Below are 57,671 nucleotides of genomic sequence, written 5' to 3' on the forward strand. Positions count from 1 at the left end.
GGGGCCGCGCCGAGTCGTCGGGGATTCCGAAGGGGCCGAGGGCGGTCGGGTCGGGAGGCCGGGTCATGCCCGGCGCGTCTCGTCGATCGCGACGCGCAAGCAGCCGATTAAAACCGATCGGGCCGGAAACTCCAAGCGGAACGTCTGTCCAGAAGCGTGGTGGATGTCAGAACGGGATGTCGTCGTCCGGATCGGGGGCGACGGCGGCCCGGCCGCCGGGGTTCGCGGGGGTGTAGCCGCGGGGGGGGCCGTCGTCGTATCCGCCGCGGTCGCGGGCCGGTTCCGGGCGGGCCCGGCGGGGCGGGGCGGACTCGCGGGGAGGGGCGCCGCCGAATTCGTCCTCGGCGCCGCCGCCGTACCCGCCGCCGCCGGCGTCGCGCCGGGGGTCGAGGAACTGGACGCGGTCGGCCTGGACGCGGACCTTCGAGCGCTTCTCGCCGGTCGTCTTGTCGTCCCACTGGTCCATCTTGAGGGAGCCCTCGACGAAGATGAGGCTCCCCCGGCGGAGGGACTGGCAGCAGGTCTCCGCCTGGCGGTCCCAGACGGTGACGTCGATGTACAGCACTTCCTCGCGGCGTTCGCCGTCGCGGCCCTGCCAGGAACGGTTGACGGCCATGCGCAGCTCGCTGACGGCGGTGCCGCTGGGGGTGCGGCGCAACTCGGGGTCGAACGTGAGACGACCCATCAACTGCACGCGGTTCAAGTCCGGCATGGCCCCGCTCCTTTCCGATCCGACCCAGAACTCCGAAGCGCGAAACGCCCCTGAAAGCAGGGTAAACGGTTGTCCCCTAATTTGCAAGTCGTTCCGCGCCGCGATGGATGGGGTCGCGCCGGTCGTCCCGAAGGGGCCGACGGCGCGGGGGGTCAGTCGTCGCGGCGGCGGCGGCGCGGGCGATCGTCGAGGTCGTCGTCGCGGGCGTTCTCGGCGTCGACGTTCGGGTTGGAGGCCATCGCCTGGTTGACGAGCTGCTCCTCCAGCTTCGGGTGGACCTTGAGGATCAGCTCGCGGAGGATGACGTCGGACAGGTGGCAGTCCGAGACGATCTCCTTGAGCTTCGAGCCGTCGGCCCGGAAGTAGGTCAGGAGGTACGTCCCCTTCTTGTGGCCGTTGACCGGGTAGGCGAGCCGGCGCTCGTCCCACTGGCGGCTGGCGACGATCTCGGAGTCGTACTTGGTGAGGATGTCGTGGACCTGCTTCACGGTGTCGTCCCAGGCCGCGGCGGCCTTGGTGCTGTCGAGCAGGAACATCCCTTCGTAGGTGTGCACGGGCAAGGGTCGGGTCCTCCGTCGGGCCCACCGGGGCCGCGACCGTTTCGTGTTCGCGTTACTGGGAAGGTCCGTTGAATCGGTTCATGGCGGCCTGGATCCCCTGGGAGGCCCAGACGGCCACGGCTTGCGAGGCGAGGATGAGCGCGTCGTCGACCTTGGCCCGCTCGGCGCCCTTGAAGCGGCCCAGGACGTAATCGACGGCCTGGCCTTCGCCGGCCTCGCCGATGCCGATCCGGAGCCGGGGGAATTCGTGCGTGCCGAGGTGGTGGGCGATGTCGCGGAGGCCCTTCTGGCCGCCGTCGGAGCCCCCCTTGCGGAGCCGGAGCCTCCCCAGGGGGAGGTTCAGGTCGTCGCAGACGACCAGGACGTCGGTCAGCTCGATCTTGTGGAACCGGACCGCCTGGCCCACCGATCGGCCGCTGAGGTTCATGAACGTGTCGGGCTTCAGGAGCAGGACGCGGCGGAAGTCGAGCTCCGCCTCGGCGACGAGCCCCTCGAACTTGCGCGAGAAGCCGTCGATCCGGGCCCCCTCGGCGAGGCGGTCGACCAGGTCGAATCCGACGTTGTGCCGCGTGCCGTGGTACTTCGGGCCGGGGTTCCCCAGTCCGACGACGAGCTTCAGGGCTGCCAAGGCGAGGGCTCCCGGCGTCGCCGCGGGGGGAGGGCCGGGGCCCGACCCCCTCGCGCCGAGGTCATTCGGCGTCCTTGTCCTTACGCTCGGGCTTGATCACCTGGGGCTGGACCTCCCCGGCGACCTCGTTCGAGGTCTCGACCTCCTGGGTCGGCGAGACGACGTGGACGACCAGCAGCTCGGGGTCGGCCTCGAGGACGATGCCCTCGGGCAGCGTCAGCTCCTTGACGTGGAGCGCCTGGTTCAGCCCCAGGCCGGAGACGTCGACGCGGATGGCGTCGGGGATGGATCCGGCGGGGCACTTGACGGTGAGGTGCCGGATGACGGCCTCGAGCACGCCCCCCTCGGCGACGCCGGCGGCGTCCCCGCGGAATTCCAGCGCCACTTCCGTCTCGACCAGCTCGGTCCGGTCGACCCGGGCGAAGTCGACGTGGAGGATCTCGCGGCCCAGGTGGTCCCACTGGACGTCGCGGATCAGGACCGTCTCGGTCTGCGTGCCCAGGTCGAGCTCCGCCAGGTGGGAGCCGGACTCGATCATGTTCCGGGCGGCGACCGCGTCCAGGCTGATCGGCACGACGGGCTGCTTGTGGCCGTAGATGACGGCCGGGGTCCGCCCGGTCTTCCGCAGCTTGCGGGAGGCCCGGCTGCCCGTCCCCTTGTTCTTGGCGGGGTCCCGGGCCTCGACCTTCAACTTGATTGCTTCGGACATCGGCGCTCGCCTTGGCCGGGGCCGCCCCTGGCGGATCCCGGCGCGATCCTGGAGTTTCATGGGCTGTCCGCGACGCATTGCATGCGCCGACGACCCTCCCTCGGGAACGGTCGTCGCGAGCCCCATAGGGGGGCGGGGCCCGCCGCGCTTCGCCCATCGAAAAAGCGGCCGTGGGGCCGCGCATCCGATCATTATGCTGATACGGCCCCGCGCATTCAAGACGAGAGGTGGGAGACGGGGGCGGAATCCCCCGCGTCGGCCCTCCGGACGGCCTCGTAGAGGCCGACGGCCGTGGCGTTGGCGAGGTTCAGGCTGCGCGCCTCGGGCCGCATGGGGATGCGGACGGCGCGGTCGCCGGCCGCCTCGATCCGCCGCCTCGGCAGGCCGCGGCTCTCGGGGCCGAACACCAGGGCGTCGCCGTGGCGGAACGGGGCGTCCGTGTACGGGCGGTCGGCCCTGGTGGAGAACCACCAGAGGCGGTCGACCCCCAGCGCGGCGACGACCTCGTCAATCGAATCGACGACGCGGAGGTCCAGGTGCTCCCAGTAGTCGAGCCCGGCGCGGCGGACCATGCGGTCGTCCAGCAGGAACCCCAGGGGACGGACCAGCCAGAGCGCCGCGCCGACGGCCACGCACGTCCGGCCGATCGCGCCGGCGTTGGCGGCGATCTCGGGCTCGACCAGCACGACGTGGAACGCGGGCGTGGCGGCGGGGGTCGCGCTCACTTTGTCGGCCCGCCACCGGCCGGCTCGGCGTCGGAGTCGCCCGTCAAGGGCTCGCGGCGGGCGAGTCGGCGGTCGGAGATTCGCTGGATGACGTAGTAGAAGACCGGGGTCAGGAAGATGCCGAAGAGGGTGACGCCCAGCATGCCGCTGAAGACGGCCACGCCGAGGGTTTGACGCATCTCGGCGCCGGCGCCGGAGGCGAGGACCAGCGGGACGACTCCCAGGATGAACGCCAGCGAGGTCATGATGATCGGCCGCAGCCGCAGCTCGCACGCCTCGAGGGTGGCGTCGAACGCCGACGCCCCGTCCTCGCGTCGCATCTTGGCGAACTCGACGATGAGGATGGCGTTCTTGCACGCCAGGCCCACCAGCACGATGAAGCCGACCTGCGTGAAGATGTTGACGTCCATGCTCGCCATGTTGACGCCGACGGTCGAGCAGAGCAGGCACATCGGCACGACGAGGATCACCGCCAGGGGGAGCGACCAGCTCTCGTACTGGGCGGCGAGGACCAGGAAGACCAGCACCACCGCCAGCGCGAAGGCGAACATGGCCGTGTTCCCCGTCTGCCGCTGGAGCAGGGCCAGCTCGGTCCACTCCGCGCGCATGGCCCGGGGCAACTCGTCGGCGGCGATGCGCTGCATCTCGTCGAGCGCCTGCCCCGAGGAGACGCCCGGGGCGGGGCGGAGGTTGACGGCCGCGGAGGGGTACATGTTGTAGCGGAGGATGAGGACCGGCCCGCTGGCGTCGCGCATCGTCGCCAGCGACCCTAGCGGGACCATGCCGCCGTCCTCGTTGCGCACCTGGAGCCCGGAGAGGTCGTCGCGCTCGCGTCGGAAATCGGCCAGGCCCTGGACGTTGACCTGCCAGGTGCGGCCGAATCGGTTGAAGTCGTTGACGTAGAGCGAGCCCAGGTAGACCTGGAGGGTGTTGAACAGGTCGCCCAGCGAGACGCCCAGGAGCTTGGCCTTCTCGCGGTCGACGTCCAGGAACAGCCAGGGCGTGTCGGCCCGGAAGCTGGTGAACAGCCCCTCCAGGAGCGGCGAGGCCGCCCCGGCGGCGACGACCCGGCGGGCGATGGCCTCCAGTTCGCTATCGCCGAGGTCGCCGCGATCTTCCAGGACGATCTTGAAGCCGCCGGCGGTCCCCAGGCCGTCGACCGGCGGGGCGTCGAAGACGTCGACCTCGCCGTCGTGGATCCGCTCCCGGAGCGCCTCCTGGAGCCGGGCGGCGATGACCGGGCCGGAGAGGTTCTCGGCGGCGCGGTGGTGGAAGTCGTCCAGCATGACGTACATCGCGCCGAAGTTGGGCGCGTTGGCGTTCATCAGGATCGACTGGCCGGCGATCGCCAGGCTGTGCGTCACCCCGGGGATCTGGCGCGCCAGCGACTCCGCCTGTCTCATCACGTCGCCTGTCCGCTCCAGCGAGGAGGAGTCCGGGAGCTGGACGTTCACCAGGAGGTAGCCCTTGTCCTGCGACGGGATGAACCCGGACGGGGTGCGGGTGAAGCCCCAGTAGGTCGCCCCCAGGAGGGCCCCGTACAGCAGGAGCACCACGAAGCTGACGCGAAGCAGCCCGGCGACGGCCCGCGTGTAGCCCGCCGCGGCGGCGTCGAAGCCACGGTTGAACAGCGCGAACGCGCCTCCCAGCAGCTGGTTGAGCGGGGGGCCGAGCAGCCAGCCGACGAGCGCGCCGGCCCCGCCCCCCAGCAGCATCCCCACGCGATCGGGCGTCAGGAACCCCGACAGGCCGGCCGACGTGGCGGCCGGGACGCCGGCCGCGGCGAACGGCCCCAGCCAGGTGACGCCCGCCCAGGCGCCGAGCAGGGCGTAGGCCCACGGCGGCAGCGCCTCGAACGCCCCCTTGGCGCGGGGCTTCAGCAGCATCGCGGAGAGGGCGGGGCTGAGGGTCAGCGAGTTGAACGCCGAGATCAAGGTCGACGTGGCGATCGTGAGGGCGAACTGGCGGAAGAACTGCCCGGTGATCCCGGTGATGAACGCGGCCGGGACGAACACCGCCGTCAGCACCAGCCCCACCGCGATCACCGGCGAGGAGACCTGCTCCATCGCCTTGATCGTCGCGTCGCGCGGGGAGAGCCCGCGCTCGATGTGGTGCTCCACCGCCTCCACCACGACGATGGCGTCGTCCACCACGATGCCGATCGCCAGCACCAGCCCGAACAGCGTCAGGTTGTTCAGGCTGAACCCCAGGGCCGACATCACCGCGAACGTGCCCACGACCGCCACCGGCACGGCGATCAGCGGGATGACCGCCGACCGCCAGTTCTGGAGGAACAGCAGGACCACGATGGCCACGAGGATCACCGCGTCTCGGAGGGTCTTGAAGACCTCGTCCACCGACTCGGTGATGAACGGGGTGGTGTCGTAGGCGATGGCGTAGTCGATGCCGTCGGGGAAGCGCTCCTTCAGCTCCTCCATCTTCTCGCGCACCGAGCGGGCGACGTCGAGCGCGTTGGAGCCGGGGCGCTGGTAGACCGAGAGGGCGACGGTCGGGCGGCCGTCCAGGGTGCAGATCTGGTCGTACCCCTGGGCGCCCAGCTCGATCTCGGCGACGTCGCTCAGGCGGACGACGCCGCCGCTGGGGTCGGCCTTGAGGATCATGTCGGAGAACTGGTCGACGTCGGAGAGGCGGCCGAGGGTGGTGATGGTGTACTGGAACGCCTGGCCGGTGTCGACCGGCGGCTGTCCGAGCTGGCCGGCGGCGACCTGGATGTTCTGCTGCTCGATCGCCCGGACCACGTCCGGGGCGCTCAGGCCGCGGAACGACATCTTCTGGGGGTCCAGCCAGATCCGCATGCTGTAGTTGCGCTGGCCGAGGTAGGTGATGTCGCCGATGCCGTCGAGCCGGGCCAGCTCGTCGCGGAGCTGGATGGTGGCGTAGTTGCTCAGGTAGAGGTTGTCCCGCGAGCCGTCGGGGGAGTAGACGTTGATGATCATCAGGATGCTCGGCGACTTCTTCGTCACCGAGACGCCGCGACGCTTCACCAGCTCCGGGAGGATGGGCTCGGCGAGCGCCTCGCGGTTCTGCACGAGAACCTGGGCCATGTTCAGGTCGACGCCCGGCTTGAACGTGACGGTGAGCGTGTAGTTGCCGTCGTTGGTGCATTGCGACGACATGTACAGCATGTTCTCGACGCCGTTGACCTGCTGCTCGATCGGCGCGGCGACGGTGTCGGCGACGACCTGCGCGTTGGCGCCGGGGTAGTACGCCGAGACCTCGACGGTCGGCGGCGTGATGTCCGGGTATTGCGCCACCGGGAGCGTCCAGAGCGTGACGGCGCCGGCGAGCGTCACGACGATCGAGAGCACCGAGGCGAAGATCGGTCGGTCGATGAAGAATCGGGAGAACACGTCGGCCTCACGTCTCGTCGGGGTCGTCGGGCTTCGGCTTGACACGGCCGGCGCGGGTCGCGGCGCGCGCCGCCAGCTTCCAGGCGGGGCGCCAGAGGAAGCGGAGAGTCAGGAGGTCCAGCGTCGCGGAGCCGACGGCTCGGATCCGCGGCGAGGAGAACGGGCGGGACTCGCTGACGGAGTCGATCACGTAGAAGAACACGGGGGTCAGGACGATGCCGAAGAGCGTGACGCCCAGCATGCCGCTGAAGACGGCCACGCCGAGCGACTTCCGCATCTCCGCGCCCGCCCCGTGGGAGTACAGCAGGGGGACGACGCCGAGGATGAACGCCAGCGAGGTCATGATGATCGGCCGCAGCCGCAGCCGGCACGCTTCCAGCGTGGCCTCGCGGATCGGCCGCCCTCGTTGCGCGCGGATCAGCTTGGCGAACTGCACGATCAGGATCGCGTTCTTGCTCGCCAGGCCGACGAGGACCACCAGGCCCACCTGCGTGAAGATGTTGACGTCCTTCCCCGCGTTGTGGACGCCCAGCCATTCGCTGTTGCGGACCCCCGTCAGGGCGCTGAGCACGCAGAGCGGCACGGCCAGGATCACGGCCAGGGGCATCGACCAGCTCTCGAACTGGGCGGCGAGGACGAGGAAGACCATCACGATCGAGAAGGCGAAGACGTACAGGGCCGTCGCGCCGGCCTGCCGCTCCAGGAAGGCCAGCTCGGTCCACTCGAAGCTCATGGCCGGCGGCAGCTCGCGGGCGGCGAACTGCTCCATGGCGGCGATGGCCGTCCCGGAGCTGATCCCGGGCGCGGCGGCGCCGTTGATGGAGGCGGCCGGGTACATGTTGTAGCGGGTGAGGATCAGCGGCCCGTTGACCTCCTCCACGCGGGCCACGGCCCCCAGGGGGACCATGTCGCCGCGGTCGTTGCGGACGTGGAGGCGGGAGACGTCGTCCACCTGGTCGCGGTGGCTGGGCATGGCCTGGACGACGACCTGCCAGGTCCGCCCGAACAGGTTGAAGTCGTTGACGTACAGCGACCCGAGATACGCCTGCAACGACTGGAAGACGTCGCGCAGGGCCAGCCCCTTGGTGAGGACGGCGTCGCGGTCGACGTCGAGGAAGATCTGCGGCACGTTGGCGCGGAAGACCGAGGTCAGCCCCTCCACGGCGGGTCGCCCCGCGTCCTGGCCCGAGGGGAGCAGGGCCTCCAGCCACGCCGCCGGCCCCGACGCCCCGGGCGTGGTCTCGGGGGAGTCCGCCGCCTCCGCCGGGATGCTCGCGCCGTTCACGTCGATGCCGCCGCCGGTCGGGCCGGGATTGGCCGCGGCCACCAGGCGCTCGACCTCGCGCTGCAGCGCCTCGGGGCCCATGTCGCCGCGGTCCTCAACCATCATCATCCAGCCGCCGGCGCGGCCGGCGCCGCGGATCGGCGGGGGCCCCAGGATCGCGATGTTGGCCTCCGGGACCGCCGCCGCGAGCTTCCCGCGGAGCCGGTCGATGATCGCCTGGTAGTACAGGTCGTCGGTTCGGCGCTCGGAGAACGGGTGCAGGTTGATGAACATCGTCCCGAAGTTCGAGCCGAACGCGCTGAGCAGGAGCGACTGGCCCGAGACCGCGACGGTCGTCGACACGCCGTCCTCGGCCTTCGCCGTCGCCGCGATCTTCCGCATCGCGTCGCGGGTCCGCTCCAGCGACGCCGAGTCCGGCAACTGGACGTTCACCATCATGTAGCCGAGATCCTGCGACGGGACGAATCCCCGCGGGGTCTTGGTGAACATGTCGTAGGTCAGCAGCAGCAGACCGGCGTAGACCAGGAAGACCAGGAGGGAGACCCGCAGCAGCCCCCCCACCAGCCGCGAGTACGCGCCGGCCGTCGCCAGGAAGCCCCGGTTGAACCGCTCGAAGAACCCGCCGACGCGGCGGTTGATCGGCCCGGCGAACGTCCACATCAGGATGGCCAGCGGGATGGCCGTGAGCGCGTCGGCCACCTCGTCGGGCCCCGCGCCGAGGCGCTGGAGGGCGTCGATCGCCGCGTCGTGCAGCGCCGCCCGTTGGACGCCGTCGGGCCCGGCCCCGGAGACGTGAGGGACGACCCACGGGGCGACCAGGGCGTGGCCGATCCAGGCGCCGATCCCCGCCAGGACGATCCGCGGCAAGGCCTGGTGCTTACCCTTCTCTCGGGGCTTCAGCAGCATCGCCGCCAGGGCCGGGCTGAGGGTGAGCGAGTTGATCGTGGATAGGACCGTGGCCGAGGCGATGGTCAGGGCGAACTGGCGGAAGAACTGGCCGGTGATCCCCGAGATGAACGCGGCCGGGACGAAGACCGCCGTCAGCACCAGCCCCACCGCCAGGATCGGCGACGAGACCTCGGACATCGCCTGGATGGTGGCCGCCCGCGGCGCCAGCCCGCTCTCGATGTGGTGCTCGACCGACTCCACCACGACGATCGCGTCGTCCACCACGATGCCGATCGCCAGCACCAGCCCGAACAGCGTCAGGTTGTTCAGGCTGAAGCCCATCGCCAGCATGACCGCGAACGTGCCGACGATCCCCACCGGCACGGCCACGAGGGGGATGAGCGCCGACCGCCAGTTCTGGAGGAACAGCAGCACCACCAGGGCCACCAGCACGACGGAGTCCAGCAGCGTCTTGAAGACCTCCTGGATCGACTCGCGGATGATCGGGGTCGTGTCGTACCGGATCATGTAGTCGAGGCCGTCGGGGAAGTCCTCGCTCAGCTCGGCGATCTTGGCGTGGACGAGGTCGGCGGTCTCCAGGGCGTTGGCGTCGGGGAGCATGAAGACGGCGATGTTGGCGATGGGCATGCCGTCGATCTCGCTGTCGATGTCGAGGTTGCGGGCCCCCAGCTCGACCTCGGCGACGTCGCGGATCCGGACTATCCGGCCGTCGTCGGTCGTCCTGATTATGATGTCGCGGAACTGCTCGACGTCATCCAGGCGGCCCAGGGCGTCGATCGTGACCTGGGTCCGCTGGCCGCCGCCGGTCGGCGGCTGGCCCAGCGAGCCGGCCGCCACCTGCATGTTCTGCTCGCGCAGGGCCGCGGCCACGTCGCCGGCGTTCAGGCCGCGGACGGCCATCTTGTCCGGGTCCAGCCAGACCCGCATGCTGTAGTGCCGAGTCCCCAGCGCGCCGACGTCGCTGACGCCGGGGAGCCGCGCCAGCTCCTCGCGCACCTGCATCAGCGCGTAGTTGCTGATGTAGAGCTGGTCGTAGCGGCCGTCCGGGGAGTAGAGGGCGATCGACAGCAGGATGTCCGGCGAGCGCTTGCGGGTGGTGACCCCGGTCGCCTTGATGACGTCCGGCAGCATGGGCTCGGCGAGCGCCACCCGGTTCTGCACCAGCACCTGCGCCAGGTTCAGGTCGACGCCCGGCTTGAACGTGACGGTGAGGGTGTAGTTGCCGGAGTTGGTCGACTGCGACGACATGTACATCATGCCGTCGACGCCGTTGACCTTCTCCTCGATGGGCGCGGCGACGGTGTCGGCGACCACCTGGGCGTCGGCCCCGGGGTACTGGCAGATGACCATGACCGTCGGCGGGGCGATCTGCGGGAACATCGCCACCGGCAGGCTGTACAGCGACAGCGCCCCGGCCAGCGTGATCACGATGGAGATCACCGACGCGAAGACCGGCCGGTCGATGAAGAAGCGCGTGAACAAGGGAAGCTCTCGCCGGGGGCGCGGGGGCTTGGAGGGGGACGCGGGGCCCCCCGGTCAACGCTCGGGGGCGGGGGCGGGGGAGGCCTTGGGGGCCGCCGGCTTGGCCGGTTCGCCGGCCGCGGCCCCTTCGGTCGGGATGGCCGGCGGGGGGGCGGCGTCGGCCTCGGGGTCGAAGGGCCGCGCCGTCACCGGCGAGTCCTTGCGCAGCTTCTGGAGCCCGCGGACGACGACCAGGTCGTCGGGGCCCACCCCGCGCTCGACCTCGCGCCAGCCGTCGACCAGCACGCCGATCCGCCCCAGGTCGACCAGCTCGTGCGTGTACCTGGGGATCGGCTCCCCCTTGCGGTCGAGCAGGGGCTTGCCCTGCTTGTCCTCGAAGAACGCCGGGGCGCCGTCCTTCGTTGCACGCCTCAGGACGTACGCCTTCTTCTGCCCCTGGTCGGAGGTCAGCGCCTCCTCCGGGATCATCGTCGCCGGGTGGGGGTCGCCGATCGGGAGCTTCACGCGGACGAACAGGCCGGGCTGGAACAGGCCGGAGGGGTTGTCCAGCCGGGCGCGGAAGCGCAGGGTGCCTGTGCTCAGGTCGACGCGGTTATCGGTGAAGTCGACCTCCCCCTTGTGCTGGAAGTCGGCCTCGTCGGACAGGGCGATCTCGACCGGCACGCGCCGCTCGTCGGCCGCGTCGACGGCACCCTCGCGGATCAGCCTGCGGATCCGCAGCATGGCAGCCTCGTGGACGTCGAAGTAGACATACATCGGGTCCTGGCTGACGGCCGTGGTGAGCGCGGTGATGTCGGCCTGCACCAGGTTGCCCGGGTCGACCAGCCGGCGGCCCAGCCGCCCGGATATGGGGGAGGAGACGCGGGTGAACTGGAGGTTCAGCATCGCCAGGTCGTGCTCGGCCTTGGCCGTGCCGATGGCCGCGACCGCCTCGGCGTGGTCGTAGACGTGGCGGTCCAGCTCCTCGCGGCTGATGGAGATGCCGCGATCGTACAGCGCCTTGCCGCGCTGCAACTCGCTCTCCAGCCGCTTGGCGCGGGCCTCGGCCTGCTCCACGGCCGCCCGGGTCTGGTCGACCTTCGCCTGGAACTCCCGGGCGTCGATCTGGAAGAGCACCTCCCCCTTCTCCACCTTCTGGCCGTCCTGGAAGTAGACGTGGTCGAGGTACCCCGAGACCCGCGAGCGGATCTCGACCGACATGACCGCCTCGGTCCGGCCGGGGAACGTCTCGAAGTCGAGCACCTCGCGCGAGACCGGCCGGTCGTAGAGCACGAGATCCGGCGGCCTGGCCGCCGGCGAGGTCGACGACGCCGCGCTGCCGCAGCCCGAAAGGGCGCCGCACGCCAGCATCGCCAGGCCGAACAAGGCGTGACGGTCCATAAGCCCTCGTCCCCTTCCTGCCATCAGGTATCCGCCCGCGATCGCGACGCGGGGTCTTCCCCCGCGAGCCGGGCCCGCTCGGGATCCGAGAGGATGCCCCGGAAGACCACGTCCAGGATGTCCCGCGCCTGCTCGGCGACGGGCTTCCCCGGCCCCGCGAAATAGTTGGTGAACATCGTGCCGTAGATCAGGTTCCCGACCACGTCGCTGATCCGCTCAGGGTCCATGTCGCGGATCCGCCCGGCCTCCCTCATCTCCCCGTAGAGCCGGCTCCATTTCCGGCCCCGGACCTCGCGATGCTCGATGTACGTCGGCCGGGTCCGGTCGCGGAAGTGGGCCCGCTCCTGGATCAGCAGCTCGACGTATTCCGGCCGCTCGGCGAAGAACGTCAGGAACGCCGTCACCCCCCGCTCGATCCGCTCGATCCCGTCCTCGATATCGGCGATACTCGCGTCGACCTCGGCCGTCAAAGTCCGCATGACCCGATCGGCCGCGGCCAGGAACAGCTCGCGCTTGCTCGGGAAATAGCGGTAGATCGTCCCCTTGCCGACGCCCAGGCGGTCGGCCAGATCTTGCGTCATGGCGTCCGAAAACCCATGCTCCGCGAAGAGTTGCGTCGCCATCGCGAGGATCTCCTCGCGGCGGGCGTCGCAGTCGCGACTCCGCGTTCTGGGGGGCGGCGGGGTGTTCATGATGAAGGAATGCTAGGGGGGACTGACCGGTCAGTCCACAGTCTAGGGGGGGCCGAGTTGTAAAATCAAGCTCCAACATCCGGGGTTGATTTCCCCCCCCGGCGCGTCCATGATGAACCTCGTTAGGGCCGCGAAGGCTTAACGCCGCGCGGTCCGCCACGCCCAACGCGCCGCGCCACGCGGCCCCGCCTCGCGCCGTCGACGCCCGGTCGACCGAGCCCCCCCCGACCCCCAGCGGAGGAGTGGAATCGACCCATGACGAGATTCAACGCCCATGGTGGGGCCCCTCCAGCCCGCTTGCTCCTCGGCCTGGTCGTCTGCTCCCTCGCGACGGCCGGCGCGGCCGAGCCCGGCGGCGACGCCAGGCCGAGCCCGGAGGCCGTGGCCTTCTTCGAGACCTCGGTGCGGCCGGTGCTGGTGGAGTCTTGCCAGCAGTGCCACGGCCCGGAGAAGCAGCGGGCCGACCTCCGCGTCGACAGCCGCGAGGCGCTCCTGAAGGGGGGATCGCTCGGTCCGGCCGTGGTCCCCGGCGATCCGTCGGAATCGCTCCTGGTCCTCGCGCTCTCGCACGCCGAGGACGAAGACCTCAAGATGCCGCCGACGGAGCGTCTGCCGGACGCCCAGGTGGAGGCGCTGACCCGCTGGGTGGAGATGGGCGCCCCGTGGGGCGAGGCCCCCTCCGCCTCCGACGCGGACGCCGTCGAAAACCACTGGGCGTTCCAGCCCCTCGCCGATGCCCCGGTCCCCGAAGTGCGCGACCGCGAGTGGGCGAAGACCTCGATCGACGCCCGGATCCTGGCGAAGTTGGAGGCCGAGGGGCTGACCCCGTCCCCGCCGGTCGACCGCCGCTCGCTGCTCCGTCGCGCGTCGATCGACCTGATCGGCGTCCCCCCGACGGCCGCGGAGATCGAGGCGTTCGAGCGCGACGAATCCCCGGACGCCTTCGCGAAGGTCGTCGACCGGCTGCTCGCCTCGCCCATGTACGGCGAGCGCTGGGGGCGACACTGGCTGGACGTCGCCCGCTACGCGGACACCAAGGGGTACGTCTTCCAGGAGGAACGCAAGTACCCCTACGCGTTCACCTACCGCGACTACGTGGTCGACGCCTTCAATAATGACAAGCCGTTCGACCGCTTCGTCGTCGAGCAGATCGCGGCCGATCACCTGCCGGACGACGGCGACCCGAGCAAGCTGGCGGCGATGGGCTTCCTGACCGTCGGCCGGCGGTTCCTCCAGGACCGGAACGAGATCATCGACGACCGGATCGACCTGGTGACCCGGGGGCTGATGGGCATGACCGTCGCCTGCGCCCGCTGCCACGACCACAAGTTCGACCCGATCCCGACCGACGACTACTACTCGCTTTATGGCGTCTTCGCCAGCTCGATCGAGCCCGCCGAACTCCCCCGGCTCGACAACGGCGGGGAGGAATCGGCCGAGATCCGGGAAATCGAGGCCCAGCTCGCCGAGGCCCGCAAGAACCGGGACGACTACAAGGCCGCACGTCGGGCCGAGGTCGTCGCCGACCTCCAGGCGCGGGGCTCGCTCTACCTCCGCGCGGCGCACGACGTGAACTTCGATCTCCGCGCCCAGAACGTCGATGAGCGGGCGAAGCGCGACGACCTGAATCCCCAGCGGGTCCGGATCGCCGGCCGGCTCTGGAAAACCCGCCTCGACGCGGCCGCCGCCGAGAACGACCCGGTGCTGGCCCCCTGGCGACTCTTCCGCGACTTGCCCAAGGACGAGTTCTCAGGCAAGGCCGGCGAGGTCCTCGCGAAGCTCGACGAGCGCGAGAAGGCCGCCGCCGGCTCGGTCCACCCGCTGCTCCTCACCACCCTCCGGGACGCGAGCCTGTCCGGGATGGACGACGTCGCCGCCTGCTACGCGACCCTCCTCGCGGGCGTCGAGGAGCGGCTGGACTCCGCCGGCGACAGGCGGGGCGAGCCCCTGGCCGACGCCGCGTGGGAATCGCTCCGCGTGGCGATCCACGGCCCCGAGGGCCTCCTGACCCCGAAGGAAGCCGACGACAGGTTCCTGATCGACCGGGCCCAGCGCGAGGAGCTTCGGAAGCTGGAGCAGGCGGTCGCGGACGTCGACAAGAAGGCCGCCGGGAAGATCCGCCGGGCGATGGTCATGAACGACGCCCCGGAGCCGACCGAACCCCGCGTCTTCATCCGTGGGAACGCCGGCCGCCCCGGCAAGGTCGTCCCACGCCAGTTCCTCCAGATCCTGAGCGGGCCCGACCGCAAGCCGTTCGAGAAGGGGAGCGGCCGGCTGGAGCTGGCCGAGGCGATCGTCGGCCAGGCCGCGCCGCTGACGGCCCGGGTGATCGTCAATCGGGTCTGGCGCTGGCACTTCGGCGAGGGGCTGGTCGACAGCCCCAGCGACTTCGGGGTGAAGTCCGACCCGCCGTCGCACCCCGACCTGCTGGACGACCTGGCCGCCGGGTTCATCGCCGACGGCTGGTCGATCAAGGGACTGCACCGCCGGATCATGCTGTCGAACGTCTACCAGCAGGCGAGCGAGCTGCGCGAGGACTGCCTGGAGAAGGACGCCCGCAACCGCTGGCTCTGGCGGTTCAACCGCCAGCGGCTCGACTTCGAGGCCCTGCGCGACTCCATCCTCGCCGTAGCCGGCTCGCTCGACCTGGCGAAGGGGGGGCCCTCGGTGGCGTTCGACGGATCGTCCAACCCGCCGCGGCGGACGATCTACGGCTTCATCGACCGCCAGAACATGGACGGCGTCTACCGATCGTTCGACTTCGCCGTCCCCGACTCCACCAACCCCAAGCGGTTCGTCACCACCGTCCCGCAGCAGGCGTTGTTCCTGATGAACAGCCCCTTCGTCCAGTCCCAGGCGCGCCGCCTGGCCGACGACGCGGCGGGGGCGGGCGACCCGGTGGTCGCCGTGTACGAGCGCGTCCTCGGCCGTCGGCCCGACGACCGCGAGCGGTCCCTGGCCGTCGCGTTCCTCGACGCCCCGGCCGCCGAGGGGGAGCCCGAGGCGCCGCCGCTGGCGAGGCTGGCCCAGGTGCTGATGCTCACCAACGAATTCCTGTACGTGGATTGATATCCATGGACGATCCGTCCGGCGTCTTCCCCCCTCCGCGGGGGGACGCCGCGAACGATCCCGAACGATGGACCTTGATCGACGCGAGGAGTCCAATCATGTCGCACGCCCCCGATCGTCTCACCGACCGCGTGGCGACCCGCCGCGAGATGCTCTGCCGCTCCGGCGTCGGTTTCGGCTCGCTGGCCCTGGGGGCGCTGATGACGGAGACCGGCCTCATCGGCGGCTCCGCCCGCGCGGCCGCCCCGGCGACGTCCTCGCCCAACCCGCTGCTCCCGCGTTCGGCACCGGGGAAGGGGACGGCCAAGCGGGTCGTGCACCTTTTCATGAACGGCGGGATGTCGCACGTCGACACCTTCGACCCCAAGCCGGCCCTGACGAAGTACCACGGCAAGGAGGTCCCCTCGAACCTGCCGACGGAGCGCAAGACCGGCGCGGCGCTGGGGTCGCCGTTCAAGTTCCGCAAGCACGGCGAGTCCGGCCTGGAGATCAGCGAGCTGTTCGAGCGCACGGCCCAGATGGCCGACGAGCTGTGCGTGATCCGCTCGATGCACGCCGACGTCCCCAATCATGAGCCGTCGCTGATGCTCATGAACTGCGGCGAGTCGCGCCAGGCCCGCCCCAGCGTGGGCTCGTGGGTCCTCTACGGGCTGGGGACGGAGAACCAGAACCTCCCCGGCTTCCTGGTGATGTGCCCCGGCGGATACCCGATCGCCGAGTCCCAGAACTGGCAGTCGGCGTTCCTCCCCGGCGTATTCCAGGGGACCTACCTGGACACCAACAACACCGACGTCGAGAAGCTCATCGCCCACATCCGCAACCACGGCGCGGGGCCCCGGACCCAGCGGGCGCAGCTCGACCTGCTGGCCGAGCTGAACCGCGAGCACCTGGAGCGTCGGAAGCACGAGGCCGACCTGGAGTCGCGGATCCAGTCGTTCGAGCTGGCGTACCGGATGCAGTCGGAGGCGGCCGAGGCATTCGACGTCCAGCGCGAGCCCCAGCACGTCCTGGACCTCTACGGCCCCGGCGTCCACGCCCGCCAGCTACTGGCGACCCGCCGCCTCCTGGAGCGCGGGGTGCGGTTCGTCCAGCTCTGGCACGGCGAGGGCCAGCCGTGGGACCACCACGACGACCTGGAAACCGGCCACCGGACCCTGGCCCGGCAGTGCGACCAGGGGATCGCCGCGTTCCTGTTCGACCTCAAGCAGCGCGGGATGCTGGACGAGACGCTGGTCCTCTGCACCGGAGAATTCGGCCGCACGCCGACCGTGGAACTGCCGACCCCCGGCGCGAACGCCGGCAAGATGAACGGCCGCGACCACAACCATTACGGCTTCACCGCCTGGATGGCCGGCGGCGGCGTGAAGAAGGGCCACGTCCACGGCGCCACCGACGAACTCGGCTTCCAGGCCGTGGAGGACAAGGTCCACGTCCACGACCTCCACGCCACGATGCTCCACCTACTGGGCTTCGACCACGAGAAGTTCACCTTCCACTACGCCGGCCGCGACTTCCGCCTGACCGACGTCCACGGCCGCGTCGTCCACGAGATCGTCGCCTGACGTCGTTCATCGGAAGCGGGAGAGCGATATCCTCCCTTCTCCCCTCGTGGGAGAAGGTGCCCCGGAGGGGCGGATGAGGGGGGCGTGGCCAGATGCCTTCGCGACGACCCCCTCATCCGGCCTTCGGCCACCTTCTCCCACGAGGGGAGAAGGTGGGCGTATTCCCGGACGACTTGGGATCGCTCCGACCGGGCGTGTGTCAGCCGATCTCCCGCAGGATCTCAAGGAAGCGGTCGATCTCCGCGTCGGTCCCCACGCTGACGCGGAGGCCCGCCGGGTAGCCGGGGTAGCGCATCAGGCGGACGAAGACGTTCCGGCGCTTGAGTTCCTGGAAGGTCTCCTCGGGCGACGGGCCGCCCGTGGCCCAGACGAAGTTGGCCTGGCTGTCCGTGACGGCCCGGCCCGATCCCCGCAGCGCGACGGTCAGCCGATCGCGGGTGGCGAGGATCTTCGCGCGAGTCTCCGCCAGGTAATCCTGGTCCTCGAGCGCCGCCTTGCCGGCCGCCAGGCTGAGGGCGTCGCAGTTGTACGAGTCCTTCACCTTGCCCAGCTCGTACACCATCGCCGGGTCGGCGATCAGGTAGCCCAGGCGGATCCCGGCCAGGCTGTAGCCCTTGCTGAACGACCGGGTGACGATCACGTTCGGATGCGTCTTCACCAGCGAGACGCAGTTCTCGCGGGCGAAGTCGCCATAGGCCTCGTCGACGACCAGCGGGCATTCCAGTCGCTCCGCCAGGCGGGCGACCTCGGGCGGCGACAGGGCCGTGCCGGAGGGGCTGTTGGGGTTCGCGAGGTAGGCCAGCTTCACGCCGGGGGCGAGGAAGCCGTCGACGTCCAGCTTCCAGGCGTCGTCGAACGGGACGACGTGCTCGCGGCCGTCCTGGAGCTTGACGAGGGTCGAGTAGAGGAGGTAGCTGGGGGTCGGATAGGCGGCCAGGTCGCCGGGGCCGACGAACGCGCGGGTCAGGATCGTCAGGAGGTCGTCCGAGCCGTTCCCGGCGAGGATCATGTCGGGCTCGACCCCGTGCAGCGCGGCGGCCGTCTCGCGAAAGGCCCGGCCGCTCGGGTCGGGGTAGAGACGCAGGCGGTCGCCCACGGCGTCGACCAGCGCCCGCTTCACCCGGGGGGAGGGCGGGTAGGGATTCTCGTTCGTGTTGAGCTTGATGAACGAGCCCCCCTGGGGCTGCTCGCCGGGGACGTAGCCCTCCATCGCGGCGATGTGGGGGAGGACGCGAGGGCGAGGGACCGAGGGACTGTCCACCTTCCGGGGCTCCTTGCTGGCGTTCATTCGGGCTTCGGGGCGAATTGGGTCAGCCGATCGAGCGCCTCGTCGGCGATGCGGTAGGTCGTCCACTCCTCGAGCGGGACGCCCCCCACCGACTTGTAGAACGCGATGGCCGGCTCGTTCCAGTCGAGGACCGCCCACTCCAGCCGCCCGCAGCCGCGCTCGCGGGCGATCCTCGCGAGCGAGCCCAGCAGCGCCTTGCCGATGCCGAGGTTGCGGTGCTCGGGCTGCACGAAGACGTCTTCCAGGTAGAGCCCGGGCTGGCCGCGGAAGGTGGAGAACGTGTGGAAGAACAGCGCCATGCCGACGGGGACCCCGCCGACCTCGGCGATCAGGGCCTCGGCGAAGGCGCGGGCGCCGAACATGTGCTTGTGGAGGTCGCCGGCGGTCGCCTTGGCGAGCTGCTCCAGCTTCTCGTAGATGGCCAGCTCGCGGATCAGGTTCACGAGCGTCTCGACGTCGTCGGGCGCGGCCGGGCGGATCGTGAACCGGGGTTTCGGGTCGCTCACGGGTCGGCTCCGTCGGGTGGGGGTCAGGGCCGCTCGATCCTCGCCGCGCGGACGTCGACGCTGTGGCGGTGGGCCGTGAGGCCCTCGACGTCGGCGAGGAGGCGGACGTCGGGCGCGAGCGCCGACAGGCCGCGGGCGTCGACGCCGATGAGGCTCGTCCGCCGCAGGAAGTCGTTGGCCGACAGGCCCGAGGCCCATCGCGCCGTGCCGCTGGTGGGCAGGACGTGCGACGGCCCGGCCGCGTAGTCCCCCAGGGCGACCGGCGTGAGGTGCCCCAGGAACACCGCGCCGGCGTCGGTCAGCCTGGGCAGCAGCCGCTCGGGGTCGGCCGTCGAGATGTGCAGGTGCTCGGGCGCGAACATGTTCGAGAGCGCGACGGCCTGGTCCTCGTCGACGCACTCGATCAGCGCGCCGAACTTCTCCAGGCTGTCGCGGGCCAGGTCGCCGCGGCTCAACTCGGCGAGCTGCCTCTCCAGGGCGTCCGCCACCCGCCCCACCATGCCCGGGGCCCAGGTCAGCAGGATGCTCGCGCCGGGGGAGTGCTCGGCCTGGCTGATGAGGTCGGCGGCGATGTACTCGGGTTCCGCGGAGGCGTCGGCGATCAGGACGACCTCGCTGGGGCCGGCGATGCTGTCGATGTCGACCTCGCCGTAGACGTACTTCTTCGCCAGCGCGACGAACAGGTTGCCGGGGCCGACGATCTTGTCGACCGCCGGGATCCCCTCGACCCCGTAGGCCAGCGCCGCGACGGCCTGCGCCCCGCCGACGCGGTAGACCTCGTCCACGCCCAGCTCGCGGCAGGCGGCCAGCAGCTGCGGGTTGTAGCCGCCGAACTTCGTGGGCGGGACGACGACCGCGATCTCCTGGACGCCCGCCGCCCGCGCCGGGACGACGGTCATCAGGAGCGTCGACGGATAGGCCGCCGCGCCGCCGGGCACGCAGACCCCCACGCGACGCAGCGGGGTGTATCGCAGTCCCAGACGCACGCCCGGCCTGGGCTCGACGTGGACGTCCTTCGTCAGGATGGCCCGCTGGTAGGTCAGGACGTTCTCGCGGATCCTGGCGATGGTCGCGAGGTATCCGGGGTCGGCCTGGCGGTGGGCGTCGTCGAGTTCCGCCCGGGAGACGCGGACCTCCTCGGGCTTCAGGTCCACCCCGTCGAGCTTCCGCGTGTAGTCGAGGACGGCTTCGAGCCCGCGCCCGGCGACGTGCTCGCAGATCCGCTCGACGACCTGGGGGGGCGAGAGGGGCTCGCCGAAGACGGCCGCGGTGCGGGCCTTCCCCTCGGGGCTGACGACGTTCCCCTTGGGGCTCAACTCCCGGCGCAGCGAGGCGATGGCCTCGCGGGCGTCGTCACGGGCGCAATCGATCCGGCGGATGCTCAGGCTCAAGGTGCTCACCATCGGCGGCGTTCCGGGGCTTATCCACCTTCCATTATCCCCCGCCGCCGGATTCTCGCAACCACGCCGCGGGTTTCCCCGCGTCCGGTCGGCCGATTCAACCGTCGTCCGCCTCATCCACGTCCAGGTCGGCGAACACGACCTGGAGGCCGACGCGCTCGCCGTCGCGGACGATCTCGCGGACCAGGTAGGCACCGCTCCCGAAGCCGGTCTGGGCGTAAAGGAGCGGGGAAGGGCCGTCGGGATGGAGCGTCCCGACGAGTTCGTCCCCCTTGGTCCCGGCGATGTACGCCTGATAGCCGGCGTCGTCCAGGGGCTCGGTCTCGGCGTGGAAGCGGTCGACGTCGGCCAGGCCGACGCGGCCGGAATCCACGATGAAGCGCTGGACGTGGTCGCCGACCGCCCCGCCGGGGGCGCGGGTGGCGCGGAGTCGGGAGACCACCCGGCGGCCGGCGAAGTCGGAGAGCTTCACCTCGACCTCGAACGTCCCCGCGCCGACCTCGATCGGCTCGGCGTGGAACAGGAACGTCGGGTCCGCGACGACGATCACGCCGCTAGGAATTTCCAGCCGGCCGGCGGACAGCCACCCGCTGGAACGGGGGCGGTCCACCGACACGGGCTCCTTCAAGTAGCTTTCCAGGTCCATCGGCGACTCCGGCTCAGGCGACGGGCTGAAGCTCGACCTCGGCCCGGGCCGGTTCCCCGTTCCGGTTCACCGCCAGCGCCCAGATGCCCAGCAGCCCCAGCAGCGCCAGGTCGTTGAACAGCAGGGGGGCGAACGCCGGGGCCCCGTAGAGGAACGAGGCCCACAGGGTCGCCGAGGGGCGGGCCAGGTTGGCGTAAACGTGCAGGCCGAATCCGGCCAGCCCGACCGCCATCTGGAGCATCATGACGCCCGCGGCGAGCAGCCGCAGCGGGCGGTTGTCCGGGACGACCAGCACGGCGGTCATGAACCCGAAGGCGATCGCCGCGCCGATGACGCTGGTCCACTCGCTGGGGTGGAAGAACCCGTTCTGCGCGTGGTCGCCCAGGCTCAGGACGAAGTTCCCCGCCCAGCCGCCGGCCGCCAGCACGACGACCCACGACGCCCATTCGCGCGTCCGGCCGTCCGCCATGCGGCTCAGCATGATGAGGAAGCCGATGCCGGCGTAGGCTAGCGGAGCGGCGAACGGGGCGGTGTAGACCAGGTTCTTCAGCGTCATGTTCTGGAAGAAGTCGGCGCGGAGGTGGAGGATCAGCCCGGCGATCCCCACGACGAGCGACCCGAACCCGACCAGCAGCCCGATCTGGCGAGACAGCGAGACGCGCCAGGGGGCGTAGCCCTCCGGACGCGCCCGCCTCGTCGCCGGCTCCGGCCCGCCGAGCATCATCGCGACGATGAGCAGCGGGGCCGCCGCCATCGAGTAGAAGACCGGGATGTACTCCGACGAATGCTCGAAGGCGTTCATCTGGTGGGCGATCGCGACGTCGAACCCGATGAACCCGACGTTGATGATCGCGAAGACTTCCGTCCAGAACAGGGGACGGGCGAGCCAGGGCTTACTTCGGAGTGTTCGAAGCATCGGCCGCGCCTCCCGGCTGGTCGTTCGCGCCCGGGGTGAAGACGTCCGCGGGGAGGTCCGCCCCCCGCGCGGCCTCGGCGGCCCTCCCGGCGGCTTCCCCGGCGGCCTTGGCGGCGGCCTCCGCGGCCTCGACGGCGGCCTCGGCGGCGGCCTGGGCGGCCTCCGCGGCGCGAGCGGATTCCTCGGGGGTCTTGCCCGCCTTCTCGCGGATCTCCTCGGCCGACTTCTTCAGCTCGGTCAGCTTGCTGACGATCTCGTAGTAGCCGTGCCACTGGACGAAATCGGCCCCGCCCATGTAGGCGCCGTGCTTGGCGGTCCGCCCGCCGTAGTGCCAAAGGTCGAAGTGGAGGTACTCGATCGGCTCGTCGAACGGTTCGGGGGTGAGGAGGTTCTCCTTCCGCAACCCGGCGAGAATCTCGTCGGCCTCCTTCACCAGCTTGTTCGTCGACCGGACGACGGCCTCGGCCCCGCCGTAGAACTCCTGGATCTTGGGGTTCGTGTGGCACTTCAGGCAGATGGCCTTCATGTTGCGCCGACCCGCCTCGTAGTTGGGCCGTCGCTGGGAGATGGGGTCGAAGAGGAAGTACGAAAGCCGCTCGGTCACGTCGTGGGTGAACTTCTCCCCCTCCAGGCCGCTCATGTGGCAGGTAGCGCAGGTGGGGACGGGCATGTCCTCGGTGGTCAACTTCTCGGGCCGGGCGTTCAGGTTCATGATGTGTCGCTGGACATTGAACAGGACGCCGTGCTTCGACTCGTGGTAGATCTCGAGCTGCGAGTGGTCGGGACCCATGTGGCACTGGCCGCAGGTCTCCGGCATCCGGGCCAGCTCGACCGACGAGACGTGGCGGGCGTGGCACGCGGTGCAGGAGCCGATGGACCCGTCCGGATTCGGCTTGCCGATGTCGTGGCACTGCCGGCAACCCTTGTTGATCGAGGCCGCCCCCTGCACGGCCACCAGCGGGTGGGCCGGGCGGTCGACCGCCCCCGGATGGATGGCCTCGGCGAAGGCGATCTGCTCCGGCGTGAAGTCCTCGGCTCCCGTGACCGCGGCCCACGCGGGCGCGGCGTGCCGGCTCTTCATGTACTCGTCCACCTGCTGCTCGTGGCAGGCGCGACAGTTGTTGGAGGTTAGCTTCCGGGTGATCGTGAAGCCCTTGTGGTCGTAGGGCTCCTGGCCCTTGGTGGGCTGGTGGCAGTCCAGGCAGACGACGCCCGCCTTGGCGTGGCGGCTCATCTCGAACTCATGGACGACCGCCGAGGTCTCCTTGCGGTGGCAGTCGGCGCACTTGCCGGTGGCCTTCACCAGGTCGGCCGACGGCCGATCGACCTCCACCCTCGGCCGCTTCGCCTGGAGCACGAAGGCCGACACGATCATGGCCGTGCTCAGCAGGACCGCGATGAATAATCCGCGGAACGACATGGGGCGTCTCCCGTCGTCGAGAGGGGCGGCGACGACGCCGGGGCGCGACGGGGCCGTCGGCGTGCGCGATATGGCCCGGACGCGAGCGCCCGGACCACGCCCTGTTTTCGCAAGCATTCGTCGCGCCGCGCGCGACGGTTCGGAGAAGCGGCGCGCGGCCCGATGTGGTGCTTCGGAAGGCCGCCGTCGCCTCGTCCAGTATTTTCAGTCTACAACGACCTTGCGCCCGAGCAATGGCCTGCCGGCCCCCGCGCCGTTTTGCTGGCGCGGGGGAGGTCCCCCGGCGTCGGGGGTCAGGCGTCGCGGCGACGCCGGCGGGCGTACAGGCCGCCGGCCGCGAGCGCGATCGCGGCCATCGCCATCGACGAGGGTTCCGGCGCGGCGGTCGTCGGGACGTAGCCGCGGTAAAGGGGCGGATGGATCTCCGCGTCCTGGCCGTCGAAGGGATTCGCGGAAGTCCCGAGCTGACGGACGAACACCCCGCCGTCGATGGTGTTGGTGTTCTTGAGGATCGCGTTGGGGGCCAGCATCGCCCCCTTGAAGTTGCCGCGGAGCATGTCGATCACGGTCGCTTCATAAAAGTTCCAGATCACATGAGGGTTGCCGGGGATGAGAAGGGCGGGGACGTTGGGGCTGTCGGGATCGGGAGTGTTGAAGTCCCCGTCGAAGTTCCGCCCGCCCAGGAAGGAGATCACCTCGCCCGCCACGTTGATGATGACCGACTCGCCGTCGGCGAACTGCCGGCCGTTGAGGTCCAGCACCAGCGAGCCCAGGCGGGAGTCGCCGAAGACGTCGGCCGCCTGCACGTTGAACACCGCGTTGCCGACGGAGTTCGCCGCGACCACGAACAGCCCCTTGTTGTTGACGTCATTGAGCTGGAAGCTGTTGGTCGGGGCGAGGGCCTTGAAGCCGTCGGAGTAGGTCCGGAGCAGGGCGGCGTCGCTCGCCCCGATCCCCCGGACGCTGGCGTCGTCGACGGTCGCCGGGCCGTTCGCGAACACGTTCGTCGGGGTGGACGCGCCGCCGATCACGGCGTTCGCCCCCTGGTCCAGCTTGACGCCCCCGTGCTGCGCCCCGACGACGTTCCCGCCGACCATCAGGCCGACGCCGCTGCCGGCCATCGTCCCCGCGCGGGGCTTGATCCCATACTGGCCCCCCACGACGTTGAGGTCGCCGCCGACCCGCACGGGCCCCTCGGTCTCGTGCCTTACGTAGGCGTTGCCCGTCACGACGACGTTCCAATCCCGGAGGAGATCGGCCCGGACGGCGGGGGCGGCGAGTGAAAACGGCAGGATGAAGAGGGAGGCCTTTCGCATCATCGAACAAATCAAGTTGACCGACTCCGGTTTTCAAGGTGGGAAGCCATGACTCCCGGCGAGTTCCCCGGGTGATGACGAAGAGCTTAGGACTTGCTCCCCCGGTCCCCTAATCCCGGGTCGCGGAAGCCACGCCGCTCCCCGCGATGTTGATCCGAGGCGACGCGCGAGGCCCCGGCGCGTCGGCGATCCCCGTCGAATCGAGCGCTCGCCACGCCGGTCGCTGGGGGGGGGGAGCCGCCCGGGCGATGGTCCCGCGAGTTGGCTTCGTTCGCGCGCCGACTTGTTTCGCGTTTTGTCGACAAGGCCATCCAGGCAATGGGTTTATGTCTGAAACAAGTTGGCTTCGTTCGTCGTTATCGATGTGGTGTCTCGCCCGATGCGCGTGTTCTCGCCCGTCGGGCGGACGACCCGACATTGATTCCGGCATGGTCGCGAAACGGGGGGCCGCCGCGACTCCCCTGCCTTCTCCCCTCGTGGGAGAAGGTGCCCCGGAGGGGCGGATGAGGGGGGCGCGGCCGGCCACTTTCGCGACGTCCCCCTCATCCGGCCTTCGGCCACCTTCGCCCACGCGGGGAGAAGGGACGCTCGGCGATGGCGAGCGGCGGGCCCGGATGCCATCCCAAATGTGCCGGGTCGTCCGCCCGGCGGGAGAGGGGACGGAGTTAGGACGTGCCCTCCTCCGATCGTGGCGATTCCCCTCGGGGGTCGTGATCCCTCAATCTGGCTGCTTCCGAATTGTCAAGGAGCACAGTCATCGAGCACGCCCATGATCCGCGGGGACGTCGGCGGGATTTCAGGAAACTCGAAAATATTCTCGGAGGGCGGGACGACGCCCTGGGGCGTTGAATCGCGACGTCTCGGCATATACCCTGCACGGTGGGGGTTCCGACCGCGCGCGACTCTCCGCGGCCTTCCAGCCTCGGCGCGCCCGGCCGTCTTCGCGGAACGAGAGCGTCGGATCGATGATCGCCACGATTCCCCGGGCGGTGCTCGCCCTCTCCATCGCCCTGATCGGGGCGGCTCCCCCTTCGCCCATGCCCGAGTTCACCGGGGCGCGGCTGTACGTCGTGGACGTGCCCGACCGGTATCAGGCCGTCGAGCGAGCCATCCGCGAGTTGGAAGCCGACTCGCCGCGGTCGTACTACGTCGCGGTCGTGAAGACGGCGGGGGGCGAGCCCCACGCGGCGCGGGACTACGCCGAACGGCTCCGGGAATCATGGCGGGAGGGAGCGGGGTTCGACGCCGATTCGTCGGTCATCGTGGTCGCGGCGCTGGACGACCGGCAGGTCGCCGTGCTGCCTTCGCGCGCCCTGGTGGATGGGGCGGGGCTGTCGTCCGGCTACGTCGAACGCGAGGTCATCCGGCCGCGATTCGTCCCGCTCGCGAGGGATGGGGACTACCCCGGGGCGCTCGTGGCGCTGCTGGAAGGGGTCGAGGCCCGCGCCGCGTCATTCGAGACGACGGGCGCGGAGCCCGCGCGCGAGGTCGCCACCACCGCCGCGCCGATGCCCGCCACGCCGGCGAGCGGGACGACGGGGACGAGCGTCGCCTGGTCGATCGTGGCCGTGGCGGGCGTGCTCGCGGGGATGGTGGCGCTCCTGGTCTGGCTGGGGAGGAGGCGCGCCCAGGGGGCGTTCCGGGCGAGGCTCAAGGAGTACAAGACGAAGGCCGTCGCCATGATGGACCGGCTGGACGCGCTGAAGGCCCGGCTCAAGGCGCTGCCGATCGAGGACGGCGACTTCGTCGAGCCCATGACCGGCGACACGCTGGCCCTCTTCGAGCGGACTCAGGACGAGCTGCGGAAGCTGTGGGATCGCTGGCTGGAGGTGATGGACGTCGTCGACCGCGCCGAGCGCCATGGCGAGAAGGGGGCGAAGGGGGTCAAGGCGGGGGGCGAGCTGGTCTCCGACGCCAAGGTCTTCGAGGAGGTCGAGGCGGGGGCCGTCGCGGCCTCCGAGATGATGGACCGCCTCAACGCCGCCCACGAGGACGCGCGGGCCGCCGCGGCGACCGTCGAGGAGTCCCTCGCCCGGACGGCGCGACGCATCGAGGCCGTGGGCGCCGCCGGCCTGCCGGTCGCCCCCTACCGGCCGGAAGCCGACCGGATCGCCGAGCAGGCCCGCCAGGCCGACGCCATCCTCGTCTCCGACCCCCTCGGCGCCAGGGCCATGCTCGACCAGGCCGCGTCCGACTCGGAAACCCTCGCCACCCGCGCGGGGGGCGTGCTGGCTCGGCGCGAGGAAGGGGCCGAGGTCGAGGCGGGGCTGGCGAAGCTCCGCCGCGACGTTACCGAACGCCGGGGCGACGGCCTGCGGCTGGACGAGGACGGCGGCAACCCCGACGACCCCGCCGCGAGGGCCGACCAGGCCCTGGCCGATCTCCAGTCGGCGCTCGAGGAGGGCGACCCGGTCGCGGGGGCGACGAGCCTGGCCTCGGCCCGCGCGGCGCTCGATCAGGGTCGCGGCGTGCTCGACTCGGTCGTCCGGGCTCGCGACGTCGTGGCGAAGGGGCTCCCCGAGTCTCGCCGCGAGTCGCGCCGGCTCGTCGAGGCGGTCAAGCAATACGCGGCCTTCGAGGACGAAATGCGGCGCGACTTCGCGCCGGAATCGTGGCGGGACGTGGCGGGGCACATGACACAGGCGAGGGCGCTGCTGGAGACGTTCGACCGCAAGGCCGACGAGGTCGAGCGGGAGGCCGACGCGCGGTCCCAGAAATTCCTGCTGGCCTCCCGTCTCCTTGGCCGCTTGAACCAGGAGCAGCGGGCGGCCTTCCAGTTGATGAACGGGGTCGGCGAGCGTCTGACGGCGTTGAAGGGGGTCCGCGACCAGGCGAGGCGGCTCGTCGACGAGCTGACGGGGCTCGATCGCGAGGTCCGCGACTTCTTCCGGCGCAACGACGCCGCCGTGGGGGGCCAGGCGCGGGCCAGCTTCCAGGCGGCGGCCGGGGCGCGGGAGGAGGCCGCCAGGGCCGCCTCGGGGTCGCGGCCGGACTGGCCCTCGGCCCTGAAGGCGCTCACGAAGGCGAGGGAGGAATACGGCATCGCGCGGGCGCAGGCGCAGTCGGACGTGGACGTCCATCGCGTCCTCACCTCGGAGTACGACGAAGCGCGGAGGTACGCGGCGCGCGTGGAAGGGCTCCTCGCCGGGCAATCGGAAGACCGCGCCGCGGCCAATCGGCGCTTCCAGCAGGCGGCGCGGGCGCTGGAACTCGTGGGCGGCGAGGGGGCACGGGCCGGCGCGGAGTGGCCATTGTTGCTGGAGCGGGTCCGCGACGCGCGTCGCGACCTGGAGCAGTCGGAGCGGCTGGCCCGGGAGGACGTCCGCCTGGCTCGCGACGCCGAGTCGGAGATCGCTGAGGCCGCCCGGACGATCCGCGAGGGCCGAGCCTTCCTCTCCATGGGCGTCGGCATGGACGTCTCGCCCGCCGAGGCCCTGCTGGACCAGGCCCAGGCGCTCTATCGATCGCAGGATTATGAGCGGGCCGCCCAGGCCGCCGCGTCGGCCCTCCAGCACGTGCGCCAGGCCCATGAGTGGGCCGTGCAGCAGGCCCATTCGCGGCGGATCCACGCCGAGGCGGAGCAGCGGCGGCGGGCCGTCGCCGCCCAGAACTTCGGCATGGGAGCTGCAGTAGGGGCCGGGGGGGCGATGCCGGGGGGCTCCGCGGCGCTCGCCGAGCCTGGACCCGGGCACGCGCCGGCCCCCGCGCGGGCCGAGCCGGTCCCGCCGGCCCCGCCGGCCGCCTCCGGCTCGTGGGAGAGCAACGCGGCCGAGGGCTCCTGGTGAATCGACGGGCCGGGCGACGGAGGCCGGTCGGACGCGCCGCCGCCGCCGCCTCGGCATGTGCAACGGGTTGAGTTGAGACCTCCTGTCCCGGAACGGGTGACGCCATGATCCTCGGCAAAATCTGGAACGCCATCGCGGCGCAATTCAACAAGCTCGCCAACGCGGTCCGGGGCTACGACCCGATCGCCGAGATGCAGCTCGAGTACGACCGCTCCGTCGCCCAGCTGAAGGAGGGCCGCGAGGGCCTGGCGCAGTACCGCGCGCTGGTGGAGCGGGTGCTCCGACAGGTCGAGAACCAGTCGAAGGTGGTCGCCACGCTGGAGGCGAAGGTCAAGGCGTTCCTCAACGCCGGGGACCGCGAGGGCGCCGCCAAGTTCGCCCTGGACCTCCGCCGCGCCAAGGAAGACCTGGCCGAGAACGAGAAGCAGCTCGACATCCACGAGCGGGCGTATCAGAACAACCTGCTGAAGATCAAGAACGCCGTCCACAAGCTGGAGGACGTGAAGCACAAGATCTCCAAGTACGACGCCGACCTGAAGATGAGCCGCGCCGAGGCCGAGCTGTCGCAGATCGCCACCCAGTTCAACTTCAACGTGACCACCGACTTCGGCCAGGCCGAAAGCATCATCCAGGACCAGATCGACCGCAACCGCGGCCGGGTCCGCGTCGCCGCCGACCTCTCCGGCGAGGGGGTGGAGGACATCAAGCGCGAGATGGCCATCGAGCAGAACCTGGCCGAGGACGCGCTGAAGGACTTCGAGAAGGAGCACGGCCTGGCCACGCCCGCGACCGTCGGCGCCGGCCCGGCCGACAAGCAGCTCGGCCCGGCGAAGACGCGCCAGCTCGACCCGCTGCCGGAACTCCCCTGATCGAAGCCGGCACCCAGAGGCGACGACCCGTGAGCACCGACCCGAAGGCATCCCCCGCGCCCGCCGCCGCGCCCCCTCCCGCGACGGCGGTCGTCGAGAAGCCCGCCCCCGAGGCCGACGCCGGCCCGCCGTGGGCCCGCGAGCTGGCCGAGCAGTTCTTCGCCGGCGCGAGCTGCCTGTTCATCCTCCACGGCAACGTCCACGACGTCGTCCGCATGCCGGCCGCCGGCGGGGGCGTCGCCTACGGCGGGGTGGCGGACTACCTGGCGACCCAGCTTTTCGGCTCGTGGGACGTCGTCCTCCGCTTCGACCCCAGTCACGGCCTCCGCGCCTTCGCGGGGGCCGACGGCGACCGCCTGCGGAAGATGATCGCCAAGCTGTCCGACAAGATCGGCGAGCCCCGCGCCTGGCCGCGCGACCCCGACGCGGTCCTCGACCTGCTGGAGCGCCTGATCCAGTCGAACCTGATGGAGACCGACCCGGCGAAGCGCCTGAGCCTCGCCGTCATCTTCGACCACGCGCAATTCCTCGTCCCTTCGAGCGAGCTGGCGCAGCTCTCCGGGGCGCTGGGCTCGCGGCTGGTCCGGCTCCTCTCGTGGGCGCAAGACCCGTACATCAAGCGGAACAACATGGCGTTCTGCCTGCTGGCCGACCAGCTCGCCGAGGTCAACGAGCGACTCGTCGGCAGCCCGCACGTCTCCGCGCTGGCCGCGCCGATGCCCGACGTCGCCGAGCGCCGGGCGTTCTTCGAATGGTTCGACGCCCGCGACCATCGCGTCGGCAACCTCACCGACTTCACCGCCGGGCAGCTCGCCGACCTGACCAGCGGGCTGAGCCTGACGAGCCTGGAGCGGATGCTGGTCCTCGCCGAGAAGTCCGGGGACAAGCTCGACGCCGACGCGCTCAAGAAGCGCAAGAAGGGCCTGATCGAGGCCCAGGCGCGCGGGCTGGTGGAGTTCGTCGAGCCGCCGCACACGATGGACGACTTCGTCGGCAACACCGGGGTCAAGACCCGGCTGATCGACGACGCCAAGCTGCTGGCGAAGGGCCGGCTCGACGCCGCGCCGATGGGATACCTGATCTGCGGCCCGGTCGGCACCGGCAAGACCTACCTGGCGGAATGCTTCGCCGGCTCGGTCGGCGTCCCCTGCGTCAAGCTGCGGAACTTCCGGTCGAAGTACGTCGGCGAGACCGAGGGGAACCTGGAGCGGCTGCTGAGCGTCCTGCGCGCGATGGGTCCCGTGGTCGTCGTGATCGACGAGGCCGACGCCGCGCTCGGCACGCGCGAGGGATCGGGCGACTCGGGCACGTCCAGCCGCGTCTTCTCCATGATCGCCTCGCAGATGGGGGACACGCGCTATCGCGGCAAGCTCATCTGGATGCTGCTGACCAGCCGCCCGGACCTGCTGCCGATCGACCTGAAGCGCCAGGGCCGCGCCGAGGTCCACCTCCCGCTGTTCAACCCGCCCAACGACGCGGAAGTCCGCGAGATGTTCCTCGCGATGGCGCGGAAGAACAAGTTCCGCCTCGACCCCGCCGTCCTGCCCGAGGGGCTGTCGGACCGCGGGCTCAGCGGGGCCGACATCGAGAGCGTCGTCCTCTCGGCCAAGCGGCTCGCGCTGACGAAGGGCCGCGACCAGGCGACGGCCGAGGACCTGACGACCGCGCTGGGCGACTTCATCCCCTCGGCGCAGGGGCTGGAGAAGGAGAAGCAGGAGCTGGCGGCGGTCCTGGAATGCACCTCGAAGTCGTTCCTCCCCCCCGAGTGGAGGGAGCGCGTGGAGCAGCCGGACGCACGCGCCAGGCTCCAGGAGCGCATGGCCGCCATCCGGCGCGTCATCGAAGAGTGAACATCCGACGCAACGCAACGGCACCCGGAGACGAGCGATGTCGAAGAAGAAGCACCGGACCCCCTGGCTGGACGACGATGCCGAGACCCCCATGGTCCACGAGTACGCCGAGAAGCTCGGCGGCTTCATGGACGCCATGGCCGACGGCAAGATCGAGAAGCACGAGCTGGCCGCGCAGGAAGACCGCGTCGTCGCCCTGATGAAGAAGATCGAGCCCGCGCTCCCCGACGACCTGCACGAGGACGTCACGCGCTTGCTCTGCGAGCTGTCGGCCTACAACATCATGCACACCGTCCACGGCCTGTTCGAAGCCGCCCCGAAGAAGACCGAGTTCGAGTGGTGATCGCCTGGGGCGCGAGACGATGACGCGGACGCTTCGGCTGTTCCTGCTGGCTTGCGCGTGCGCACCGCCGGCGTGGACGGCCGGCGCGCGCGGCGGCGACGACCCGGCCCCCGACCGCTACCGTCGCCACGTCGAGTCCGCGCCCGAGTTCCGCGCCGTCCGCCAGGATCCCGGTCTCCTGGAAGGGCGTTGGGATTCGTGGATTTACATGCCCTGGCGCTACCAATGGACGATCGGGACCGGCGAAGCCGGCGGGCGGTTCTGCCGCAATTACGGCATCCGGGGCGGCTTCTCCGACCACGGCCAAGGCCCGGTCGACTGGCTGGAGCGCTGGGGGCTCCGATTCTACAACGACCACACCGCCGGCAAGGGGGACCTGTACCTCCAACCCCTCGACCGCGCTGCGCTCCAACCCCTCCAGCGCGATCCCAGGGCGATCCGGCAGGGGCGCGACGGCCCCCGGCCCATCGACGCCGCCATGCGCGAACGGCTTCGCGCCCGGATCCGCGAGAACGTCGCCAAGGTGGGGCGGAGCCCGACGCGGGTCGCCTACGCGCTCGACGATGAGATCTCCTGGGGATCGTTCGTCGTCCCCGTCGCATGGCGGCTCCACGACGACGACGCCGACTACCAGCGCTGGCTGGACGCCTACCGCGGCGACGGGGCCCGCGCCCGCTTCGTCACCTATGACGACGTCCGCGACGGGCTCGACGGCCGGCTTGACGGGGTCGACCTTTCCCCGCTGCTCGATCGGCTGACCTATCAGGATTCCTACTGGGCGAACTTGCTGGGCGAGATGGTGGAATACGCCAATTCGCTCGACCCGGAGACGCCTTGCGGGTTCGTCGGCGGCCAGGCGCCGAACGCCTGGGGCGGGTACGACTACGCCAAGCTCGCGCGCAAGGTCCAGTTCATCGAGTCTTACGACATCGGCTCGTCGTTCGAGGTGATGCGGTCGCTCGCCCCGCCGGGCCTGCCGATGGTCACGACCCATTTCCACGACGACGCGCGCGGGGTCGCGAACGACGTCTGGCAGTCGTGGACGTACTTCGCCCGGGGCGCCCGGGGGATGATCGGGTGGGTCGAGAACTGGTTCGACGGCGAGACGCCCCGCCCCTGGCTCGACTCCTACAAGGCCACCTTGAGGGAACTGTCGGACGTGCAGGGGCCGAAGCTCGCCGGGGCGCGGCGACTGCACGACGGGGTCGCGATCTATTATTCGCATCCGTCGATCCAGGTCTCCTGGTGCCTCGACGCCCAGGCGCACGGCAAGACCTGGGTGAACCGCAACGACGACCACCGATTGGGCACGTCGCACAACGTCCGCAAGGCGTGGGAATACCTCCTGGCCGACTCCGGCGTCGCGTACGACTTCCTGGCCTATGACCGCGTGATCCGCGAAGGGGTGCCGGATGAGTATCGCGTCCTGATCCTGCCGGCCTGCTTCGCGCTCTCGGACGCCGAGGCCGGGCGGATCGCCGAGTTCTGCCGTCGCGGCGGGCTCGTCGTGGCCGACTTCATGTGCGGCCTGTTCGACCAACACGGCAAGGGGCGGACGAGTGGGGCGCTCGACGACCTGTTCGGCGTCGATCACGACGGCTCCTTGACGAAGGCCGACTTCTTCGGCGGCAAGCTCTGGGTGGAGTCCGACCAGGACGCGGCCTACGGCTACGACCGTTATCGCGACCTGTTCGCCACGGTGGATTCCCGGCTGGAAAGAGGCTTCGCGGTGGCCGAGCGCCGTCTGGGCGGGCGTCGCGTCCGGGAGGTTGGCAAGGGCAGGGCGGTCTACCTGAACCTGTCCCCCCAGCGCTATCTCCAGTACCGCCGGGAAGGGGCGGCGACCGACGCCCACCGCCGCGCGTTCCTCGCCGAAATCCTCCCCGACGGCATCCGCCCCCGCGTGATCGTGACGGTCGACGGCGTCCGTCCCCGCGACTGCGAGACGATCGCCTGGAGGAAGGGGGGGCGCGATTACGTGTTCATCCTCCAGAACGCCCCGGTCGTCTCCGGCCCCCAGGGGGGCGGGGGCGTTGAGGGCCTGCGCGGCGACGCGGTCGAGGTCGACGTCGAACTCCGCGACCCGGCGCGGGACGTGATCGACGAGCGGACCGGGCGGCGGCTCGGCGACACGCCCCGATTCCGCCTGAGCTTCCCGGGCGTCGAGCCCGCCTTCTTCAGCTTCGCGCGGGACGACGCCCATCCTGACGCCTCGCGCTGAGCGGGCTCCCCTCCGTCACCGCCCGCCGACTCCCAGTTCGCGCGAACTCGCGACGATCGACGCGATGGCATCACGCGCCACATGGGACTGAAGAATTCATCTTTGTTGGGTCGGATTGGCGCTTTCGGATCGACTCGCGGCCGGTTAAGCTCTTGGCGCGGTCCATATTCGTAAATTTGATGCTCGTGATAAACATCGGGAGGCCGAGATGATGCTTCTGGCGCGCGCCCTGGCTGTGGGCTTGACCTTGTGCTGGATCGGGGCCGCCGCGCGAGCGGACCGGATCGCCAACGTGGTCCTCACGCATGACCAGGAGACCACGCAGGGGACTCCCGTGACCTCGGCCGGGGCCCCTCGCCCCCTGGCCCACGGCGTCGGCACCCTGGTCCTCAATTCGGCCCGCACCGCGATCACGATGACGGTCACCATCTACGACATCGACGTCACCGGCTCTCAGACCGCGGACACGAATGACAACCTCACCGCGGCCCACATCCACGTCGGCGCGACCTTCGGCGGGAATGCGCCCGTCCGTTGGGGTTTCTTCGGCGCTCCGGACAATGACAACGACCCGAGCGACCTGGTGGTCACCCCGTTCTCCAGCGGCGTGGGGGGGACGTTCTCCAGCGTATGGAACCTGAACGAGGGGAATGCCGGGACCACGCTGACCGACAACCTCCCGGCGATCCTCGCCGGCCTGTCCTACATCAACTTCCACACGTCGCAGTTCCCGGGCGGGGAGATCCGCGGCCAGATCATCTTCGTGCCCGAGCCGTCCAGCGTGATCGCGCTCGGGGCCGGGATCGCCGGCTTGGGCCTCCTCGCCTCGCGGCGGCGCCGCGCGAGCTGATCGACCATGAAAGGTCTCCCCCCGTCGCGGGGGGAGACGGACCCCGTCGGGAGTCCGACGAGGGGGACGACGTGCCCGGGCGCTCCTTCGGGTCGGAGGCCCGCCCGAAAGCGCGTCGCGCGTCCCGGCGGCTGGCTCGCTCGTCTTCCCCTCGTCGTCCGGCACCGCCGGCGGTTTCCCCTCCTGGGGCGGGGAGCGCCTCATGGCGTCATGGCGCCGGCGCCAAGACACGCCCGACCTCGTCGCGTATCATGGTCGTCCTTGGGGTCCATGGCGGTGGTCCGGCGAGGAGCGAGGGGCATGAGATTCCATATCGGTAGGGTCGTCGCGACGGCGGCGGTGGTCGTGGGGGGGGCGGCGTGGCCGTCGCGGGGCGACGATCGCCTCAAGCCCGCCCTGGAGGCGGTCCGGGCCGACGCCATTCTGGAGCACATCAAGGTGCTGGCCTCCGACGAGTTCGAGGGCCGCGCCCCCGGCTCCGCGGGCGAGGAGAAGACGATCGCCTACCTCGTCGACCGCCTGAAGGCGATGGGGCTGAAGCCGGGCAACCCGGACGGCTCGCATGTGCAGGCCGTGCCGCTGGTCGGCTATCGCGCGACCGAGGTGAAGGGGGTCATCCACGCCCCCAACGGCGACGTGGCGTTGGAGTACCCCAGGAACTTCGTGGGCGTCTCGCGAAGGCTCGCCCCCGAGATCGCCGTCGAGAATTCCGACGTGGTCTTCGTCGGCTACGGCGTCGTCGCGCCGGAATACCAGTGGGACGACTTCAAGGGGGTCGACGTCCGCGGCAAGACCCTGATCATGCTGGTCAACGACCCCCCCGTCCCCGACCCGAACGACCCGGCCGCGCTCGACCCCGCGACGTTCAAGGGGAAGGCGATGACGTACTACGGGCGTTGGACCTACAAGTACGAGATCGCCGCCGAGAAGGGCGCCGCCGCCGTCATCCTGATCCACGAGGAAGGCCCCGCCGGCTACCCGTTCAGCGTCGTCCAGGGGAGCTGGAGCGGGGAGAACTTCGAGATCGACGAGCCGGCGGCCGAAGGGGCCCCCCCTCGCACGGCCGTCGAGGGCTGGATCGAACTGGAGACCGCCGAGAAGCTCATGGCGGCCAGCGGCAAGGACCTGGCGACCCTGAAGAAGGCCGCGATCGACCGCGCGTTCCAGCCGGTCCCGCTCGACGCCCGCGCCGGCTTCTCCGTGAAGACCGAGCTGCGCAAGGTCCAGTCGCGGAACGTCGTCGCCCGGGTCGAGGGCTCGGACCCCGCCCTGAAGGACGAGCACGTCGTCTACACCGCCCACTGGGACCATCTCGGCCGCGACGCCTCGGCGGAGGGGGACGGCATCTACAACGGGGCGGTCGACAACGCCTCGGGCGTGGGGGCCGTGCTCCAGATCGCGGAGGGGTTCGCGAAACTCTCGCCGCCGCCGAAGCGGTCGGCCCTGTTCCTGTTCGTCACCGCCGAGGAGCAGGGGCTGCTGGGGTCGAAATACTACGCCGGCCACCCGCTCCATCCGCTGGAGAAGACTCTCGCCGACATCAACATCGATTGCGTCAACACCTGGGGGCCGACGAAGGACGTCATCAGCGTCGGCATGGGCCAGTCGACCCTGGACGACCTGCTGGTCGAGCTGGCCGGGGCCCACGGCCGCGTCGTCAAGCCCGACGCCGAGCCGGAGAAGGGGTTCTACTATCGCTCCGACCACTTCTCCTTCGCCAAGAAGGGAGTCCCGGCCCTGAGCGCCGGCGGGGGCCGCGAGTTCATCGGCAAGGACCCCGAGTTCGGCCGGCGGAAGCAGGAGGAGTACACGAAGAACGACTACCACAAGCCGAGCGACGAGGTGAAGCCCGACTGGGATCTCTCCGGCGCGGTCGAGGACGTTCGGCTCCTCCTTGAGGTGGGCGTCCGCGTGGCCGACGGCGAAGCCTGGCCCGAGTGGAAGCCCGACAGCGAGTTCAAGGCCCGTCGCGAGGCCATGCTCCAGGCGGCCGGTCGCTGATGGAAATGGAAGACTCATCCAGGCGCCGCGTCGTCGCCGGGGTCGTCGTGCTCGCGCTGGGCGTCGCCGGGGCGCTCGCGGATGGCGCGTTCGGCTGGATCGACCCGGCGTTCGACTTCGTCGCCCACCAGTTCTACGAGGTCCCGATGCTCGCGGCCGTCCGTCGGCCGTCGCAACTGGTCCTCGTCCGCTGGCACCTGGCGATCGGCGCCGGGCTGGCGGGGCTGGGGCTGATCGCCTCGCGGTGGCTGGGGCGCGAGGCGCGGCTGGCGCTGGCGATCGTCTGGGTCGGCTACGCGATCCGCGCCGCGGCGTCGATCTGCGGCGGCAACGTTCCGCTGGTGCCGGGCGACAGCAGCCACTACCTGGAAGTGGCCACGTCGGTCCACCGGGGCGAGGGGGCGGTCAAGCACTACGTCGAGAGCTTCTTCAACGACTACCCGCCGATCCGCGAGGGGCGCGGCGTGCTCGACGACTGGGCGCCGCCGCTGGACGCCTACGTCCGCGCGGCGGCGTATCGGCTGGTCGGCGTCGTCCCCGGCGAGGACCTCGACGCGACGATCGCCGTGGCGAAGGGGACCAGCTTCCTGATCAACCTGCTGGCCTTCCCGGCGCTCTACGGGCTGGCCCGGCGGCGGTTCGGCCCGCGCGTGGCGTTGGCGTCGATCGGCGTGCTGGCAATCCTGCCCGTCCACGCGATCTACGCGGCGTTCATCCTCCGCGAGAGCCTCGTCGCGCTGACGTCGATCCTGGCCGTCTGGACGATCGCCGAGGCCTGGAACGCCGCGAGGCTCCGGGGGGCGCTCGGCTGGGCGGTTGTCGCCGGCGTCTGCGGCGGCCTGGCGATCCTGGCGCGGAACACGGGGATGGCGCTGGCGGGCGCGGCGGGGCTCTGCGCCCTGGTCCGGCTGAGGCGACGCCCGCTGGTCATCGTGCTCTGGCTGGCCGTCCTCGTCGCCGTGATCCTCCCCTGGGCCTACGCCACCTACCGCGAGTACGGCCGGCCGTTTTACGCCTACACCAACTTGTTTGAATACAACTTCTCGTGGACGGTCCACCACTACGAGAAGGGGAACACGACCCCCGAGCAGTTCTACACCCGCGAGAACGCGCCCGAGATCGCCCGCGTGAAGGCCAAGATGCTGGGGATCATCGCGGTCTACTCCACGATGATCGTCGGCCTGCCGTTCGTCGCCGGGTATCTTTATCGGCTGCGGACGGGGAGGGGGGAGCCGGGGAGGGACGTGGACTGGCTCTCGGCCGTGCTGTTCGCGGCGTTCGTCGCCGGGACGATCAAGAGCATCGCCGACGTCACGCAGGTCCAGCAGCTCGGCCGGTACTACCTGCCGGCCTTCCTGGTGATGACGCCGACGGCCGCCGCCGGCGTGCTGGCCTGGCTGGACCGGCTGAGCATCGACCGCCGCGCCTTCGGCTGGCTGGCGTCGTGCTACGTCGCGCTGGTCTGGGCCGATCCGACGTGGGCCTACGACGCCTCGTGGTTCGCCCGGTCGTTCCAGCTCCACTGGCCGGGCCTACGCGCGGCCGGCGAGTGGATCCGCGAGCATCCCGAGGCCGTCCCGCCGGACGCCCGCGTCATGACGTGGTTCCCCTGGGAGATGAGGCTGACCTCCGGCCGGACCACCATCCTGATGCCCCGGAACTATAGCGCGGCGAGGATCGACGAGGTCGCCCGGCAGTACGGCGTGACTCATGTCCTGTGGGGCTCGTTCGAACCGCCGGAGCACGTCGACCCCGAGGTCTGGGGGCCGTACCTGGATGGCGTGCGGACCTCGCTGGGGCTGACCCAGGCGAGGGAGCTGTACCGCTCCCCGCGCGAGGTCCGCCTCTACCCCGTCCGCCTGTACCGACTCCGCTAGGGCCGCCCCGCGATGCGCAAGCCGATCTGGATGCTGCTGGCCGTCCTGGCGTTCGCCGTCTGGTACCGCGCCCACACCTTCGGGCCGTCGGTCGGGCTTCGCCTGTGGCCGGTCGTCTCCGGGCCGTCGGAGCCGCTGGACTGCGACGAGGCGATCTACGCCCACATGGGCCGCCGCATCCTGGCCGGGGACGTCCTGTATCGCGATCTGACGGAGAACAAGCCGCCGCTGGGCTACTGGCTCTACGCCGCGCCCATCGCGCTCCTCGGCTACACCGAGACGGCCATCCGGCTCCTGCCGATCCCGTTCGTCCTGACGACGATCGCCGGCGTCTGGTGGGTGGCCTCGCGGTTCGCCGGCCCGTTCGCGGGGGGGCTGGCGGCTCTCCTGGCCGTCTTCCTGACGACCGACCCCTACCTGTTCGGCAATGGGTCGAACATGGAACACTTCATGAACGCCTTCTCGGTCGCCTCGCTGGCGCTCGTGGTGTTCGGGTGGGATCGCGGCAGGGCATGGCCGTTCATCGCCGCGGGCGCGGCCCTCGGAGCGGCGACGCTCGTGAAGCAGGTGGCGGTCGTCCCGATGGCGGTCTTCGGCGTCGCGCTGCTGGCGCGGCGGTCGAGGGAAGGGGCGAAGGGGGCGGTCGGGCTCGTCGCCGGGTTCGCGGCAGTGCTTGCGGCGGCGGTGCTCGTGCTGTGGCTCCAGGGGGCGGGGCGGGACGCCTATATCGACATCATCCAGTTCGGCCGGGCGATGGCGACGGACGTGGCCCCCGAGCCCGGCGCGCCCCCCGGCTGGATCCGCTGGCTGACCGGCAACGCCGACCCGAAGGGCGTCCTTCCCTGGCCTTTCGGCGACACCGATTATCTCGTCTGGTGGGCCGGCGGGAGCTGGCCGACGTGGCTGGCGCTCGCCCCTTGCCTGATCCACCTGGCGTTCGCCCCGACGACTTCCCCGGTCCGGCGCCTGGCCGCCGGCTGGATCGTCGCGAGCCTGGCGGAGGTCGCGCTTCCGGGGCTGTACTGGCCGCACTACTACCTGCTGGCGACCCCTGGCGCGGCGATCGCGCTCGGGGTCACGGCGGGGGACTGCCTGGTTGGTCTACGGAACAGGTTCCGCGTCGCCGACCTGGCGGGGCTCGCGGTGGTCGTCGCCGCGACGCTCGGCACGATGGGCCTCCAGGTCCGGGATTACCTCCTCTGCCCGCCGCAAGAACTGACCGTCCGCTACAAGGGGGGGGGCCAGTGGGTCGTCCTCCGCGAGCTGGGCAAGGAGCTGGACCGGCGCCGCGTCGTGTTCGACGACCCGCGGCTTTACGTCTGGGGGTGGCAGAGCCCGCTGTTCTTCTACGGCAAGCTCGACCACGCCAGCCGGCACCTGTTCGTCGACAACCTCCTGCGCGACTTCGCCGACAGGCCCCACCCGCTCATCACGCCGCGCGTCGGCGAGATCATGGACGACCTGCGCTCCGCGAGGCCGCCACTGATCTTCGTCGGCTATCCCCCATTCCCGGCGCTCCGGGACTTCCTGCTGGAAGGCTACCTCCCGTCGAGGCTGGTGCCAAGCGGCGGTGGCCTGGGGCTGTGGGTGGCGAAGGGGGAGTACGCCGCGTTCGAGAACTTCGACGGGCCCGGGACCGCCGGCCCGCTCAGGATCCTGTCGGGGCCGGGGGCGTCGGAGGTCGGGCCTCGGCGATGACCCGGGCGTAGCGATCGCGAAGGTCGTCCATGATCGCGTCCCAGCTCTGGCGTTCCGCGTAGGCCCGCGCGGCGATGGCCAGGCGACGACGCTCGTCGGCGTCGTCGGCCAGGCGGATCAGGCAGCGGGCGAAGTGATCGGGCGGGGCCGATTCGTCCAGCAGCGCGCCGGTCTCGCCGTCGCGGACGGTGTCGGCCACCCCCCCGGCGCCGAGGGCGACGACGGGCATCCCGGAGGCCATCGCCTCCAGCACGACGTTGCCAAAGGTCTCCGTCGTGCTGGCAATCGCGAACACGTCGCCGGCGGCGTAGTGGTCGGCCAGGTCGTCCCCCGATCGATAGCCGGCGAAGCTCGCCAGGCCCGTCAACTTCGCCTCAAGCTCGCCGCGCGACGGGCCGTCGCCGACGAGCAGGATTCGGACGTTGGGCCGGCGCTCCGCGACGATCGCCAGGGCATCGGCGAGGTAGCCGACGTTCTTCTCCGGCGCGATCCGGCCGACGTGGACGATGGCGACGTCCTCGGCATCCCACCCGAGCGCCTCGCGGATCGCCGCGCGGCCGGGGCGATCGGGGCGGAAGGTCGAGGCGTCGACGCCTCGCGGCCAGAGGGCCAGTCGCCGGAAGCCCGACGCCTCGAGCTGGGCGATGGTCGACCGCGAGGGGACGTAGGTCTCGTGGGCGCGATCGTGGAACCACCGCAGGTAGCGGCCGACTATCGGGCGAGCCCAGCCGAGCCCGTAGTGGGCGCTGTACTGGGCGAAGTTGGTGTGGAAGCTGGCGACGACGGGGATTGACCGCCGGGCGGCATATCGCAGGAGGCTGAAGCCCAGGAACGCCTCGGTGGCGACGTGGATCAGGTCGGGCCGGAAGGCGTCGACCTCGCGATGGACCCGGCCGAAGGGGGGGAGCGGGAGCCGCAACTCCCGGTAGAACGGGATGCGGATGGCCCGCACGGTCCGATCGTCGGGATGACGGGGCGGGCCGCCGTAGTCGGGATGAATGACCTGGACGGCGTCGCCGCGCTCGCGGAGGCGGCGGGCCAACTCGCCGAGCGTGCGCGAGACCCCGTTGACCTGCGGCGGGAACGTCTCGGTGACGATCGTCACGCGCATGGGGAGCCTCGCGGACGCGGGGCGGGAGAGGAACCGTCTTCCCCCCTCGCGGGGGAAGACAGACCGCGAAGCGGTCAGATGAGGGGGACGACTAGCACGCGGGCCGTTGAAGTCATTAACAGCCTACCCGACCGGCTCGGGAGCCCGGCGGCCTCCCTGCTTGGCTTCCCCCTCATCCGGCCCTTCGGGCCACCTTCCCCCGCCAGGGGGGAAGGCCGTTATGATGCTCGCCCCGGGAGCGAGGACCGCTGCCCGGGGGGAGTCGGGTGCCGCCGTCGGCTCACATGCTGTCGATGACGGCCGTGGCGAACTCGCTGCACTTGACCTGCTTCGCGCCTTCCATGAGGCGGGCGAAGTCGTAGGTGACGGTCTTCTGGCCGATGGCGCCGTCCATGCCCTTGATGATGAGGTCGGCGGCCTCGGTCCAGCCCAGGTAGCGGAGCATCATCTCGCCGGAGAGCGTGACGGAGCCCGGGTTGACCTGGTCGAGGTCGGCGTACTTCGGGGCGGTGCCGTGGGTGGCCTCGAAGACGGCGTGGCCGGTGGCGTAGTTGATGTTGCCGCCGGGGGCGATGCCGATGCCCCCCACCTGCGCCGCGAGGGCGTCGGAGAGATAGTCGCCGTTGAGGTTCATCGTGGCGATGACGTCGAAGTCGGTCGGCCGCGTGAGGACCTGCTGCAGGACGATGTCGGCGATGGCGTCCTTGATCAGGAGCTTGCCGGAGTCGAGCGCGGCCTTCTGCTCGGCGTTGGCCGCGGCCTCGCCCTTGTCGGCCTTGGTCCGCTCCCATTGGTCCCAGGTGTAGGTCTTGTCGGCGAACTCGCGCTCGGCGAGGGCGTAGCCGTAGTTGCGGAACGCGCCCTCGGTGAACTTCATGATGTTCCCCTTGTGGACGAGCGTCAGGCTCTTGCGGCCGTTGGCGAGCGAGTACTCGATCGCCGACCGGATGAGCCGCTCGCTCCCCTCGCGGGAGACCGGCTTGATGCCGACGCCGGAGGTCTCGGGGAAGCGGACCTTCTTGTAGGCCTCGGGGAACTCGGCCTTGATGAAGTCCAGGAGCTTCTTCACCTCGGCCGAGCCGGCCTCGAACTCGACGCCGGAGTAGACGTCCTCGGTGTTCTCCCGGAAGATCACCATGTCGACCTTCTCGGGGTGCCTCACGGGGGAGGGGACCCCCTTGAACCAGCGCACCGGGCGGAGGCAGACGTAGAGGTCCAGGAGCTGCCGCAGCGCGACGTTGAGCGAGCGGATGCCGCCGCCGACGGGCGTGGTGAGCGGGCCCTTGATGCCGACGAGGTACTCGCGGAAGGCCTCGACCGTCTCGTCGGGGAGCCAGTTGTTGAACAGCGAGTGGGCCTTGCCGCCGGCGTAGACCTCCACCCACTCGATCTTCTTCTTGCCGCCGTAGGCCTTCTCGACGGCCGCGTCCAGGACGCGGACGCTGGCGCGCCAGATGTCGGGGCCCGTGCCGTCGCCCTCGATGAACGGGATGATCGGGCGGTCGGGGACGTTCAGCTTGCCCCCCTGGATGGTGATCTTCTGTCCGCCCGCCGGGGCCTCGACTTTCGGGCTCGCCATGGAAAACGCTCTCCGTTGACTCGTGCTCGCTGGACCGTTCGACGCGGCGGCCGGGCCCGCGCGTCACACGTCCCGGGGGCGTCGCCGAGAGGCCGCGTCGCCCCGCCCGGAGCGACGATCATGGCAAAATCCCCCGGTCGCGGCAAGACTTGGGACGCCCGACGGCACCCGCCGAAGGCCCCGTCTCCCGCGCCACTAGGCCCGCCGCCGGGCCGCCCGCGGTTGGCTTCGTTCGCGCGCCTGTCGCGGCGGTTGTTTTTATGTAAATCGTCGTGGATTCAGTGTTTGCGGCGATGTCCAGTTGGCTTTGTTCGTCGTTTTCGAAGTGGTTTTTCGTTCGACGGCGGGCTTGCCCAGCGTGCGACGCGCATCCGCGCTCCCGACACTTGTTCGGGACCCGAAGCCGGGAGGGCCGTCGCGTTCCTGGGTGCTCGGGATAATGACGGTCTTCCCCCCTGGTGGGGAAGACAGACCGCGAAGCGGTCAGATGAGGGGGTGCTTGCCCGCGAGACCTCGGATTTCGCGACTCCTCGCGTGGGCCGACGGCCGCGGAACGCCCCTTCCGCGCTTCGGAGGTTGTCTCGCTCGTCCCCCCCTCATCCGGCCCTTCGGGCCACCTTCCCCCACCAGGGGGGAAGGACGTTAGGTTGGCCGTCCAAGGGCCGTCGGCTCGCATGCTTCCTTGGATCGAATTCAGGATGTCAAAGAACGCCATCATCAACCGCCCGCATGATCCGCGGCGCGGGGACGGCGATTTCAGGAATCTCGAATTTTTCTCGGGAGCCGCCCCAGGCCTCACCCCGACGGACGCTCGAAGACCGCGACGCTGGCGGTGAAGCCGTGGATGAAGTTCTGGCCGCCGATGGGGCCCAGCTCGCCCATCGCGAAGAAGCCGGCGACCGGGATCGGGCCGAGGACCTCGTGGATGACGCCGACGTCGTGGTTCGGGGTCGGGAACAGGCGGGTCCCGCGACCGTTGCAGGAAAAGAGCAGCGCTCCGACGGGGGTGCTGGCGGCCGCCTCGCCATCGGGGCGGCGGGCGAGGGCCTCGCGGAGGTCCTCGTCGGCGGTCTCGGCGTCGCGGACGTGGAACTGGACCGTCTGGCCCACGCGGATCAGGTCGCTGATCTGGATCGCGCCCGTCTCGTCGGCGCCGACGACGTTGTGGACCAGGAAGTCCCCCCGGTGGAACGACTCCTGATACTCGTTGATGACCCGGCCCAGGTGGAGGCCCTCGCGGACCTTCTCGACGTCGTCGTCGGGGAGGTCGCCCAGCACCTCGCGCAGCACCTCCAGCGCCGGGCGGCGGCCCAGCTCGCGGATGATGTTGTGCTCGGCCTTCGTCACCAGCAGCGTCCGGCCGACGGGGCGGCAACCCTGGCTGACGACGGAGCGGATGGAGACCGGCCCCGAGAGCCGGACGGCCACCGCGCCGTCGGTGAAGGCCTCGCCGTCCAGGAGGAGGCGGTTCGCCCCGGGCTCGGACCCGCCGCTGGCCATGCCGCCGACGATCCGAAGGCCCCGGTGCTCCTCGTTGGCCAGCTTGAGCAGGTCGTGCACGGCGAAGGTGAACGGGTCCGCCAGGAGGATCATGACCGAATCGTCAGGCTTCTCCAGCGATTCCAGCGCGCGCCGCAGCGGGCCGCCGCCGGGGTCGAACCGGACGGGCTGGATCTCCATGCCCGGGTGATGCAACGACCACACGGCCAGCGCCGGCCTGCGCTCGACCTCCTGGTCGTCGCCGACGATCGACTCGCCGGTGCAGCCCAGGACGTGCCGAGTCCGCCCGGATTCGAGGAACGCCTGCGAGAGCTTCCCCAGGACCGGGGCGTGGTGGCGGGAGCTGAAGATGAGGGTGAGGTCGGCCGGCGGCGCGTCCTCGGCGGCGTCCGGCGCGGCGTCCAGGCGTTCGAGGATCTGGTGGAACGCCGTGCTGGCGCTCCGGGCCGTCGAGAGGGCCGAGACGCATTTCATGGCCGCACCTGCATTCATCCCTGGGCCCGCGGGCGGGTCCGTGACAAGCCGACTTCTCCGGACGGCTCCCGTCCACTATAATCACCCGAGGGGGGGGCCACTACCGGAAGAACCGCCGACATGACGTCGGACCCGCCCCGCGACCGCGCCTGGTGCCGCCGGCCGACGACCGACCGAGCGCCCGACCCGCCTGGACGAGGACCGACGCAAGTCGCGCTCGGGACGCCCGATCCACGTCATCGGACCTGATACATGGCCTTCGATCCCAAGTATATCCGCAACTTCTCGATCGTCGCCCACATCGACCACGGCAAGAGCACCCTGGCCGACCAGATCCTGCTGCAATCCGGCGCGATCACCCAGCGCGAGTTCCGCGAGCAGCTCCTGGACGACATGGACCTGGAGCGCGAGCGGGGGATCACCATCAAGGCCCGCGCCGTCGCGATCAACTACGTCCTGGACGGCCAGGCGTACGAGCTGAACCTGATCGACACGCCCGGCCACGTCGACTTCCACTACGAGGTCTCCCGCAGCCTCGCCGCGTGCGAGGGCGCCATCCTGCTGGTCGACTCCACCCAGGGGGTCCAGGCCCAGACCGTCGCCAACGCCTACCTCGCCGTGGGGGGCGACCTGGCGATCGTGCCGGCGCTCAACAAGATCGACATGCAGGCCTCGCGCCCGGAGGAGATCAAGGAGGAGATCATGACCACGCTGGGGATCGACCCCAGCGAGGTCCTCGCCGTCAGCGGCAAGACCGGGGCGGGGGTGCCGGACCTCTTCCGCGCGATCATCGACCGCGTCCCCCCGCCGGCCGGCGACCCGTCCAAGCCGCTGCGCGCCCTGATCTTCGACTCCAAGTTCGACGACTACCAGGGGGTGGTGGTCTACGTCCGCGTGGTCGACGGCGTGCTGAAGGTGGGCCAGCGGATCCGGCTGATGGCCGGCGGGACCGACCACGAGGTCATCGGCCTGGGCCGCTTCCGCCCGCGCGAGGTCGCCTGCGAGGAGCTGGGGGTCGGGCAGGTCGGCTACGTCGTCGCCAACATCAAGAAGCTGGCCGACGTGAACATCGGGGACACCGTCACCCAGGTCCCCGGCCCGGCCACCGAGGCCCTCCCCGGCTACGAGGAGCCGGTCCCGGTCGTCTTCTGCGGCCTCTTCCCGGCCTCGCACAACCAGTTCGACGACCTGCGCACGGCGCTCCAGAAGCTCGCCCTGAACGACAGCAGCTTCAGCTTCGAGCCGGAGACCTCCGACGCCCTGGGCTTCGGCTTCCGCTGCGGCTTCCTGGGCATGCTCCACATGGAGATCGTCCAGCAGCGCCTGGAGCGCGAGAGCAACCTCGCCCTGGTGCAGACGGCGCCCAACGTCACGTACGAGATCGTGACCAAGAAGGGGGAGACGCTCCACGTCTCCAACCCCACCCGGATCCCCGACCCGGGGGAGATCGAGGAGTTCCGCGAGCCGATCGCCAAGGTCAACTTCATCCTGCCGAGCGAGAACATCGGCGCGATCATGCAGCTCTGCGAGGACCGCCGCGGCACCTACTTGAAGACGGAATATCTCTCGTCCTCGCGGGCCATCCTCACGTATGAGCTGCCGCTGGCCGAGATGATCTACGACCTGTACGACAAGCTCAAGAGCGCCACCCGCGGCTACGGGACGATGGACTACGAGCTGCTCGGCTACCGCAATGACGACCTCTGCCGGCTGGACATCCTGGTGGCGGGGACGCGGGTGGACGCCCTCTCGATCGTGGTCCACCGCGCCCACGCCGACCGCCGGGGCCGGAAGCTGGTGAAGAAGCTGCGGGGCGAGATCGACCGGCACCAGTTCGAGGTGGCGATCCAGGCGGCCATCGGTAGCCGGGTGGTCGCCCGCGAGACGATCTCCGCCCTCCGCAAGAACGTGACCGCCAAGTGCTACGGCGGCGACATCTCGCGGAAGCGGAAGCTCCTGGAGAAGCAGAAGGAAGGCAAGAAGCGCATGAAGCAGGTGGGGAACGTGGAGATCTCCCAGGAGGCGTTCCTCTCCGTGCTCGACGACAGCGAGGACTGAGCCGGGGCCGCGTCGCGTCCCCCACGCCGACCCACCGGGCCCCGACGGCGGACGACCAGCCCCATGCACAACGACCCTCTCCCGGAACTGTTCGAACTCGACGAGCCCCCGACGCCCGGCGTCGCGCGGCAGACCGTGGAGCTGCTGATCGCGCTTTGCGTGGGCGTCCTCCTGTTCCGCACCTTCTCCGCCGAGGCCTACGTCGTCCCCACGGGCTCCATGGCCCCGACCCTCCTGGGGCATCACCTGGAGGTGACCTGCCCCAACTGCGCCTTCCCGTTCGACATCGGCATGGACGACGAGGCCCCCCCCGCGCGGCCCGTCTGCCCCAACTGCGGCAAGTCCGGCCTGGAGTCCGAGCCCGCCGTCCCCTGCAACGGCGACCGCGTCCTGGTGCAGAAGTTCCTGTACGACTTCCGCGCCCCGGAGCGCTGGGAGGTCGCCGTCTTCCACTACCCGGGGGATCCCTCGCAGGCGTACGTCAAGCGGGTGGTCGGCCTCCCCGGCGAGTCGATCCGGCTGGCGAGGGGGGACGTCTGGGCCGACGGCGAGGTCGCGCGGAAGGGGCCGGACGACGTGCGGGCCATGCGCATCCTCGTCCACGACAGCCGCTACTCCCCGGCCGACTCCGACCTCTACCCCCGCTGGGACTTCCGCCGGGGCGACCCGGAAGGAGACGGTCCGACCGGCTGGTCGCGGGGCCCCGACGGCTTCCTCCGCCGCCCCGTCGACGGCCAAGGGGAGGGAGACGACGCCGCGGCCGAGGACTGGCTCGTCTACCGCAACTGGGATCCGGGCCTGGAGCGGTACGCCCCGATCCGCGACTACTACGGCTACAACGGCGGCGACGGCCGGTCGGACAACGCGGTGCGAGACGTCGGCCTGGAGGCCCTGGTGAGGCTCGGGCCTGGCGTGGAGTCGTTGTCGCTGGCGCTGCGATCGGGGGGCGATCGCTTCGTCGTCCGCGTCCCGACCAGGCCGGGAGAGCCCGTCGAGGTCGAGCGCAACGGCGTGCCCCGCAAGGTCTTCCTTCGCGGCAACCCGCTGGCCCTGGGCGCGTCCGGCGAGGACCACCAGGTCGAGGCCTACGTCTTCGACGCCCGGCTGATGGTTTTGGTGGACGGCTCGCCCCTGTTCGAGCCCCACGACTACGACGACCCGGCCGAGGCCCCCTGGAACGACGAATCGCCGATCGCCCTGGGGGTGCGGGGGGGCTCGGCCGAGGTGCCGGAGCTGCGAATCTACCGGGACGTCTACTACACCAGCAGCCTGGGCGCGGCGCACCGGCGGCCCAACGCCGTCCTGGAGCCGACCCGGCTCGGCCCCGGCGAATACTTCGTGCTGGGGGACAACAGCCCCGTCTCCAACGACTCCCGATTCTGGACCCAGGGCCCGGTGGTGCGCCGGGAGCTGTTCCTGGGCAAGCCGTTCCTGGTCCACCTCCCGGGCCGGGCGGTCTCCCTGGAGGTCTTCGGGCGGTCGCTATACTGGATTCCCGATCCCCGCCGAATCCGGTACATTCATTGATCGACCGCCTGCCCGCCGCCACCCCGGTTTAGTCGAGATCCGCCGACCATGGGACGAGCCGCCGCCGCAGCCCCGAGGACCGCCGCCCCCCGCGCGGAGGCCGCCGCCGAGACCAAGAAGGGCGACGGCCTGCGCGAGCTGGTCGAGGCGCTGGTCGTCGCGGGGGTCGCCGCGCTGCTGGTCCGGGGGTTCGAGGCCCAGGCGTTCGTGATCCCGACCGGGTCGATGGCCCCGACCCTGATGGGCCGTCACAAGGAGGTCGCCTGCCCGCAGTGCGGGTTCCTCTTCGCGGTCAACGCCTCCGAGGAGGTGGAGGGGCCGCCTCCGCGCCGGCCGATCTTCTCCGGGGTCTGCGTCAACTGCCGGCACCAGGCCCGCAACCTGAACGACGCCCCCAGCTTCAAGGGGGACCGGATCCTCGTCTCAATGTTCCCGTACGACCTCCCCGGCCTGCCGGGGGCGTCGCCGCCGGAGCGGTTCGACGTGGTGGTCTTCCGCTACCCCGAGGAGCCCGAGACCAGCTACATCAAGCGCCTGGTCGGCCTCCCCGGCGAGACGATCCGCGTCCACCAGGGCGACCTCTACGTCAAGCCCCCGGACTCCGACGAGTTCCGCCTCCAGCGCAAGCCGATGGAGCACCTGCGGAGCATGCAGATCGACGTCTACGACGACGAGCACCAGCCCCGCGCGCTCCGCGGCCGGGACGAGTGGCGGCGGTGGTCGTCCGACTCGGGCTGGAAGGTCGTCGAGCCCGGCCGCAGCCTGTACGAGCTGGCCGCCCCCGCCGCCGACTGGGCCGACTTGCGATATCGCCACCTGGTCCCGGAGCCCGAGCAGTGGGAGGCGCTCCTGGTCGACCGGACGCCCGCCCGCGGCCCCCGGCCGACCCTGGTCACCGACTTCTACTCGTACAACACCAACCTCCCGGCCGAGAGCACCGACCTGATCCAGTCGCGCTACGGCAACCAGAACGCCTGGCTCCAGCCCCACTGGGTCGGCGACCTGACCCTCGCGGCCGACCTGGACGTGAAGTCGGACTCGGGCGAGATCCGGCTCGAGCTGGTCAAGGCGGGCGTGCGGCACTTCGCGACGATCGACGTGGCGACCGGCAAGGGCCGCTTCATCCGTGGCGACGAGACGCTCGCCGAGTTCGACACGCCCGTCCGCGGCCCCGGCTCGCGTCGGCTGGAGTTCGGCAACGTCGACGACCGGCTGACGCTGCTGGTCGATGGCCGCCCCGTGGGGGGCGAGGGGGCCGAGTACGACCGGGGGGACGCGGTCCCCACGCCGACCGCGGCGGACCTCTCGCCGGCGGCGATCGGCGCGAAGGGGGCGACCGTCTCGGCGAGCGGCCTTGTCCTCAAGCGGGATATCTACTATACCCAGACTCCGGGTTATACCGACTACGGACCTGTCTGGGACGATCGGGAGCCTCGTCGGCCGTCCGAACTGTTCGACTTCCTCTCCGACCCCTCGCGGTTCCCGAACATCGCGCGGGTCCGGGCCGAGGAGTTCGAGCTGGGGTACGACCGGTTCCTGATGATGGGGGACAACAGTCCCCGCAGCAAGGACAGCCGGGGGTGGGACTCCTCGGACCGCTCGTGGGACTTCCTCGATCGCCAGACCTGGGAGGTCCCCCGGAGCCTCATCACCGGCAAGGCCTTCTTCGTCTACTGGCCGCACGGCGTCCCGTTCGGCCCGAGCTTCCGGATCAGCCACGACTTCCGCGTCCCGTTCCGCCCCTACGTCGAACGGATGCGTCGGATCCGCTGACCGGGGGCGATTCGAGGCGGGGATCGGCCCGAACGACGCCAAGCGACGCGACGCGACGCGATCACGGAGGATCGAGCGATGGCCCTGCTGGAAGTCCGCGGCCTGGAAAAGTGGTACGGCCGTCGCCAGGTCGTCAACGGGGTCGAGTTCGACGTCGAGCAGGGGGAGGTCGTCGGCCTGCTGGGGCCCAACGGCGCCGGCAAGACGACGAGCTTCCGCATGACGATCGGCCTGATCGACTCCGACGGCGGCTCCGTGACCTTCGACGGCCGCGACGTGACCAAGCTCCCGATGTACCTCCGCGCCCGCGCGGGGATGGGGTACCTGGCCCAGGACTCCAGCGTCTTCCGGCAGCTCACGGTCGAGCAGAACCTGATGGCGATCCTGGAGACCCGCCCCGGGATGTCGCGCAAGCAGCGTCGGGATCGGCTCAACGAGCTGGTGGACCGCTTCGGGCTCCAGAAGATCCTCAAGACCAAGGCCCACATGGTCTCCGGCGGCGAGCGTCGGCGGACCGAGATCGCGCGGGCGCTGATCACGAACCCCAAGCTCATCATGCTCGACGAGCCGTTCGCGGGCATCGACCCGAAGACGGTCGGCGAGATCCAGGAGCAGATCCGCGACCTGGTGGACACCTACAACATCGGGATCCTGCTGACGGACCACCAGTTCCGCGAGACGCTGGAGGTCACCGACCGCTGCTACGTCATCCGCGAGGGCCGGGTCTTCGCCTACGGCAACCGGGAGCAGATCCTCAACAACCCGGAAGTCCGGCGGCACTACATCGGCGAGCGGTTCGACGGCGGCCACCTGCTGGAGTCGCAGCGGCCGAGGGCGGCCGTCGCCCGTCCGCCTGCCCCGGCGCTTCCCCCATCGCCGACGCCTCCGCAGCCCCCGCCGGCCGCCTCGGCTCCCCCGTCCGTCTCGATACCGCGCGCCGCCTCCCCCGCCGCCGTCGAGGAGCCCGACGACGACCCCGACAACCCGGAGACCGTCCAACGACGCATCGCCGACGAGGGCCGGGGCTACGTCCAGGGGGGCGTCCACTCCATCCAGGTCAATCAGATCCCCCCCGATTTCAACATCGACGACCTCTACAAGAAGCCCTGATTCGGGCCGAGGCCGTGATGGACGTCGTTGGGTTCGTTCATCGTGGTCGACGTGGCTTTCGAGGGACGGCCATGGCCCCCGAGGTTGAAGGCGACTTCTGGGAAGACGGCGTCGTCGAGCGGCCCTTGCCGGTCAAATCGGACGAGTTGCCCGACGATCCCTGGCTCCGGGAGATCGCCCGACTCGCGCCTTCGGCGGCGCGCGAGCGGCTGGTGGCGCGCTGGTCGGCGGTCCATCGTCCAGGGACCGCGGCGGTCCGCGACAGGCTCATCGATTACACGCCGGTGGCCGTCGCGTCGCACGACGACGAGGAGTCCTTGAAGTTGGTGGGGCCGGACGGATCGGCGGTCTACCTCGCCCCGCCGCTGGCCGACGACGAACTGGCCGCGGTCGCGTCGTTGCCGGCCAGGGACCGCCCGACGGCCGAGGAATTCTATCGCGGCTTCGCCGGCCTCCGCGCCTCGCCCCCCGGGTACTCCGGTGATTACGTCCTCCCGCGGGATTGGATGACGTTCGGCGAGTTCGGCTGGAACCTCGACGAGGACGACGAGTCCTGGGGCGACGCGACCGTCATCTTCATCGCCCTGAACGGCGACCTGCTGCTGCTCGGCGAGGCGGGGGTCGCGTGGGGCGTCATGGCCGGCGGGGGCGTCCGGCGGATCGACGACGACCTCGATGGCTTCCTCGTCCGCCATGCCGAGCACCTGGGGGCGGGCGGCCGGCTGGATTCCTACGTCGACCTTTGAGTCGCGGCCGGGCACTCCCGCTTCACCTGCCATCGGGTTGCCCAGGAGCGGGGCGACGGGGCGCAAGCCTCCGTCTCCCGCATGACCCCCCGAGAGGCACGCCGATTTCGGGAAAGGCGGAAAGATTCCGGCTTCAGGCGACGAAGCCGAGCCAGTAGAGCCACACGCCCGACGCGGCCGTGAAGATCGTCCCGGCGAAGACCAGGTATCCACGCCTCCGGTGGACCGCGGAGAACAGGCCGGGATTGAGGTCCATGCGGGCTCGCCACGCCTGGACGACGAGGACGGCCCAGAGGCCGAAGCTCACGACTGCGACCAGGACGTGCGTCCGCAGCAGCCAGGTCAGCAGCGGCCGCCCCAGGTGGGGGCTGCCCGCCAGGAAGGCCTGGGTCCCCCCCTTCAGCCGGATGTCCACCTCGAACAGTACGACCGCCACCAGCAGCGTCGTCAACAGCGCCGTCTGGAGGTTGCGGTGGCGGCGGTACTCGCCCCGGCGCGCGAGCCACACGGCCCGAAGGAAGAGGAACGGGGTCAGCACGATCGCGACGACGACGATGTCCATCAGCAGGTCGCCACGCGTGCCCAGGAAACCGGGCGGCATATTCATCGATGCTCCTGATGCTCATGCGCGACGACGTCCCCCCCTCGCGGGCGCGTGAGGGGAACGCCGGCGCGTCGGCTCGGCCCCGGGTCAATTCGCCACGAAGTTGATGAGCTTGCCGGGGACGACGATCACCTTGCGGACCGTCTTCCCTTCGAGCAGGGCGGCGACGCGGGCGTCGGCGCGGGCGGCGGCTTCGACGGCCTGGGCGTCGGCGTCGGCGGGGACGGTGATCTTGGAGCGGACCTTGCCCAGGATCTGGACCGGGATCTCGACCTCGTCGTCCTTCAGGAGCACGGGGTCGAAGGTGGGCCAGGGCTCGTAGGCCAGGGTCTTCTCGTGGCCGAGGATGCGCCACAGCTCCTCGGCGAGGTGCGGGGCCATCGGGGCGAGGAGGAGCGTGAACGCTTCCATCGCCGCCTTCGGCCGGACCTCGGCGCCGGTGAAGGCGTTGACGAACTCCATCAGGCGGCTGACGGCCGTGTTGAACCGGAGCGCCTCGTAGTCGTCCCCCACCGCGGCGATCGTGCGGGCGACGAGCTTCGCCTGCTCGGGCGTCGGCTCGGCGTCCTTCACGCGCTGGTCGAGGGCGATCTCCTCGGCCTCGTAGTCCACGATCATCCGCCAGGCGCGGCCGAGGAAGCGATAGACCCCCTCCACCCCCTTCATGCTCCAGGGCTTCACCGCTTCGAGCGGGCCCATGAACATCTCATAGAGGCGGAGGCTGTCGGCGCCGTACTCGGAGACGACCACGTCCGGGTTGATGACGTTGCCGCGGCTCTTGGACATCTTGTGGGCGCGGGCGTCGACGCGGATCTCGGGGGCGTCCTTCAGGACGAAGCCCTCCCCCTTTTTGACGATCTGGTCCTCCTCCAGCTTCACCGTTTCGAGCACGGTCGCGGAGGCGTCACCCTTGCGGATCGGGCCCTTGTCGGACTGGACGACGGACGCGGCGGCGACCCACGCGCCGGCGGGGTCGCGATAGGCGGTGTACTCGGTCTCGCCCAGGATCATCCCCTGGTTGACCAGGCGCTGGAAGGGCTCGGGGGTGCTCACCAGGCCGCGGTCGAACAGGACCTTGTGCCAGAAGCGGCTGTAGAGCAGGTGGAGCACGGCGTGCTCCGCGCCGCCGACGTACAGGTCGACCGGCAGCCAGTACTTCTCTTTCTCGGGGTCCCAGGGGCGTTCCGTGTTGTTCGGGTCGATGTACCGCAGGTAGTACCAGCACGAGCCGGCCCACTGGGGCATCGTGTTGATCTCGCGGCGCAGCTTCTCGGAGTAGCGGACCCACTCCCTCGCCTTGCTCAGCGGCGGCTCGGGGGTGCCGGTCGGCTTGAAGTCGTCGAGGTCCGGCAGCAGGACCGGCAGCTCGTCCTCGCCGACGGGGCTGACGCGATCGCTCTCGTCCAGCAGTACGGGGAACGGCTCGCCCCAGTAGCGTTGGCGGGAGAACAGCCAGTCGCGGAGCTTGTAGTTGACGGCCTTCTTGCCGAGCCCCTTCTCGGCGAGCCAGGCGGTGACGGCCGGCTTGGCCTCGGCGGTGGGCATGCCGTCCATCGCGAACTCGTCGTTCCGAGACTGGATCGAGACGCCCTCGTCGTGGAAGACGCCCGAGAACGCGCCGGGGTCGGCCTTGTAGGCGGCCAGGAGGTCGGCCGGGGCTTCCTTGGGGGCGTTCGCCTTGAGCCAGTCGGCGGGGGGCTCGACGACGGCCCGGATGGGGATGTCGAAGGTCTTCGCGAACTCGAAGTCGCGTTCGTCGTGAGCCGGGACGGCCATGATGGCGCCGGTCCCGTAGCTGATGAGGACGTAGTCGGCGATCCAGATCGGGATCGGCTCGCCGGTGACGGGGTTGGTCGCGTGGCCGCCGGTGAAGACGCCGGTCTTGGTCTTCGCCAGGTCCGTGCGGTCGAGGTCGCTCTTGCGCGCGGCCTGCTCGCGGTACTTCGCCACGGCCTCCGAGTGCTCGGGCGTGGTGACGCGGTCGACGAGCGGATGCTCGGGCGCCAGCACCATGTAGGTCGCGCCAAACAGCGTGTCGGGCCGGGTGGTGTAGACCCGGATGACGTTCTCGGCCGGCTTGTCGGGGAACCGGCCCGAAGGGGGGGCCGGGGGCTGGCCGGAGATGACGACCGGGAAGTCGACCTCGGCGCCCTCGCTGCGGCCGACCCAGTTGCGCTGCATGTCGCGGATCGACTTCGGCCAGTCGACGATTTCGAGATCCTCGACGAGCCGGTCGCCGTAGGCGGTGATGCGGAGCATCCACTGGGTCAGCGGCATGCGGACGACGGGGTGGCCGCCGCGCTCGGACTTGCCGTCGATGACCTCCTCGTTGGCCAGCACGGTCCCCAGCGCGGGGCACCAGTTGACGGGGACCTCGGCGCGATACGCCAGGCGCCTGGAGTCGCGATAGGCGTCGGGGTCGACGCCGTCGGGGATGGGCAGCTCGGCGATGGGGCGGCCCTTCCCCTTGCGGGGTCGGCCCTGGGGGTCGGTCCATTCGAAGTCGCGGTCGTACCAGGTGTCGTGGATCTTGAGGAAGATCCACTGCGTCCACCTATAGTAGCCAGGGTCGGTGGTGTCGACCTCGCGCGACCAGTCGTAGGAGAAGCCCAGCGACTTGATCTGGCGGCGGAAGTTGTCGATGTTCGCCTGGGTCGTGACCCTGGGGTGGGTGTTGGTCTGGACGGCGTACTGCTCCGCGGGCAGGCCGAAGGCGTCCCACCCCATCGGGTGCAGGACGTTGAAGCCCTTCATCCGCTTGAAGCGGCAGAGGATGTCGGTGGCGGTGTAGCCCTCGGGATGGCCGACGTGCAGGCCCGCGCCGCTGGGATACGGGAACATGTCCAGGATGTAGAGCTTGGGCCGGTCGCGATCGAGGTCGGGGGTCGCGAACGTCTGGTGCTCCTCCCAGTAGGCTTGCCACCTGGGCTCGATCCGCTGAGGGTGATACGCGGGCATGGAACCTCTCCGGCGCGGCCAGGCGCGCCCCGACCTCGTACGAAACTCGACCGTTCCCCGACACGAAAAACGGCCCGCCGTAGCTCCGGGGGCCGCCTGGATCGAGCATACCGTTTCCCGCCGCGACTCGCCAGCGAACGGGGGGGGATGGGACGCATGGAGATGAAGTGGGCCGCGGCCACGACAGGAGAGGGGTGTCGACGGCTCCACGGACGCGCTCCTCCTCCCCTCGTGGAGAAGGTGCCCCGGAGGGGCGGATGAGGGGCGCGCTACCGACGGCCTTCGAATCCCCCTCATCCGGCCTTCGGCCACCTTCTCCCACGAGGGGAGAAGGGGGGGGCTTCGCGCGGCCATCGCGGGAAGAGCGTAGGGCCGTCGGCCCGGGGGGAGGGGGGACGCGCCGCCGTTGCGACTCGTCCGTCCGGTTCAATCGCCGTAATCCTCGCTTCCAGACATCGGCGAATGATGAATCTTGCAATCGATTGAAGTTTTTACAAGGGCCGATCGGCGGCGTGGGGCGGGGGACTTGAGGAAATCTCGGGAAAATCGCCGAGAAATCCGCATGTCGGCCGATCGCCGTGTAGACTTCAATCGAAGTCGGGAAACTTGATCTCTCGCCACGGACGCGCGGCCGATGGTTCGGCATCGCGGTTGCGATTCGTGGGAGTCGAGGCTCGACCCGGGATGTCGAGCGGATGATCGGCCCGACAGGAGATGGAAAGATGGCTGACAAGATTTCGGCCCCGTTCGCGGTGCGCGCCCATCGGGCGTGCCTCGTGATGACCGCGGTTGGCGCGTTGCTGACGGCCGGTTGCCACCGCAAGCGCACCGTCCTCCGCCCCGTGATGCCCGGCGCCCGCGCCGTGGCCGCGCCGGGCTGCTCCGACTGCGGCGGCGACGGCGGCGCGGCCGTCATCCAAAGTCCGGGCGCGACCATCCGGAGCGGGGGCTCGTTCGAGCCGGCCGACGAGCCGGTGATCAACGGGTCGTCGATCGGCTCGATCCCCTCGGAGGTGGAGCTGTCGCCGCCGGCCGCGCCGACCAGCTCGCGACGGACGCCGTCGTCGGAGCGCATCCCGACCGCCGCGCCGGACAACGACCTCGACCTGGCGCCGGCCGCGTCGACGACGCGCTCGCGCAGCCTCCGGCCGCCGGTGGAGTCCAAGCCCAAGGCGAAGGCCGACGCCGCCGGCGACGCGCTCGAGCTGTCCTCGCCCACGAGCATGACCCCCGGCGGGCCGGGCTCGCTGAAGTCGACCTCGGCCTCGGGCGTCGTTCGCCGGGCGAGCGCGCAGGGGGCGCTCGAGGGCTTCTTCGCCGGCGACGGCGCCGACGACCTGTTCTTCCCGGACAAGGCCGACCGCCCCTGGAAGTACGTCGTCGTCCACCACAGCGCGACCGAGAGCGGCTCTTACAGCGAGATCGACGCCGAGCACCGGCAGATCCTCGGCAGCGCCGACGGCTGCGGCTACCACTTCGTGATCGGCAACGGCACCGGCAGCGGCGACGGCCAGATCGAAGTTTCCCAGCGCTGGGTGAGGCAGAAGCACGGCGTCCATTGCCGCAACGCCCGCCGCGCCGACATCGACGAGTACGGCATCGGCGTCTGCCTGATCGGCGACTTCGAGAAGGCCCCGCCGACCCCCAAGCAGCAGGCCGCGCTCAAGGCGCTGCTGGCGTACCTCGGCGAGAAGTACCAGATCGACCAGTCGCGGCTGGAGACGCACAAGCACGTCGCCGCCACCCCGACCGTCTGCCCCGGCCGCCACTTCCCCGAAGCCGCCCTCGACCCGCCTTCGTTCCGCGGCGAGGCCCAGGCCGACGCCCGGCCAGTCCGCCGCGAGATCGAGCGTCGCGCGGTGCCGACCGCGTGGCGGACCCAGGAAGGAGACCTCGAAGTCCCCGTCCTGAGCGGCCCCGCCCGCTGATCGACCGGCCGACGACAACCGCCTTCCATCTCCGGGCCCGCAGGGACGCGGGCCTCCATCCCCTCCGTTTCCGCCTATCCCTTCGCCTCATCTTTCCAGGCGACGGACGGCTTCATGCAGGATGGCGACGACCGACATCGCGTCGGTGATCTCGCCTTCGCGCACCATCCGCCAGGCTTCCGCCCAGGGGACGCGGCGGACTTCCAGTTGCTCGGACCCTTCGGGCTCGCTCG

Annotated in this window: 39 protein-coding genes (1 of these 39 cut by a window edge); 17 read left to right on the plus strand and 22 right to left on the minus strand. The window is 70.5% G+C overall.

Annotated features, from left to right (window positions below; genetic code table 11):
* Nucleotides 1-166: 166 nt before the first annotated feature.
* The 9 genes from ssb to WG209_RS06035 form a co-directional block, all read right to left on the minus strand.
* A complete protein-coding gene (gene ssb, locus WG209_RS05995) occupies nt 167-712 on the minus strand; it encodes a single-stranded DNA-binding protein (protein ID WP_337174105.1) in 546 nt (181 codons plus the stop codon).
* A gap of 152 nt (nt 713-864) precedes the next feature.
* On the minus strand, nt 865-1,266 hold the full coding sequence (rpsF, locus tag WG209_RS06000; RefSeq protein WP_337174149.1) for a 30S ribosomal protein S6: 402 nt from the start codon (nt 1,264-1,266) through the stop codon (nt 865-867).
* 58 nt (nt 1,267-1,324) lie between these two features.
* Entirely contained in the window at nt 1,325-1,900 is a 576-nt protein-coding gene (pth, locus tag WG209_RS06005; RefSeq protein WP_337174106.1) for an aminoacyl-tRNA hydrolase, read from the minus strand.
* Between the two features lie 61 nt (nt 1,901-1,961).
* Nucleotides 1,962-2,609 (minus strand): 50S ribosomal protein L25, encoded by a 648-nt coding sequence (locus WG209_RS06010; RefSeq protein WP_337174107.1) that lies wholly within the window; start codon nt 2,607-2,609, stop codon nt 1,962-1,964.
* Nucleotides 2,610-2,824: 215 nt separating this feature from the next.
* Nucleotides 2,825-3,334, minus strand: coding sequence for a tRNA (cytidine(34)-2'-O)-methyltransferase (locus tag WG209_RS06015; RefSeq protein ID WP_337174108.1), 510 nt, complete (start codon nt 3,332-3,334; stop codon nt 2,825-2,827).
* Complete coding sequence (locus tag WG209_RS06020; protein WP_337174109.1) at nt 3,331-6,705, minus strand: efflux RND transporter permease subunit; 3,375 nt, start codon at nt 6,703-6,705, stop codon at nt 3,331-3,333. The genes WG209_RS06015 and WG209_RS06020 overlap by 4 nt, the downstream gene beginning before the upstream one ends.
* 7 nt (nt 6,706-6,712) lie before the next feature.
* A complete protein-coding gene (locus WG209_RS06025; protein WP_337174110.1) occupies nt 6,713-10,381 on the minus strand; it encodes an efflux RND transporter permease subunit in 3,669 nt (1,222 codons plus the stop codon).
* Between the two features lie 54 nt (nt 10,382-10,435).
* A complete protein-coding gene (locus tag WG209_RS06030; protein WP_337174111.1) occupies nt 10,436-11,761 on the minus strand; it encodes an efflux RND transporter periplasmic adaptor subunit in 1,326 nt (441 codons plus the stop codon).
* A 23-nt stretch (nt 11,762-11,784) separates the two neighbouring features.
* Nucleotides 11,785-12,384: a helix-turn-helix domain-containing protein gene (locus tag WG209_RS06035; protein WP_337174112.1), complete on the minus strand. Its 600-nt coding sequence runs from the start codon at nt 12,382-12,384 to the stop codon at nt 11,785-11,787.
* 324 nt (nt 12,385-12,708) lie between these two features.
* Between WG209_RS06035 and WG209_RS06040 the strand changes: the two genes are divergently transcribed.
* Entirely contained in the window at nt 12,709-15,522 is a 2,814-nt protein-coding gene (locus tag WG209_RS06040; protein WP_337174113.1) for a PSD1 and planctomycete cytochrome C domain-containing protein, read from the plus strand.
* Between the two features lie 98 nt (nt 15,523-15,620).
* Complete coding sequence (locus WG209_RS06045) at nt 15,621-17,084, plus strand: DUF1501 domain-containing protein (protein ID WP_337174114.1); 1,464 nt, start codon at nt 15,621-15,623, stop codon at nt 17,082-17,084.
* Nucleotides 17,085-17,283: 199 nt separating this feature from the next.
* Here the strand turns inward: WG209_RS06045 and hisC are convergent, their stop codons facing one another.
* The 7 genes from hisC to WG209_RS06080 all read right to left on the minus strand — a co-directional run bounded on the left by hisC (nt 17,284) and on the right by WG209_RS06080 (nt 24,579).
* Complete coding sequence (gene hisC, locus WG209_RS06050) at nt 17,284-18,372, minus strand: histidinol-phosphate transaminase (protein ID WP_337174115.1); 1,089 nt, start codon at nt 18,370-18,372, stop codon at nt 17,284-17,286.
* Entirely contained in the window at nt 18,369-18,878 is a 510-nt protein-coding gene (locus tag WG209_RS06055; RefSeq protein ID WP_337174116.1) for a GNAT family N-acetyltransferase, read from the minus strand. Before WG209_RS06055 ends, hisC begins: the two co-directional genes overlap by 4 nt.
* Before the next feature lie 23 nt (nt 18,879-18,901).
* Nucleotides 18,902-20,281, minus strand: coding sequence for a histidinol dehydrogenase (hisD, locus tag WG209_RS06060; RefSeq protein ID WP_337174117.1), 1,380 nt, complete (start codon nt 20,279-20,281; stop codon nt 18,902-18,904).
* Nucleotides 20,282-20,375: 94 nt separating this feature from the next.
* A complete protein-coding gene (locus WG209_RS06065; protein WP_337174118.1) occupies nt 20,376-20,924 on the minus strand; it encodes a hypothetical protein in 549 nt (182 codons plus the stop codon).
* A 13-nt stretch (nt 20,925-20,937) separates the two neighbouring features.
* On the minus strand, nt 20,938-21,840 hold the full coding sequence (locus WG209_RS06070; RefSeq protein WP_337174119.1) for a hypothetical protein: 903 nt from the start codon (nt 21,838-21,840) through the stop codon (nt 20,938-20,940).
* The gene (locus tag WG209_RS06075) at nt 21,818-23,260 is read right to left on the minus strand and encodes an ammonia-forming cytochrome c nitrite reductase subunit c552 (protein ID WP_337174120.1); all 1,443 of its coding nucleotides are present in this window, start codon (nt 23,258-23,260) and stop codon (nt 21,818-21,820) included. The genes WG209_RS06070 and WG209_RS06075 overlap by 23 nt, the downstream gene beginning before the upstream one ends.
* Before the next feature lie 293 nt (nt 23,261-23,553).
* Nucleotides 23,554-24,579, minus strand: coding sequence for a collagen-binding domain-containing protein (locus WG209_RS06080; RefSeq protein ID WP_337174121.1), 1,026 nt, complete (start codon nt 24,577-24,579; stop codon nt 23,554-23,556).
* A 962-nt stretch (nt 24,580-25,541) separates the two neighbouring features.
* On the opposite strand from WG209_RS06080, the gene WG209_RS06085 reads away from it, so the two are divergent.
* The 9 genes from WG209_RS06085 to WG209_RS06125 all read left to right on the plus strand — a co-directional run bounded on the left by WG209_RS06085 (nt 25,542) and on the right by WG209_RS06125 (nt 40,070).
* Nucleotides 25,542-28,361: a TPM domain-containing protein gene (locus tag WG209_RS06085; RefSeq protein WP_337174122.1), complete on the plus strand. Its 2,820-nt coding sequence runs from the start codon at nt 25,542-25,544 to the stop codon at nt 28,359-28,361.
* 104 nt (nt 28,362-28,465) lie between these two features.
* Entirely contained in the window at nt 28,466-29,230 is a 765-nt protein-coding gene (locus WG209_RS06090) for a hypothetical protein (protein WP_337174123.1), read from the plus strand.
* A gap of 29 nt (nt 29,231-29,259) precedes the next feature.
* Nucleotides 29,260-31,080: an AAA family ATPase gene (locus WG209_RS06095; protein ID WP_337174124.1), complete on the plus strand. Its 1,821-nt coding sequence runs from the start codon at nt 29,260-29,262 to the stop codon at nt 31,078-31,080.
* Between the two features lie 37 nt (nt 31,081-31,117).
* The gene (locus WG209_RS06100) at nt 31,118-31,423 is read left to right on the plus strand and encodes a hypothetical protein (RefSeq protein ID WP_337174125.1); all 306 of its coding nucleotides are present in this window, start codon (nt 31,118-31,120) and stop codon (nt 31,421-31,423) included.
* 19 nt (nt 31,424-31,442) lie between these two features.
* The gene (locus WG209_RS06105; RefSeq protein ID WP_337174126.1) at nt 31,443-33,644 is read left to right on the plus strand and encodes a beta-galactosidase trimerization domain-containing protein; all 2,202 of its coding nucleotides are present in this window, start codon (nt 31,443-31,445) and stop codon (nt 33,642-33,644) included.
* Nucleotides 33,645-33,852: 208 nt separating this feature from the next.
* Entirely contained in the window at nt 33,853-34,494 is a 642-nt protein-coding gene (locus tag WG209_RS06110) for a CHRD domain-containing protein (RefSeq protein WP_337174127.1), read from the plus strand.
* 300 nt (nt 34,495-34,794) lie between these two features.
* The gene (locus WG209_RS06115) at nt 34,795-36,495 is read left to right on the plus strand and encodes a M28 family peptidase (RefSeq protein WP_337174128.1); all 1,701 of its coding nucleotides are present in this window, start codon (nt 34,795-34,797) and stop codon (nt 36,493-36,495) included.
* The gene (locus tag WG209_RS06120) at nt 36,495-38,372 is read left to right on the plus strand and encodes a glycosyltransferase family 39 protein (protein ID WP_337174129.1); all 1,878 of its coding nucleotides are present in this window, start codon (nt 36,495-36,497) and stop codon (nt 38,370-38,372) included. The genes WG209_RS06115 and WG209_RS06120 overlap by 1 nt, the downstream gene beginning before the upstream one ends.
* Nucleotides 38,373-38,384: 12 nt before the next feature.
* Entirely contained in the window at nt 38,385-40,070 is a 1,686-nt protein-coding gene (locus tag WG209_RS06125; RefSeq protein ID WP_337174130.1) for a glycosyltransferase family 39 protein, read from the plus strand.
* Here WG209_RS06125 and WG209_RS06130 read toward each other — a convergent pair.
* From WG209_RS06130 to WG209_RS06140, 3 genes are all read right to left on the minus strand, one after another.
* Nucleotides 40,021-41,181: a glycosyltransferase family 1 protein gene (locus WG209_RS06130; RefSeq protein WP_337174131.1), complete on the minus strand. Its 1,161-nt coding sequence runs from the start codon at nt 41,179-41,181 to the stop codon at nt 40,021-40,023. The genes WG209_RS06125 and WG209_RS06130 overlap by 50 nt on opposite strands.
* A gap of 280 nt (nt 41,182-41,461) precedes the next feature.
* Nucleotides 41,462-42,760: an NADP-dependent isocitrate dehydrogenase gene (gene icd / locus WG209_RS06135; RefSeq protein ID WP_337174132.1), complete on the minus strand. Its 1,299-nt coding sequence runs from the start codon at nt 42,758-42,760 to the stop codon at nt 41,462-41,464.
* A 795-nt stretch (nt 42,761-43,555) separates the two neighbouring features.
* Complete coding sequence (locus WG209_RS06140; RefSeq protein ID WP_337174133.1) at nt 43,556-44,734, minus strand: FIST N-terminal domain-containing protein; 1,179 nt, start codon at nt 44,732-44,734, stop codon at nt 43,556-43,558.
* Nucleotides 44,735-44,986: 252 nt separating this feature from the next.
* On the opposite strand from WG209_RS06140, the gene lepA reads away from it, so the two are divergent.
* The 5 genes from lepA to WG209_RS06165 all read left to right on the plus strand — a co-directional run bounded on the left by lepA (nt 44,987) and on the right by WG209_RS06165 (nt 51,948).
* Nucleotides 44,987-46,792, plus strand: a complete 1,806-nt coding sequence (gene lepA, locus WG209_RS06145) for a translation elongation factor 4 (protein WP_337174134.1) — start codon at nt 44,987-44,989, stop codon at nt 46,790-46,792.
* Nucleotides 46,793-46,855: 63 nt separating this feature from the next.
* Nucleotides 46,856-48,319, plus strand: a complete 1,464-nt coding sequence (lepB, locus tag WG209_RS06150; RefSeq protein ID WP_337174135.1) for a signal peptidase I — start codon at nt 46,856-46,858, stop codon at nt 48,317-48,319.
* Nucleotides 48,320-48,367: 48 nt separating this feature from the next.
* A complete protein-coding gene (lepB, locus tag WG209_RS06155; protein WP_337174136.1) occupies nt 48,368-50,092 on the plus strand; it encodes a signal peptidase I in 1,725 nt (574 codons plus the stop codon).
* Between the two features lie 78 nt (nt 50,093-50,170).
* Nucleotides 50,171-51,202, plus strand: a complete 1,032-nt coding sequence (gene lptB / locus WG209_RS06160; RefSeq protein WP_337174137.1) for an LPS export ABC transporter ATP-binding protein — start codon at nt 50,171-50,173, stop codon at nt 51,200-51,202.
* Nucleotides 51,203-51,273: 71 nt separating this feature from the next.
* Nucleotides 51,274-51,948 carry a hypothetical protein gene (locus tag WG209_RS06165; protein ID WP_337174138.1) on the plus strand — a complete coding sequence of 225 codons (675 nt, stop codon included), beginning with the start codon at nt 51,274-51,276 and terminating at the stop codon, nt 51,946-51,948.
* 133 nt (nt 51,949-52,081) lie between these two features.
* On the opposite strand, the gene WG209_RS06170 is transcribed toward WG209_RS06165, so the two are convergent.
* Nucleotides 52,082-52,555 carry a DUF420 domain-containing protein gene (locus tag WG209_RS06170; protein WP_337174139.1) on the minus strand — a complete coding sequence of 158 codons (474 nt, stop codon included), beginning with the start codon at nt 52,553-52,555 and terminating at the stop codon, nt 52,082-52,084.
* 84 nt (nt 52,556-52,639) lie between these two features.
* A complete protein-coding gene (gene leuS, locus WG209_RS06175; RefSeq protein ID WP_337174140.1) occupies nt 52,640-55,510 on the minus strand; it encodes a leucine--tRNA ligase in 2,871 nt (956 codons plus the stop codon).
* 722 nt (nt 55,511-56,232) lie between these two features.
* Between leuS and WG209_RS06180 the strand changes: the two genes are divergently transcribed.
* A complete protein-coding gene (locus WG209_RS06180) occupies nt 56,233-57,438 on the plus strand; it encodes a peptidoglycan recognition family protein (RefSeq protein WP_337174141.1) in 1,206 nt (401 codons plus the stop codon).
* 87 nt (nt 57,439-57,525) lie between these two features.
* Here the strand turns inward: WG209_RS06180 and WG209_RS06185 are convergent, their stop codons facing one another.
* Nucleotides 57,526-57,671, minus strand: the end of a protein-coding gene (locus tag WG209_RS06185; RefSeq protein ID WP_337174142.1) for an NUDIX hydrolase. It continues 409 nt past the right edge of the window; 146 of the gene's 555 nt are visible here — the last part of the coding sequence; its start codon lies beyond the right edge, outside the window; the stop codon is at nt 57,526-57,528.

This window comes from Paludisphaera sp. (genome assembly GCF_037189885.1).
In the GTDB taxonomy this organism is placed as follows: Bacteria; Planctomycetota; Planctomycetia; order Isosphaerales; family Isosphaeraceae; genus Paludisphaera.

Coding starts and splice junctions, on each gene's coding strand:
- ssb (WP_337174105.1), bottom strand. CDS start 712: ATGCCGGACTTGAACCGCGTGCAGTTGATGGGTCGTCTCACGTTCGAC.
- WG209_RS06010 (WP_337174107.1), bottom strand. CDS start 2,609: ATGTCCGAAGCAATCAAGTTGAAGGTCGAGGCCCGGGACCCCGCCAAG.
- WG209_RS06030 (WP_337174111.1), bottom strand. CDS start 11,761: ATGGACCGTCACGCCTTGTTCGGCCTGGCGATGCTGGCGTGCGGCGCC.
- WG209_RS06035 (WP_337174112.1), bottom strand. CDS start 12,384: ATGGCGACGCAACTCTTCGCGGAGCATGGGTTTTCGGACGCCATGACG.
- WG209_RS06040 (WP_337174113.1), top strand. CDS start 12,709: ATGACGAGATTCAACGCCCATGGTGGGGCCCCTCCAGCCCGCTTGCTC.
- WG209_RS06045 (WP_337174114.1), top strand. CDS start 15,621: ATGTCGCACGCCCCCGATCGTCTCACCGACCGCGTGGCGACCCGCCGC.
- hisC (WP_337174115.1), bottom strand. CDS start 18,372: ATGAACGCCAGCAAGGAGCCCCGGAAGGTGGACAGTCCCTCGGTCCCT.
- hisD (WP_337174117.1), bottom strand. CDS start 20,281: ATGGTGAGCACCTTGAGCCTGAGCATCCGCCGGATCGATTGCGCCCGT.
- WG209_RS06065 (WP_337174118.1), bottom strand. CDS start 20,924: ATGGACCTGGAAAGCTACTTGAAGGAGCCCGTGTCGGTGGACCGCCCC.
- WG209_RS06070 (WP_337174119.1), bottom strand. CDS start 21,840: ATGCTTCGAACACTCCGAAGTAAGCCCTGGCTCGCCCGTCCCCTGTTC.
- WG209_RS06075 (WP_337174120.1), bottom strand. CDS start 23,260: ATGTCGTTCCGCGGATTATTCATCGCGGTCCTGCTGAGCACGGCCATG.
- WG209_RS06080 (WP_337174121.1), bottom strand. CDS start 24,579: ATGATGCGAAAGGCCTCCCTCTTCATCCTGCCGTTTTCACTCGCCGCC.
- WG209_RS06085 (WP_337174122.1), top strand. CDS start 25,542: ATGATCGCCACGATTCCCCGGGCGGTGCTCGCCCTCTCCATCGCCCTG.
- WG209_RS06090 (WP_337174123.1), top strand. CDS start 28,466: ATGATCCTCGGCAAAATCTGGAACGCCATCGCGGCGCAATTCAACAAG.
- WG209_RS06100 (WP_337174125.1), top strand. CDS start 31,118: ATGTCGAAGAAGAAGCACCGGACCCCCTGGCTGGACGACGATGCCGAG.
- WG209_RS06105 (WP_337174126.1), top strand. CDS start 31,443: ATGACGCGGACGCTTCGGCTGTTCCTGCTGGCTTGCGCGTGCGCACCG.
- WG209_RS06110 (WP_337174127.1), top strand. CDS start 33,853: ATGATGCTTCTGGCGCGCGCCCTGGCTGTGGGCTTGACCTTGTGCTGG.
- WG209_RS06115 (WP_337174128.1), top strand. CDS start 34,795: ATGAGATTCCATATCGGTAGGGTCGTCGCGACGGCGGCGGTGGTCGTG.
- WG209_RS06120 (WP_337174129.1), top strand. CDS start 36,495: ATGGAAATGGAAGACTCATCCAGGCGCCGCGTCGTCGCCGGGGTCGTC.
- WG209_RS06125 (WP_337174130.1), top strand. CDS start 38,385: ATGCGCAAGCCGATCTGGATGCTGCTGGCCGTCCTGGCGTTCGCCGTC.
- WG209_RS06130 (WP_337174131.1), bottom strand. CDS start 41,181: ATGCGCGTGACGATCGTCACCGAGACGTTCCCGCCGCAGGTCAACGGG.
- icd (WP_337174132.1), bottom strand. CDS start 42,760: ATGGCGAGCCCGAAAGTCGAGGCCCCGGCGGGCGGACAGAAGATCACC.
- WG209_RS06140 (WP_337174133.1), bottom strand. CDS start 44,734: ATGAAATGCGTCTCGGCCCTCTCGACGGCCCGGAGCGCCAGCACGGCG.
- lepA (WP_337174134.1), top strand. CDS start 44,987: ATGGCCTTCGATCCCAAGTATATCCGCAACTTCTCGATCGTCGCCCAC.
- lepB (WP_337174135.1), top strand. CDS start 46,856: ATGCACAACGACCCTCTCCCGGAACTGTTCGAACTCGACGAGCCCCCG.
- lepB (WP_337174136.1), top strand. CDS start 48,368: ATGGGACGAGCCGCCGCCGCAGCCCCGAGGACCGCCGCCCCCCGCGCG.
- lptB (WP_337174137.1), top strand. CDS start 50,171: ATGGCCCTGCTGGAAGTCCGCGGCCTGGAAAAGTGGTACGGCCGTCGC.
- WG209_RS06165 (WP_337174138.1), top strand. CDS start 51,274: ATGGCCCCCGAGGTTGAAGGCGACTTCTGGGAAGACGGCGTCGTCGAG.
- WG209_RS06170 (WP_337174139.1), bottom strand. CDS start 52,555: ATGAATATGCCGCCCGGTTTCCTGGGCACGCGTGGCGACCTGCTGATG.
- leuS (WP_337174140.1), bottom strand. CDS start 55,510: ATGCCCGCGTATCACCCTCAGCGGATCGAGCCCAGGTGGCAAGCCTAC.
- WG209_RS06180 (WP_337174141.1), top strand. CDS start 56,233: ATGGCTGACAAGATTTCGGCCCCGTTCGCGGTGCGCGCCCATCGGGCG.